The 57357-nt window shown below is 68.2% G+C and carries 48 protein-coding genes and 1 tRNA gene (2 of these 49 only partly in view); 26 read left to right on the forward strand and 23 right to left on the reverse strand.

The window, feature by feature from the left end:
- A protein-coding gene (locus ACGHC0_RS19330) for a transporter substrate-binding domain-containing protein (RefSeq protein ID WP_368352509.1) crosses the window boundary here: on the reverse strand, positions 1 to 239 show its 5' end (the start). Its footprint begins 907 nt before the window's first position; only the first 239 of its 1146 coding nucleotides appear in the window; its start codon is at positions 237 to 239; the stop codon falls past the left edge of the window.
- A gap of 434 nt (positions 240 to 673) precedes the next feature.
- Here ACGHC0_RS19330 and ACGHC0_RS19335 point away from each other — a divergent pair, with 434 nt between their 5' ends.
- From ACGHC0_RS19335 to ACGHC0_RS19345, 3 genes are read left to right on the forward strand one after another with little or no spacing between them, the layout of a single operon-like run.
- Positions 674 to 1957 carry a hypothetical protein gene (locus ACGHC0_RS19335; protein WP_415266495.1) on the forward strand — a complete coding sequence of 428 codons (1284 nt, stop codon included), beginning with the start codon at positions 674 to 676 and terminating at the stop codon, positions 1955 to 1957.
- 29 nt (positions 1958 to 1986) lie between these two features.
- Complete coding sequence (locus ACGHC0_RS19340) at positions 1987 to 2403, forward strand: hypothetical protein (RefSeq protein ID WP_368352511.1); 417 nt, start codon at positions 1987 to 1989, stop codon at positions 2401 to 2403.
- Positions 2404 to 2439: 36 nt separating this feature from the next.
- Positions 2440 to 5454, forward strand: coding sequence for a diguanylate cyclase domain-containing protein (locus ACGHC0_RS19345; RefSeq protein WP_415266496.1), 3015 nt, complete (start codon positions 2440 to 2442; stop codon positions 5452 to 5454).
- Between the two features lie 80 nt (positions 5455 to 5534).
- Here ACGHC0_RS19345 and ACGHC0_RS19350 read toward each other — a convergent pair whose 3' ends face one another.
- Together ACGHC0_RS19350 and ACGHC0_RS19355 are read right to left on the reverse strand one after the other, a co-directional pair.
- The gene (locus ACGHC0_RS19350) at positions 5535 to 6215 is read right to left on the reverse strand and encodes a glutathione S-transferase family protein (protein WP_415266497.1); all 681 of its coding nucleotides are present in this window, start codon (positions 6213 to 6215) and stop codon (positions 5535 to 5537) included.
- An 11-nt stretch (positions 6216 to 6226) separates the two neighbouring features.
- A complete protein-coding gene (locus ACGHC0_RS19355) occupies positions 6227 to 6649 on the reverse strand; it encodes a DoxX family protein (RefSeq protein ID WP_415266498.1) in 423 nt (140 codons plus the stop codon).
- 75 nt (positions 6650 to 6724) lie between these two features.
- Between ACGHC0_RS19355 and ACGHC0_RS19360 the strand changes: the two genes are divergently transcribed.
- Entirely contained in the window at positions 6725 to 7606 is an 882-nt protein-coding gene (locus tag ACGHC0_RS19360; RefSeq protein WP_415266499.1) for a LysR family transcriptional regulator, read from the forward strand.
- A 135-nt stretch (positions 7607 to 7741) separates the two neighbouring features.
- On the opposite strand, the gene ACGHC0_RS19365 is transcribed toward ACGHC0_RS19360, so the two are convergent.
- The 3 genes from ACGHC0_RS19365 to ACGHC0_RS19375 form a co-directional block, all read right to left on the reverse strand.
- Positions 7742 to 7831 (reverse strand) — tRNA-Ser (locus tag ACGHC0_RS19365).
- 95 nt (positions 7832 to 7926) lie between these two features.
- Positions 7927 to 8343 (reverse strand): VOC family protein, encoded by a 417-nt coding sequence (locus tag ACGHC0_RS19370; protein WP_368352513.1) that lies wholly within the window; start codon positions 8341 to 8343, stop codon positions 7927 to 7929.
- Positions 8344 to 8416: 73 nt separating this feature from the next.
- Complete coding sequence (locus ACGHC0_RS19375) at positions 8417 to 9421, reverse strand: NADP-dependent oxidoreductase (protein WP_415266500.1); 1005 nt, start codon at positions 9419 to 9421, stop codon at positions 8417 to 8419.
- 94 nt (positions 9422 to 9515) lie between these two features.
- Here ACGHC0_RS19375 and ACGHC0_RS19380 point away from each other — a divergent pair, with 94 nt between their 5' ends.
- Complete coding sequence (locus tag ACGHC0_RS19380) at positions 9516 to 10100, forward strand: TetR/AcrR family transcriptional regulator (protein ID WP_415268439.1); 585 nt, start codon at positions 9516 to 9518, stop codon at positions 10098 to 10100.
- Positions 10101 to 10162: 62 nt separating this feature from the next.
- Here the strand turns inward: ACGHC0_RS19380 and serS are convergent, their stop codons facing one another.
- Both serS and ACGHC0_RS19390 read right to left on the reverse strand, forming a co-directional pair.
- Complete coding sequence (gene serS / locus ACGHC0_RS19385) at positions 10163 to 11482, reverse strand: serine--tRNA ligase (protein WP_415266501.1); 1320 nt, start codon at positions 11480 to 11482, stop codon at positions 10163 to 10165.
- A 46-nt stretch (positions 11483 to 11528) separates the two neighbouring features.
- Entirely contained in the window at positions 11529 to 12470 is a 942-nt protein-coding gene (locus ACGHC0_RS19390) for a threonine/serine dehydratase (RefSeq protein ID WP_368352515.1), read from the reverse strand.
- Between the two features lie 171 nt (positions 12471 to 12641).
- On the opposite strand from ACGHC0_RS19390, the gene ACGHC0_RS19395 reads away from it, so the two are divergent.
- Entirely contained in the window at positions 12642 to 13316 is a 675-nt protein-coding gene (locus ACGHC0_RS19395; RefSeq protein WP_368352516.1) for an HPP family protein, read from the forward strand.
- 4 nt (positions 13317 to 13320) lie between these two features.
- On the opposite strand, the gene ACGHC0_RS19400 is transcribed toward ACGHC0_RS19395, so the two are convergent.
- From ACGHC0_RS19400 to ACGHC0_RS19410, 3 genes are all read right to left on the reverse strand, one after another.
- On the reverse strand, positions 13321 to 14646 hold the full coding sequence (locus ACGHC0_RS19400; protein ID WP_368352517.1) for a hemolysin family protein: 1326 nt from the start codon (positions 14644 to 14646) through the stop codon (positions 13321 to 13323).
- 148 nt (positions 14647 to 14794) lie between these two features.
- Positions 14795 to 15793, reverse strand: a complete 999-nt coding sequence (gene ispH / locus ACGHC0_RS19405; protein WP_046060767.1) for a 4-hydroxy-3-methylbut-2-enyl diphosphate reductase — start codon at positions 15791 to 15793, stop codon at positions 14795 to 14797.
- A 4-nt stretch (positions 15794 to 15797) separates the two neighbouring features.
- Positions 15798 to 16265 carry an FKBP-type peptidyl-prolyl cis-trans isomerase gene (locus ACGHC0_RS19410; RefSeq protein WP_368352518.1) on the reverse strand — a complete coding sequence of 156 codons (468 nt, stop codon included), beginning with the start codon at positions 16263 to 16265 and terminating at the stop codon, positions 15798 to 15800.
- A gap of 109 nt (positions 16266 to 16374) precedes the next feature.
- Here ACGHC0_RS19410 and radC point away from each other — a divergent pair, with 109 nt between their 5' ends.
- The 5 genes from radC (at position 16375) to ACGHC0_RS19435 (ending at position 20379) form a co-directional block, all read left to right on the forward strand.
- Positions 16375 to 17088 (forward strand): RadC family protein, encoded by a 714-nt coding sequence (gene radC / locus ACGHC0_RS19415; protein ID WP_368352519.1) that lies wholly within the window; start codon positions 16375 to 16377, stop codon positions 17086 to 17088.
- Positions 17089 to 17171: 83 nt separating this feature from the next.
- On the forward strand, positions 17172 to 18302 hold the full coding sequence (locus tag ACGHC0_RS19420; protein ID WP_368352520.1) for an esterase-like activity of phytase family protein: 1131 nt from the start codon (positions 17172 to 17174) through the stop codon (positions 18300 to 18302).
- Entirely contained in the window at positions 18299 to 19117 is an 819-nt protein-coding gene (locus tag ACGHC0_RS19425) for an AraC family transcriptional regulator (RefSeq protein WP_368352521.1), read from the forward strand. The genes ACGHC0_RS19420 and ACGHC0_RS19425 overlap by 4 nt, the downstream gene beginning before the upstream one ends.
- 102 nt (positions 19118 to 19219) lie before the next feature.
- Positions 19220 to 19627, forward strand: a complete 408-nt coding sequence (locus ACGHC0_RS19430; RefSeq protein WP_368352522.1) for a cupin domain-containing protein — start codon at positions 19220 to 19222, stop codon at positions 19625 to 19627.
- Between the two features lie 83 nt (positions 19628 to 19710).
- On the forward strand, positions 19711 to 20379 hold the full coding sequence (locus tag ACGHC0_RS19435) for a Smr/MutS family protein (protein ID WP_368352523.1): 669 nt from the start codon (positions 19711 to 19713) through the stop codon (positions 20377 to 20379).
- Here ACGHC0_RS19435 and ACGHC0_RS19440 read toward each other — a convergent pair.
- Genes ACGHC0_RS19440 through ACGHC0_RS19450 form a run of 3 tightly spaced genes read right to left on the reverse strand, consistent with a single transcriptional unit; the run spans position 20376 to position 23308 of the window.
- Positions 20376 to 21878: a sensor histidine kinase gene (locus ACGHC0_RS19440; protein ID WP_368352524.1), complete on the reverse strand. Its 1503-nt coding sequence runs from the start codon at positions 21876 to 21878 to the stop codon at positions 20376 to 20378. The two genes, ACGHC0_RS19435 and ACGHC0_RS19440, sit on opposite strands and share 4 nt — an antisense overlap.
- Positions 21879 to 21896: 18 nt before the next feature.
- A complete protein-coding gene (locus ACGHC0_RS19445; RefSeq protein WP_368352525.1) occupies positions 21897 to 22571 on the reverse strand; it encodes a response regulator transcription factor in 675 nt (224 codons plus the stop codon).
- Positions 22571 to 23308, reverse strand: coding sequence for a PepSY domain-containing protein (locus ACGHC0_RS19450; RefSeq protein ID WP_368352526.1), 738 nt, complete (start codon positions 23306 to 23308; stop codon positions 22571 to 22573). The genes ACGHC0_RS19445 and ACGHC0_RS19450 overlap by 1 nt, the downstream gene beginning before the upstream one ends.
- A 122-nt stretch (positions 23309 to 23430) precedes the next feature.
- Between ACGHC0_RS19450 and ACGHC0_RS19455 the strand changes: the two genes are divergently transcribed.
- A complete protein-coding gene (locus tag ACGHC0_RS19455; RefSeq protein ID WP_368352527.1) occupies positions 23431 to 24078 on the forward strand; it encodes a PepSY domain-containing protein in 648 nt (215 codons plus the stop codon).
- Positions 24079 to 24107: 29 nt separating this feature from the next.
- Here the strand turns inward: ACGHC0_RS19455 and ACGHC0_RS19460 are convergent, their stop codons facing one another.
- The gene (locus ACGHC0_RS19460; RefSeq protein WP_415266502.1) at positions 24108 to 26174 is read right to left on the reverse strand and encodes a bifunctional 2',3'-cyclic-nucleotide 2'-phosphodiesterase/3'-nucleotidase; all 2067 of its coding nucleotides are present in this window, start codon (positions 26172 to 26174) and stop codon (positions 24108 to 24110) included.
- 219 nt (positions 26175 to 26393) lie between these two features.
- Here ACGHC0_RS19460 and ACGHC0_RS19465 point away from each other — a divergent pair, with 219 nt between their 5' ends.
- The 10 genes from ACGHC0_RS19465 (at position 26394) to ACGHC0_RS19510 (ending at position 40473) form a co-directional block, all read left to right on the forward strand.
- Positions 26394 to 28724 carry a type VI secretion system Vgr family protein gene (locus tag ACGHC0_RS19465; protein WP_415266503.1) on the forward strand — a complete coding sequence of 777 codons (2331 nt, stop codon included), beginning with the start codon at positions 26394 to 26396 and terminating at the stop codon, positions 28722 to 28724.
- On the forward strand, positions 28714 to 29235 hold the full coding sequence (locus ACGHC0_RS19470; protein WP_415266504.1) for a hypothetical protein: 522 nt from the start codon (positions 28714 to 28716) through the stop codon (positions 29233 to 29235). Before ACGHC0_RS19465 ends, ACGHC0_RS19470 begins: the two co-directional genes overlap by 11 nt.
- 95 nt (positions 29236 to 29330) lie before the next feature.
- Positions 29331 to 30680: a hypothetical protein gene (locus tag ACGHC0_RS19475; protein ID WP_415266505.1), complete on the forward strand. Its 1350-nt coding sequence runs from the start codon at positions 29331 to 29333 to the stop codon at positions 30678 to 30680.
- Positions 30677 to 31828, forward strand: coding sequence for a DUF2169 family type VI secretion system accessory protein (locus tag ACGHC0_RS19480; protein WP_415266506.1), 1152 nt, complete (start codon positions 30677 to 30679; stop codon positions 31826 to 31828). The genes ACGHC0_RS19475 and ACGHC0_RS19480 overlap by 4 nt, the downstream gene beginning before the upstream one ends.
- Before the next feature lie 14 nt (positions 31829 to 31842).
- Positions 31843 to 33048 (forward strand): hypothetical protein, encoded by a 1206-nt coding sequence (locus ACGHC0_RS19485; protein ID WP_415266507.1) that lies wholly within the window; start codon positions 31843 to 31845, stop codon positions 33046 to 33048.
- A 51-nt stretch (positions 33049 to 33099) separates the two neighbouring features.
- Positions 33100 to 37827 (forward strand): RHS repeat-associated core domain-containing protein, encoded by a 4728-nt coding sequence (locus tag ACGHC0_RS19490; protein WP_415266508.1) that lies wholly within the window; start codon positions 33100 to 33102, stop codon positions 37825 to 37827.
- 7 nt (positions 37828 to 37834) lie between these two features.
- Positions 37835 to 38104, forward strand: coding sequence for a hypothetical protein (locus tag ACGHC0_RS19495; protein WP_415266509.1), 270 nt, complete (start codon positions 37835 to 37837; stop codon positions 38102 to 38104).
- A gap of 329 nt (positions 38105 to 38433) precedes the next feature.
- On the forward strand, positions 38434 to 38967 hold the full coding sequence (locus ACGHC0_RS19500; RefSeq protein ID WP_415266510.1) for a hypothetical protein: 534 nt from the start codon (positions 38434 to 38436) through the stop codon (positions 38965 to 38967).
- A 143-nt stretch (positions 38968 to 39110) separates the two neighbouring features.
- On the forward strand, positions 39111 to 39362 hold the full coding sequence (locus ACGHC0_RS19505; RefSeq protein ID WP_415266511.1) for a hypothetical protein: 252 nt from the start codon (positions 39111 to 39113) through the stop codon (positions 39360 to 39362).
- A gap of 274 nt (positions 39363 to 39636) precedes the next feature.
- The gene (locus ACGHC0_RS19510; RefSeq protein WP_415266512.1) at positions 39637 to 40473 is read left to right on the forward strand and encodes a hypothetical protein; all 837 of its coding nucleotides are present in this window, start codon (positions 39637 to 39639) and stop codon (positions 40471 to 40473) included.
- 92 nt (positions 40474 to 40565) lie between these two features.
- On the opposite strand, the gene ACGHC0_RS19515 is transcribed toward ACGHC0_RS19510, so the two are convergent.
- From ACGHC0_RS19515 to apbC, 8 genes are all read right to left on the reverse strand, one after another.
- Positions 40566 to 41051 carry a group II truncated hemoglobin gene (locus ACGHC0_RS19515; protein ID WP_415266513.1) on the reverse strand — a complete coding sequence of 162 codons (486 nt, stop codon included), beginning with the start codon at positions 41049 to 41051 and terminating at the stop codon, positions 40566 to 40568.
- Between the two features lie 113 nt (positions 41052 to 41164).
- Positions 41165 to 43696, reverse strand: coding sequence for an ABC transporter permease (locus tag ACGHC0_RS19520; RefSeq protein ID WP_415266514.1), 2532 nt, complete (start codon positions 43694 to 43696; stop codon positions 41165 to 41167).
- Positions 43697 to 43812: 116 nt separating this feature from the next.
- A complete protein-coding gene (locus tag ACGHC0_RS19525; protein WP_368352538.1) occupies positions 43813 to 44205 on the reverse strand; it encodes a hypothetical protein in 393 nt (130 codons plus the stop codon).
- A 127-nt stretch (positions 44206 to 44332) separates the two neighbouring features.
- Positions 44333 to 45283: a formate dehydrogenase accessory sulfurtransferase FdhD gene (gene fdhD / locus ACGHC0_RS19530; RefSeq protein WP_405045367.1), complete on the reverse strand. Its 951-nt coding sequence runs from the start codon at positions 45281 to 45283 to the stop codon at positions 44333 to 44335.
- Between the two features lie 292 nt (positions 45284 to 45575).
- The gene (locus ACGHC0_RS19535; protein ID WP_368352539.1) at positions 45576 to 47915 is read right to left on the reverse strand and encodes an FdhF/YdeP family oxidoreductase; all 2340 of its coding nucleotides are present in this window, start codon (positions 47913 to 47915) and stop codon (positions 45576 to 45578) included.
- 163 nt (positions 47916 to 48078) lie between these two features.
- Positions 48079 to 49599, reverse strand: coding sequence for a methyl-accepting chemotaxis protein (locus tag ACGHC0_RS19540; RefSeq protein WP_368352540.1), 1521 nt, complete (start codon positions 49597 to 49599; stop codon positions 48079 to 48081).
- 16 nt (positions 49600 to 49615) lie between these two features.
- Entirely contained in the window at positions 49616 to 51262 is a 1647-nt protein-coding gene (locus ACGHC0_RS19545; RefSeq protein WP_368352541.1) for an OFA family MFS transporter, read from the reverse strand.
- 195 nt (positions 51263 to 51457) lie between these two features.
- Positions 51458 to 52549 carry an iron-sulfur cluster carrier protein ApbC gene (gene apbC / locus ACGHC0_RS19550; protein ID WP_368352542.1) on the reverse strand — a complete coding sequence of 364 codons (1092 nt, stop codon included), beginning with the start codon at positions 52547 to 52549 and terminating at the stop codon, positions 51458 to 51460.
- Between the two features lie 124 nt (positions 52550 to 52673).
- Here apbC and ACGHC0_RS19555 point away from each other — a divergent pair, with 124 nt between their 5' ends.
- From ACGHC0_RS19555 to metG, 4 genes are all read left to right on the forward strand, one after another.
- The gene (locus tag ACGHC0_RS19555; RefSeq protein ID WP_368355671.1) at positions 52674 to 53252 is read left to right on the forward strand and encodes a restriction endonuclease; all 579 of its coding nucleotides are present in this window, start codon (positions 52674 to 52676) and stop codon (positions 53250 to 53252) included.
- A 16-nt stretch (positions 53253 to 53268) separates the two neighbouring features.
- Positions 53269 to 54525, forward strand: coding sequence for a patatin-like phospholipase family protein (locus tag ACGHC0_RS19560; RefSeq protein WP_368352543.1), 1257 nt, complete (start codon positions 53269 to 53271; stop codon positions 54523 to 54525).
- 89 nt (positions 54526 to 54614) lie between these two features.
- Complete coding sequence (poxB, locus tag ACGHC0_RS19565) at positions 54615 to 56366, forward strand: ubiquinone-dependent pyruvate dehydrogenase (protein ID WP_368352544.1); 1752 nt, start codon at positions 54615 to 54617, stop codon at positions 56364 to 56366.
- A gap of 101 nt (positions 56367 to 56467) precedes the next feature.
- Positions 56468 to 57357: the beginning of a methionine--tRNA ligase gene (gene metG, locus ACGHC0_RS19570; protein ID WP_368352545.1), read on the forward strand. It continues 1210 nt past the right edge of the window; the window shows 890 of its 2100 coding nt (coding positions 1-890); the start codon lies at positions 56468 to 56470; its stop codon lies beyond the right edge, outside the window.

A 57357-nucleotide genomic window follows, 5' to 3' on the forward strand; every position in this document is an offset into this window, starting at 1 on the left:
ATCACGGTTACGCCATCCACGTCGCACAGGCGCTCGGCCAGCTCGCGGTAGCGCCGCGGCTGGGAGCCCGGGTCGTGGACGATGGGCTCGATGCTGCGCCCCAGCACCCCGCCCGCCGCATTGATCTGGTCGATCGCCAGCAGCGTGGCCGCCCGCTGCGTCCGCTCGACCGCGGCGGTGACGCCCGTGGTGGAGAAAAGCACCCCCACCCGCCAGTGGGCCGATTGTCCTTTTGGCATACGCCCTGCCCTCCAAAAAAAAGCTCCCACCGACCTGGACGATCGGTGGGAGCTTCACTGCTCCATTGTTCGGGCGCGCCGGACAAAGGCCGGCGCGTTGCATGCACTCTACCAGCATGGCGCCGCCGAGTGAACTCCGCCTCGGCGTCCTACATGCCCTCGGGATGTTCGGTGACATATTTTCCAAAAAACAACAAACAAAAATTGCAAAAATATCTTTTTCAATGGCAAAAATGCGTCAAGAAGTACAATTTGTTTGTAATTGATCCATGCGCTTTTGCTGAAAATCAAACAAATAATGATAAATATAATTATTCGCGCCATTCTCGGAGGATTCGGGATTTCCTGGCTCGCAAACCATCTTGATCACTAGAACAACCACTTTCCCTCCGACGGGTCGGTCGAAGACAGCTCCGCATCCCGGAGCCCGTTCTGTGCGCAGAATCTCCTGGGTCGCCCTGGCGCTCACGCTGGGCTCGGCCATGCCCCTCCTGGCCCAGGAGACCACGGAAAACAGTCTCTCCCTCAGCGGCTTCGGCACCGTGGGCGTGGTCAACAAGACCGGTGCTCCGCATTGGGGACTGATCCGCAGCACCGCGCAGAAAGGCGCCGAGGCAGACCTCAGCGCCACGACGGATTCCAGGCTGGGCGCGCAAATCGACTGGAACCACAGCAGCGGCTGGGAGGCCGCAGCCCAGGGCGTCCTGTTGCACAGGGCCAAGGGTGCGTTCTCCGGCGAGGCGATCGAGCAGGCCTACGTCGGCTACCGGCCGTGGGCGAATACCCGCCTGCGCATGGGCCGGGTCAGCCCGGACCTGTTCCTGTATTCCGAGAGCCGCAACGTCGGCTATGCGTTCACCTGGGCGCGACCGCCGACCGACTTCTATGCCTTCGCGCCGGTCGTGGCCATCGATGGCCTGGACGTGGAACAGCGCTGGGATACGGGCAGTTCGTCGTGGCGCCTGCGCGCCACCGCCGGCACGATGAGAACCAGCACCACCGACGGTGGCCGATCCCACCGGCCGGCGAAAGCGGACGACATCCTGGCCATCGGGCTGTCGCGGGAAGCGGGCGGGCTGCTGCTGAAACTCAGCTACCTGCAGTCCCGGGTGAACCTGGATATGGGCCCGGACTATGCGGCGCTGCGCCAGGGCGTGGACAGCCTCCAGCAGTCTCCCCTGCCCGGGGTGCGGGAGGCGGTCGCACCGCTGCGCGACAGGCTCTGGACCGGCGGCGCGACCAGCTACCTGGCGCTCGCCACCCAGTACGACAGCGGCCCCTGGACCTTCGTGGCGGAAGGCAGCCGGCTGAGCATTCCCGGGAGCATGCTGGATGCCTACCGGGCCTATGCCAGCGCCGCGTGGCGCAAGGACACGGTCACCTATTACGCCCTCGCCAGCCGCGTGAAGCCGCGAGAGGCGGCCTTGGCCACTCCCGATGTGGCCTCCTCGCTGGCGCCCGTGGCGGGACCCGCCGCGGCCCGGCAGGCCCAGATGCTGGCAGGTTACGCCACCTACGCGGCCAACCAGTACCGCTTCGATCAGAGCACGTTCGGCGTGGGTCTTCGATGGGATTTCGCATCGAATGCCGCGCTCAAGTTCCAGGTCGATCGATTCCACGTCCGGCCGAACGGCGGAGCAGGCTGGCGCAACCACGACGGGCAGGCCGCCAAAGGCAACCTGGTGTCCCTGCTGGTCGATTTCGTGTGGGGCCAGTGATGCCACGCGCACGCCCGAAACTCCCGCGCATGCTGGCCGCCATCGCGCTGGCGGTCCATGCGCTGCATTTCACCGTGGCTTCTGCCCCCCTCTACGTGGTGGTGTCCGCGCAGAGTCCATTGCTCTCCGTGAACCAGAACGAACTGGTGGCCATCTACACCGGCAGGACCCGCGCCTTCCCCGATGGCAGCGCGGCCACCCCTCTGGACCAGAAACGCGACGGCCCGGCGCGTGCCGAGTTCTACCAGTTGCTGACCGGCATGGACATCGCGCGCATCAACAGCTACTGGGCTCGCCTGCATTTCACCGGCCAGGTCCGGCCGCCGCAGACGGCCGAGGACGACGCGGCCATGCTGCAGCGCCTGCGCAATGATCCCTCGGCCATCGGCTACGTCACCCGCCCCCCACAGGACAACTCGGTGCGGGTGGTCATGCACCTTCCGTGATCCTGCACGTGTCTTCCCACCACCGCCCAGTCCCCCATGCGCAGTAAAAGCCTCCATCGCCGCTTCCAGTGGGCGGTCGTGAGCGTGGCAGGCGTGATGGCGGCCCTCGTGGCCATCGCCCTGTACCTCAGCGCCAAGTCGCACTACCTGGAAAACTCCCAAGCCTCCGCGCGTGCCATCGCCGCGGCCGTACAGCAGACGATGGCGGTCGGGGTGTATGCGCGGGACGAGGTATTGCTCAAGGAACTGCTGGACGGCCTGGCCCACCATCCTTCGGTCGCCCGCGTGGGCGTCCGCGATGCCGCCGGCGTCACGATGGCGGCAAAGGCCAACCCCGATGCCGGCCCGGGCGCCACCGACGGAAATGCACCGGAGAAGCCGACTTTTCAGTCGCCCCTGATGTCGCCCTTCAGACGCGAAGGGCAAATCGGCGACCTGCAGGTCTGGCTGAACTACCAGCGGATGAATGCCGAGGCGGGCTGGCAGGCGGTCCAGCTGGTCGCGGCGATCACCGTGCTGCTGGCCGGCGTGCTGGGCGTGTTCAGCATGCTGGCCCGGCGCATGCTGTCCCAGCCCATGCACCGGCTGGCGGCAGAGCTGGCCATGATCATGCCCGGCACGGCCCGCCGCATATCGATCAACCCGCGCCATGCCGTCGATGAAGTGGGCATCGTCACCACCGCGGTCAACCGCCTGCTGGAACTGCAGCAGGACGCACTCGAACGCGAACGCGGCATGCGAGAGGAAATCTCCACGCTGGAAGCACGCTACCGGGGCATATTCGACTCGACCAGCGCCGGCATCTTCATCCTCTCGCCGGCCGGACAGCTGCTGCACGCGAACCCGGCCTTCGAGCGGTTGCTCGACCTGCAGGCCGGACAGGGGACCGGTGCCCATGCCGGGGACTTCATCTCCGCCTTCTTCGTCAGCTCGGCCCAGTTGCTGCAATTGATCGAAAGGGCCCGCACCTCCCGGGAGCCGGAAGCCGAAGATCTCGAACTGATCCGCCCGGACGGCACCAAGGTATGGGTCCACTGCATGGTGTCGTGCATGGAAACCGCCGATGCCGCGGAACAGTACGTCGAGGGCGTGCTCTACGACATCACCCGGCGCAAGAACCAGGAGAGCGCCGCGCGGTACCGTGCGGAGCACGATGCGCTGACGGGACTCAAGAGCCGCTCCTATATCGAAACCCTGCTCGGACAGCACATCCATGCCGTCCACCCGGGCCATGACCCGGGCGACGTCACGCTGATGTTCATCGATCTCGACGGGTTCAAGTCCGTCAACGACCGCTGGGGCCACGCCGCCGGGGATGCGGTGCTGGTCGAAGCCGCCCAGCGGCTGCGCATGCTCTTCCAGCGCACCTGCGACGTCATCGGCCGGCTGGGCGGCGACGAACTGGTGGTGATCATCGCGGGCGTGGACGCGCTCCACCCCAGCGTGTCGGACCTGGCGCGGCAACTGATCGACAGCTTCAGGATGCCGTTCGTGCTGCCCAACGGGGAATCGGCCCGGGTCGGTGCGAGCGTCGGCGTGGCCAGCTACCCGGCACACGCCACCAGCGTCAAGACGCTGATCCATGCCGCCGATGCGGCGATGTATGCCGTCAAGCAGGCTGGCAAGGGCGGGATCGCCATCGCCGAAACCGGCATCACCAGCCCGGACGAAGACACCCCGGAATCCCGGGAAAATGCCGGCCTTCCGGCCGTCGTGGCAACACAGCAGCGGGATGCCCTGACGGGCCTGATGGATCGCCGGCACCTGCTCGGACAATTGGCATCGGAGCAGAGCCTGGTGGCAGGCGGCGCAGGGCCGACGGGTGTCATCTGTCTGGACATCGACCAGTTCAAGCTGCTCAACGTGGCCCGCGGCACCCAGATCGGCGACGAAGTGCTCTGCGAAACCGCACGGCGGCTGAAGCGCGTCCTGCGGCGTGGGGACACCCTGGCACGCACCGGAGGCGACGAATTCGTCGTGGTGCTGCGCACGGAAGGCCGTATCGACCACGATGCCCGCCACCTGGTGGAAGGTGTCGCCGCCAAGCTGCTCCACAGCCTGGCCGCGCCGTTCAACGTGGGCCAGGGCTCCCTGAGCATCCGCGCCAGTGCGGGCATCAGCCTCATCCACGCCGATACGGCCAGCGGACTCGATGCGCTGCGCGAAGCGCAACTCGCCCTGCGCCGGTCCAAGACGCAGGGCGGCAACCATCCCGTGTTCTTCGAGGAGAACATGCTGGCGGGTTTCCACGAACGCCTGGCGCTGGAGCAGGACCTGCATGCGGCCATCGGCTCGGAGCAGCTGTTCCTGCAGGTACAGCCCCAGCGCGATGCCCGCAGCCAGCTGACAGGGGGCGAGGCGCTGCTGCGGTGGCGGCATCCCGAGCGCGGCATGGTGCCGCCGGACCAGTTCATCGCCCTGGCGGAAGCCTCCGGCCTCATCATCGAGCTGGGCGCCTGGGTGCTGAAGACCGGCTGCAGGATCCTCGCCGACCTCCACCGCGAAGATCCCTCGCTGACCCTGGCCATCAACATCAGCCCGGCGCAATTCAAGCATCCGGGCTTCGTCGATGAAGTCCGCCACGCATTGGCGACGACCGGTGCCCGCGCGTCCGGGCTGATCCTCGAGATCACGGAAGGCCTGCTGATCACCGACGTGAACCATGCGGCGGAACGCCTCGCGGAACTGGTCGAACTGGGCGTGCGGTTCTCGATCGACGATTTCGGCACGGGCTTCTCGAGCCTCGCCTATTTGCGGCAGCTGCCGCTCTACGAGATCAAGATCGATCGCAGCTTCATCAACGGCCTGCCCGGCGACACGGCCAGTGTCGGCATCGTCTGCTCGATCCTTTCGATGGGCTCCCACCTCGGGCTGCACGTGGTGGCCGAAGGCGTCGAGACGCAGGAACAATCCGATTTCCTGCAGGCCAACCGCTGCCCGTCCCAGCAGGGCTGGCTGCATGGCCGGCCCATGCCGGCGGAAACGTTCCTGGAGAACGTGCAGGCCCGGAAGATGGCGGAGTGCCCGCCGGAGTCAGGCCCCTGCCGCTGATGAGCACCGCGCCACGGCTCGCAGGGTAGCCATCGGCTGGAGGCCCGCGGCCTGCCTCTGCATCGAACACAACAGGGCCTTCAATGTTGAAGGTCGACTCTCTGCATCATTCTCGAAAGCTCTGACCCGCGCGCACGGAGAAATTGCCGCAGCAACTCCGGGTAGCGCGCATCGACCGCCTCGCGTACCGAAGGCCGCGAGGCCAGCGCGGCACGCCATGTCACGACCCTCCGCAGCCCATCGAACCAGCAGAAGTCCCCAATTCCTTCGAACACGTCGAAGTACCTGAACACCGGACCGAAGACCGCATCGACGAGTCCGAAGTGATCGCCACCGAAGAACGGTCCCTCGCCCAGCGCGGATTCCAGTTGTTCGAGGCGGGATCGAATCTGCCGGATCTGGAGCGTGAGCGACGCCGAATCCTTTGCGTTGTAGAAGGCGCCGATGGTGTCCAGCAGCGACGAACCGAATTCCATCCATGCGCGGTGCCGTGCCCGATCCAGCGCACATGCGGGATGCAGCCTTGGTTTCACTGTTTCGTCAAGAAACTCGCAAATCACCGCCGACTCGAAGATCGGCACACCGTCCACCAGCAACACGGGCGTCTTGCCCAGCGGGGAGCTTGCAAGCAGCCATTCCGGCTTGTGGGCAAGATCGACATCCAGTCGCTCGAACGGAACGCCCTTCTCCTTCAAGACAATCACGGCACGCTGCACATAAGGACACAGAACGTGGCTGATCAGGACAAGATGGGGTGTCATCGGGACGGTGCTCAGAACGCCGGAGTGAAACGATGGCTGCGGCGGGCGGCATGTGCGCCATCGCCCATCAGCCACAGTGCCACCGACGCCACGATCAGAAACACCGGGTACTCCCAGCCCCCACCCGTGCTGGTATGAGCCCAGCCATTGGGCAAATGCACCCACGCGGCCACTGCCATGACCGGTACCAGGGCCAGGGCAACCTGGCGGGCATAGAGGCCGACGACCAGCGCGGTGCCTCCCAGCAATTCGACCGCGAACACCGGGTAGGCGAGAAAGCCCGCCAGACCGATGCTGTCGAAATACTGCGCCGTCCCCGGCAAGGTGAAGACGAACCATTTCAGCATCGCATGGGCGATCCACATGGTGCCCAGGCTGAGCCTCAGCAAGGTTACGCCGTAGCTGGCTGCCGTCGGGGAGGTGGATGGGTTCATGGCATGTCCTGATCGTTGAAGTGATCCGACTGTAAGATTGCCAATACGCCATGAAAATAAGCATTGGCGCACACGATGAATGCAAAAACGCAATATCGATTGAGCGCCGATGACATGGCCGTGGTGCTGGCGCTGGTACGCGCCGGCAACCTGGCCGGTGCGGGGGAAAAACTGGGGCTGGACGGCTCCACGGTTTTTCGATCCATCGGGCGCATCGAACGTGGTCTGGCACAGAGGCTTTTCAGCCGGTCGCGCCTGGGCTACGCGCCGCTCGAACTGGCACTGTCGCTCGCGGAGCACGCCGAGCAGATGGAGACGCACCTGGAACAGGCCCGCTCGGCGGTGGAGTCCTTGCCGGAATCCGTGTCTGGCACGGTACGCATCACCAGTACGGACACCATCCTGCATGGACTGATCGCCCCCGCCCTGCGATCACTCGGTGCGCTGCACCCTCTGTTGGCTTACGAGTTGCATGCCGGAAACGAACTCACCAGCCTGACCCGGCGGGACGCCGACATCGCGGTCCGGGCGACGAAACGCCCACCGCAGCATCTGGTCGGCAAGCATGTCGGTCCGATACGGATGGCGCTGTTCGCTGCCGAACGAGGCCCTGCAAAGCGCTACGAGGATGTAGCAGCAGCACATGCGGTCTGGATCGCTCCTGACGATGCGCTGCCCGAGCACCCTTCGGTGATCTGGCGAAAGCGGTACTTCCCCAAAGCCGTCCCGCGTTACCGCGTGAGCAGCATCCTGACGGTGATGGAACTGGTCGCGGCGGGCCTGGGCGTTGGCGTGCTGCCGGTTTTCCTGGCGCAGCATCGCACCGACCTGGTACAGCTGACCGATGCCCTGGACGAATGCCAGACGGAACTCTGGCTGCTCACCCATCCCGAGTCACGGCACCTGCGGCGGGTTTCCACGGTGTTCAGGCACCTGTCCGACTCCCTGTCCTTGTGATGCAGCGCGGTGCCTGGCATCGCGCTCGACTGCCGGTAGGCCACTCCGCTTCCGGCCGGACGTTTCGCGCCGGAAACTTCAACCCCGCAGCGCCCAAGAAAAAAGCCCTTGAAATCCTTCAAGGGCTTTGTTCATTGGCGGAGAGGGTGGGATTCGAACCCACGGTAGTGTTGCCACTACGCCTGATTTCGAGTCAGGTACATTCGACCACTCTGCCACCTCTCCTGCATTCGTGTCGAAGCCTGCGATTGTAGCAGGAAGTTTGCAAGGCACAACGCCCAACGCACGCAGTTCGCCCCATCTTCCCAGCACGGGACGACTCAGGCGGTCTTGTACAGATCGTCGAGGCTGCGGAAGCCCTTCATCTCGATGGGATTGCCGAAGGGGTCCATGAAGAACATCGTCCATTGCTCGCCGGGCTGGCCTTCGAAGCGAACCTGAGGCTCCAGCACGAATGCCGTGCCTGCGGCCTGGAGGCGCTCCGCCATGGCCTGCCAGTCAGGCAGTTCCAGCACCAGGCCCAGGTGGGGCATCGGCACCAGGACATCGCCCACATGGCCCGTGCGCGCCGTGGCGAATGGCTCGCCCAGGTGCAGGGACAGCTGGTGGCCGAAAAAGTCGAAATCGACCCAGGTGTCGGTGCTGCGCCCTTCGGAGCAGCCGAGGACCTGTCCGTAGAAGCGTCGGGCTTCGTCCAGGTCACGAACGTTGTAGGCCAGGTGGAAGATGCTGCGCATGAGTGTGTTGCCAGAAAGCGGGGCCAGGATCAGCACCGCATTAGACCATCCGACACCAATGGCGCCCCCGTCCTCATTCCACCGCCATGACGATCTTGCCCTGGATGTGCCCTTGCCCGGCGCGTTCGTGGGCCTGCCGCGCCTGCGACAGCGCGAAGGTGCTGTCGATGGCGACGCGCACCGTGCCCGCATCCAGCAATGCCGCGAGTTCGCCGAGTTGCGCGCCGCTGGAGCGCACCTGGGTGGTGGACACCGTCACGCCCAGCGCCGCCGCCGCATCGTGCCCGTCGAAGCCGAGCGGGAAGATGGGAAACAATGCGCCGCCGCGGCGAAGCGTGCGCAGGAACCTGCCGGCGCCGGCACCACCGACGGCGTCCACGACCAGGTCCACGTCGTGCAATACCTCCTCCGGTTTCACCTGGGTGTAATCGAGGAACGTCTCGGCGCCCAGCTGGCGCACGAAGGCTTCGTGTTTGCCGGAAGCCACCGCGATGACGCGAGCGCCCTGCCACCTGGCCAGCTGCAGCGCGAAGTGGCCGACGCCGCCGGCCGCCCCGTTGACCACGACGGTCTTGCCTAGCAGCGGAACCGGCACGTGTTGTACGGGCTGCAGGGGATTGGCGACGTCGTGTCCCAGCGCGATCAGGAACTGCCAGGCCGTCAGCAACGACATCGGCGCGCCCGCGGCGTGCACATGGTCGATCCCGGCCGGCTTGAGCGCGACCTCGCTGGCGGGCGCGGTGACGTATTGCGCATACGCCTGGCTGCCGCCGGCCAGTCCGCTCGGAAACCGCACCATGGCGTACACGGCATCGCCGGGCGACAACCCTTCCACGCCTTCCGCCACCGCCTCGATCACCCCCGAGACGTCCGTGCCCAGGATCAGCGGGAACGCCACCGGCGGGCGCCATTCCGGGGGGAGGCGGCTGTAGCCCTCGCGCAGGTACAGGTCCGGCGGGTTCAATCCGATGGCGCGTACCCGGATGAGCACCTCGCCCGGCCGCAGCACCGGCAGGGGCGCATCCTCGTAATGGAGCACGTCGGGGCCGCCGAACGCGTGCTGGCGGACTGCTTTCATGGTGCGTGGCGTGTCTTCGGAACTGTGCATGGCGTATCCTGAAGGGAACAGTGCTCCGAATATACGGAGCAGTGCTCCACTTGTAAAGGCCCGCATGCGCATCGATGCCCAGAAAAATTACCAACGCCTGTTGCACGTGGCCCGCGAGGCGCTGGCCGAAACCGGTGCGGAGGCTTCGCTGCGGGACATCGCCCGGCGCGCCGAGGTCGGCCTGGGAACCTTGTACCGCCACTTCCCCACCCGCGAAGCCCTGCTCGAGGCGCTGCTGCGCAATGACTTCGAGGATCTGGCGGCGAAGGCCGATGCGCTGCGCACGGCAGCGGCCTCGGACCAGGCGCTGCTGGCCTGGCTGCAGGAGATCATTGCCTTCACCCATCGCCAGCGTGGCGTCATCGCGCCGATGATGTCCGCCATCGAAGACGAATCCTCCGCGCTGCACGCATCCTGCGTGCGGCTGCGCTGCGCGGGCGCGGCCTTGCTGGCGCGTGCGCAGGCGGATGGCAAGGCACGCGCCGACATGGACGGCGACGAGTTGTTCGACCTGATCGCCGCGCTCGCCTGGCTGCGCGAACAGCCATCGCATGCCAGGCGCTCCGAGCGCATTCTTGAGATCGTGAGCGGCGCGATCCTTGCGCAACCCGCAACGCCTCCGACGAGGTCGCGGGCCCGGGAAAAGTAATCCGCGTCGGGTGCCCGCCTGATGTCCTCGACCTGCCCGGAGGCCCGAACCGTGGAAGCGGTTTATCGCAGGACGCTGTCCCCGCCCAGGTACGGCCGCAGGGCTTCCGGCACCGCCACGCTACCGTCGGCCTGCTGGTAGTTCTCCAGCACGGCCACCAGCGTGCGGCCCACGGCGAGGCCCGAGCCGTTCAGGGTGTGCACGAGCTCGTTCTTGCCCTGGGCGTTCTTGAAGCGCGCCTGCAGGCGGCGCGCCTGGAAGGCCTCGCAGTTGCTCACGGAGCTGATCTCGCGGTAGGTGTTCTGCGCGGGCAGCCAGACTTCCAGGTCGTAGGTCTTGGCGGCGCCGAAGCCCATGTCGCCCGTGCAGAGCGACACGACGCGGTACGGCAGGCCGAGCTTCTGCAGCACGGCTTCGGCATGGCCGGTCATCTCTTCCAGGGCCTCGTAGCTGCGGTCCGGGTGGGTGATCTGCACCATCTCGACCTTGTCGAACTGGTGCTGGCGGATCATGCCGCGCGTGTCGCGACCGTAGCTGCCGGCCTCGGAGCGGAAGCACGGCGTGTGGGCCGTGAGGCGGATGGGCAGTTCGGCTTCGGGCACGACCTGGTCGCGCACGAAGTTCGTGAGCGGCACCTCGCTGGTCGGGATCAGGTAGAGCGCCGCGTTGTCGGGCACGGGCTCGCCGTCCTGGCCGCCCTTCTTCGCGGCGAACAGGTCGCCCTCGAACTTGGGCAGCTGGCCCGTGCCGCGCAGCGAGTCGGCGTTCACCACGTAGGGCACGTAGCACTCGGTGTAGCCGTGCTCGCGCGTCTGCACGTCCAGCATGAACTGGGCGAGCGCGCGGTGCAGGCGGGCGATCGGCCCCTTCATCACGGTGAAGCGCGAGCCCGAGAGCTTCACGCCCATGTCGAAATCCAGGCCCAGGGGCTCGCCCAGGTCCACATGGTCTTTCGCGGGGAAGCCGAGCGGCTTCGGATCCTGGCCGTCCGGGCTCCAGCGGCGCACTTCCACGTTGCCGGATTCGTCGCTGCCCACGGGCACGCTCTCGTGCGGCAGGTTGGGCACGGCCACCAGCAGCGTGTGCAGCTCGGCCTGGATCTGCTCCAGGCGTGCGGCGGAGCTCTCCAGCTCGGCCTTCAGGCCGCCCACTTCGGCCATCACGGCGTCGGCGTTCTCGCCCCTGGCCTTGAGCTGGCCGACCTGCTTGGAGAGCTGGTTGCGGCGCGACTGCAGCTCCTCGGTGCGCGTCTGCAGCGTCTTGCGCTCGGACTCGAGGGACTGGAAGGCCTCCACCTGGAGGAAAGCCTGGGGCTTCTTGCGGGTTTCCAGCCGCGCGATGGCGGAATCGAGGTCTTTGCGAAGGAGGAGGATGTCGAGCATAGCCGGCGATTTTACGGCCCCTCCCCCGCCCGGCGGGCCCGGGCTCTCAGGCCACGGTGGCCGGGTCGCAGTTGGCGCCGCAGAGCACCAGGCCCACGGTCTCGTCGGGCCGGGGGCGGTACACGCCGCTCTGCAGCGCCGCGATGCCCAGCGCCGCCGCCGGCTCCACCGCCAGCTTGAGTTCGTGCCACAGCCACTGCTGCGCCGCGCGGATGGCGTCGTCGGACACCAGCAGCGACTCCTGCACATGGCGCTGCGACACCTGCCAGGCGATGTCGCCGATGCGCTTGGCGCCGAGCGAATCGGCCGCGATGCCGCCCACCGCCACATCCACGGGCATGCCCGCGGCGCGCGCACTGTGCAGCGTGGGGGCCCCCTCGGGCTCCAGGGCGACCACGCGGGCGCGACCCTCGCACCAGGCGGCGATGCCGCCGATCAGGCCGCCGCCGCCCACGCTCACGAGCACGCTGTCGGGCAGGCGCCGGGCCTGCTCTTCCATCTCCAGCGCCAGGGTGCCGGCACCGGCCACCACTTCGGGCTGGTCGTAGGCATGGGTGAGCAGCGCGCCCGTCTCGCGCTGGCGCTCCAGGCAGGCCTGCAGCGCCTCGGCGTAGGTCGGGCCGGCCACGACGACCTGCGCCCCCAGGGCGCGCAGTCGGGCGCGCTTGGCTTCGGGCGACACCTCGGGCACGAATACCTCGCAGCGCGTGCCCAGCGAGCGCGCAGCGGCGGCGGTGGCGATGCCGGCATTGCCTCCCGAGGCCACGATCACGCCGCTGTCTGGCAGCGGCTGGGCCAGCAGGCGGTTGAGCATGCCGCGGGCCTTGAAGCTGCCGCCCACCTGCAGGTGCTCCAGCTTGAGCCAGACCTCCGCGCAGCCCAGGCCCGCCGAGCGTCCGGAAAGGCGCATGAGCGGCGTGGTGCGGAGGAAATCGGTATGGGCGGCCAGGCGCTGCCGCGCGGAGGCAATGGCGGAACGGTCGATCATGAAGCGGACACCAGGAGAAATGCGGTGGAACGGCGCCCCGGGTTTCGGAGGCGAAACCTGACAGTGTATGCACACTCGCCCGCCATGCCCGCCCTGTGCCTTCGGCGCCGGGTGCCGATAACATGGCACGGGCCGCGCGATGCGGCCGGCCTTCGGCAGGAGATGCGTCCCATGTTCTTCGTGTTCGGCCCCTCGGGCCAGATGTACCGCGGCGGCCCCGAGCAGCTGGACCAGGTATCGCCCGTGCGCCGCGTGCAGCGCCCGCAGGCGCTGCGCACCCGCGGGCCCGACGTGTCCGACCGCGAACCGGAACCGCCCGCCCAGGACGCCGCGCCGGCGGCCCCGGTCAACCTGCGGGCGCAGGTGGCCGTGAGCGCCTATGCGCAGACGGAGCAGGGGCCGCAGCAGGCGCGCCAGCCGCTGACCCGCGTGCGGGACGTGATGACCTCCGGATCCCTCTCCGTGCCGCCCGGCGTGCGCGTGAACGACGCCTGGCAGACCCTGGCCGAGTACCACGTCGCGCAGGCGCCCGTGGTGGATGCGCAGGGACACGTGGTGGGGTTGCTGCTGCGCGCCGACATGGCGCCGCTCGACCTGCTGCCGGAGCCCGGCAGCGTGAAGGCCGCGATCGACCTCGCGCGCCGGCCGGTGTCGGAGGTCATGGTGAGCCCCGTGCCCACGGTGGCTCCGGACACGGAACTGCGCCGCGTGGCAGGGGTGCTGCTGGACACGGGCCTGCCCGGGCTGCCGGTGACGGACGAGCACGGCACGCTCGCCGGCTTCATCTCGCGCACCGACATCCTGCGCGCGGTGGCGGCGGACCCGCCGCTCGACCTCTGGAGCTGAAGGATCAGTCGGCCATCGCCGCGCCCTGGGGCTGCGCGATCTCGACCGAGGGAAGCGGGCTGGCGAGCACCTTGTCGATGGTCTTGCCGTCCATGTCCACCACCTCGAACTGCCAGTCTTCCCACTGCACGGTGTCGGTCACCTTGGGCAGCTTGCCGGTCAGCAGCATCACCATGCCGCTGAGCGTGTGGTAGCGGCCACGCTCTTCCTCGGGCACGGTGTCCAGGCCCAGGCGGTCCTTGAGTTCAGGCACGGGAATGTGGCCGTCGAGCAGCCAGCTGCCGTCCTCGCGCTGCACGGCCCAGGAGGTTTCCGGGTCGCGCGCGTGGAATTCACCCGTGATCGCCTCGATCAGGTCGCGCAGCGTGACGATGCCCTGCACCTCGCCGTACTCGTCGATCACGAAGGCCATCTGCAGGTCGGACTGGCGGAAGTTGTCGAGCAGCTCCATGCCGGTGATAGTCTCGGGCACGTAGAGGGCCGACTGCAGCGGCTGGGCCGCGAGGTCGCGCACGTCCTCGCGCAGCGAGCGCGAGAGCCACTGGCGGGCGTTGAGCACGCCCAGCACGTTCTCCATGCCGCCGCGCACCACGGGAAAGCGGCCATGGTCGGAGGCCTCGATGCGCTGCAGGTTCTCCTCGAAGGAGTCTTCCACGTCGAGCACCACCACGTCGGCGCGCGGCACCATGAGCGAGCCGATCTGGCGGTCGTCCAGTCGGAACACGTTGCGCACCATCTGGTGCTCGTGGGATTCGATCACGCCCGCACTCGTGCCCTCGGCCAGCACGGCATGGATCTCGGCCTCGGTCACGGCGCTGGCGGTGTTCTCCTTCACGCCCAGCAGCCGCAGCAGGGCCTGGGTGGACACCGACAGCAGCCGCACGAAGGGCTTGGTGGCGAGCGCCAGCCAGTTGATGGGGCGGGCCACCAGGCGCGCCAGCGTTTCGGGGTAGCTCTGGCCCAGGCGCTTGGGCACCAGTTCGCCTACGACGATGGAGAAGTAGGTGATGAAGACCACCACCAGGCCCGTCGCCGTGTAGCCGGCGGCCTTCTCGGGCATGCCCACCGACAGCAGCCATTCGCCCAGCGGCGCCGCGAGGGCGGCCTCGCCGACGATGCCGTTGAGCACGCCGATCGAGGTGATGCCGATCTGGATGGTGGAGAGGAAGCGCGTCGGGTCTTCGCCGAGCTTCATGGCGGCGATGGCGCCGGTATCGCCCTCATCGATCAGCTTCTGCAACCGGGTCTTGCGCGCGGAAACCAGCGCCAGCTCGGACATGGCGAACAAGCCATTGAGAAGGATGAGGGCGAAAAGTATTGCTATTTCCATAGACAGGGAGTGAAGGCTCCCTCGGAGTGAATCGGACTCAAATTGTAAGAAGTCCTACCCGCGATGGGGGATTCAATGCCCGGCGGCGTAGGGATTTGGCCCGGCTGTGGCGTGCGCGCGCCACGGAACGGGCCGTGCGGGATGCGGCTCAGGACCGCCCCGCCCCCGTCTCGGGCGTGCGCTGGGAGATCTCCAGGCCGGTGGCCGCGTCGATCTTCAGGCCCTTGGGCAGCGGGAATTTCACGGTCTCCTCGATGCCGTCCATCCGGCGCAGCGACACCGCGCCCAGCGCCCGGATGCGGTCGATCACCTGCTGCACCAGCACCTCGGGGGCCGACGCGCCCGCCGTGAGGCCGACGCGGGCCACGCCATCGAACCACTCCGGCCGCAGTTCCTCGGCGCTGTCCACCATGTAGGAGGGCGTGCCCAGCCGCACGGCCAGTTCGCGCAGCCGGTTGCTGTTGGAGCTGGTGGGGCTGCCCACCACGATGACGAGATCGACCTGGCCGGACAGCACCTTCACCGCGTCCTGGCGGTTCTGCGTGGCATAGCAGATGTCCTGCTGCTTGGGTTCGCGCACCTGCGGGAAGCGCGCGCGCACGGCGGCGGTGATCTCGGCCGCGTCGTCCACCGACAGCGTGGTCTGCGTGACCACGGCCAGCTTCGCGGTCTGCGCCGGCTGCACGCGGGCCACGTCCTCCACGTCCTCCACGAGGTGGATGCCATGGTCCAGCTGGCCCATGGTGCCCTCGACCTCGGGGTGGCCCTTGTGGCCGATCATGATGAATTCGTAGCCTTCCTTCGCGAGCTTGGCCACTTCCACGTGCACCTTGGTGACCAGGGGGCAGGTGGCATCGAAGATGCTGAAGCCCCGCGCCTCGGCCTCGGCCTGCACCGCCTTGCTGACGCCGTGCGCGCTGAACACCAGGGTGGCGCCGGGCGGCACCTCGGCCAGGTCCTCGATGAAGATCGCGCCCTTGGCCTTCAGGTCGTTGACCACGTAGGTGTTGTGCACGATCTCGTGGCGCACGTAGATCGGCGCGCCGAACTTCTGCAGCGCCCTCTCGACGATCTCGATCGCGCGGTCCACGCCCGCGCAGAAGCCGCGGGGCTCGGCCAGAACGATTTCCTGGGGTTGGATGGCCATGGCGTCAGAGCACTCCGATGAGCTGCACCTCGAAGGTGACGGGCTGGCCGGCGAGCGGGTGGTTGAAGTCGAAGCGCACGGCGCCGTCGTCACGCACCTCCAGCACCACGCCGGCATAGCTGCCGGTGCCGTCGGGCGTGGGAAACTGCACGACATCGCCGAGGGTGTACTGCTCGTCGGGATCGCCCAGCTCGGCCAGCAGCCTGCGTGCCACCCACTGCTGCATCTCGGGGTTGCGCTCGCCGAAGGCCTCGCCGGCCGGCAGCTCGAAGGTGGTGCGGGTGCCTTCCGCGAGCCCGATCAGGCGCTGCTCCATCGCGGGCGAGAGTTCGCCGGCCCCCAGGGACAGCGTGGCCGGCTTGTCGCCGAACGTGTTGATGACATCGCCCGAAGGGCCCGCCAGGCGGTAGTGCAGGGTCAGGAAAGACCCGGGCTGCACGATGGGCACGGAAGGGAAAGCGTTGGAAATCATGGACAAAAGCGCCTGTCAGCTTGCGGATGGTGTATAAAAACCCAGTATCCATGCCGCCCATCCGCGGTCACGGTGTCTGCCCCGATTGTCCTTCCTTCTGTGCAACCCCATGGCTCTCAAGACTCTGCCCATCGAAGCCCGCCCCCGCGAACGACTGCTGGCGCGCGGCCCCTCCTCCCTCTCCGATACCGAACTCCTCGCCATCCTCCTGCGCACGGGCATCGTGGGCAAGGGCGTGATGCAGATGGCGCAGGAACTGCTCTCGCCCGCGCTGCCCGACCCGGCCACCGGCGCGCTGCGCGGCGGGTTCGGCGGCATCGGCGGCCTGCTGCAGGCCGATGCCGACGACCTCAAGCGCATCAAGGGCCTGGGCCCGGCCAAGCGCACGTCGCTCGTGGCGGTGCTGGAGCTGGCGCGCCGCGTGCTGGTGCAGACGCTGCCCAAGCGCGACCTGTTCCACTCGCCGCGCGCCGTGCGCGACTACCTGCAGCTGCACCTGGGCGGCAAGCCGCACGAGGTGTTCTCCGTGCTCTTCCTGGACAGCCAGAACGGCCTCATCGCCATGGAAGAGATGTTCCGCGGCACCCTGTCCCAGGCCAGCGTCTATCCGCGCGAGGTGGTGGTGCGCGCGCTGCACCACCATGCCGCCGCCGTGGTGCTGGTGCACAACCACCCCAGCGGCCAGGTGCAGCCGAGCCGCGCGGACGAAACCCTCACCCGGTCGCTGACCGACGCCCTGCGGCTCGTGGACATCCGGGTGCTGGACCACATCATCGTCGCGCCGGGGGCTTCGCTGTCCATGGCGGAAGAAGGCCTGATCTGACACCCGCGGCCCCATCCCCGCCTCCGGGCCCTGGCCTCGCGGCCCGCGGCGCCCGCCTGGCCGCCGCCCTGGCGCTGGGTGCCGTGCTCGCGGCCTGCGCGCCCGCGCCGCTCGCGCCGCCCGGGTCCCCCAGCGCCCCGGGCGCTGCGCGCCTGCGCTGGATCGGCACCGCGAGCCTCCCGCCCGGCACGGAATTCCTCGGCAGCACGGTGGGGGGTATTTCCGGCATCGATTACGACCCCGTGCACGACCAGTGGGTGCTGCTGAGCGACGACCGCTCCGCGCACCAGCCGGCGCGCTTCTACACCGCCCGCCTGCACTACCGCGCCGACACGCTGGAAACGCCCCGGCTCACCGGCGCCGTCACGCTGCGCCAGCCGGGCGGCACGCCCTTCCCTTCCGCCCTGCAGGCCCGCCGCGGCGGCCCGGCCGCCGGAGAGATCGTCGATCCCGAGGCCGTGCGCTGGCTGCCCGGCGGCCGGACCCTGCTCTGGACCAGCGAGGGCGACTTCGCGCGGGGCTTCGGGCCGTCGCTGCGAGAAAGCCGCGCCGACGGGGCGGCCGTGCGGGATGTCCCGCTGCCGCCGGGCTTCCAGCCGCAGCCCGGTGGCGGGCGCGGCCCCCGTCCCAACCGCACGCTCGAAGGCCTGGCCCTGTCCCCCGACGGCCGCACGGCATGGCTGGCCATGGAAGGCGCCTGGCGCCAGGATGGCCCGCTGCCCACGCGGCAGGCGCCCGGCGGGCCGCTGCGCATCACCGCCCTCGACCTCGCCAGCGGGCGCGCGCTGCGGCAGATCGCCTACCTGCCGGACGCCGTGCCCCGCGAACGGCGCATTCCCTGGGGCCCCCGGCTCAATGGCGTGAGCGAGATCCTGGCGGACGGCCCCGGCCACCTGCTGGTGCTGGAGCGTGCCTACAGTGCCGGGGCCGGCTTCTCCGCACGCCTCTACCGCATCGACACCCGCAGCGCCACCGACACGCTGTCGCTCGAGCGGCTGGAGCCCGGCAACCACGTCCCGGCCGCCAAGACCCTCGTGGCCGACATGCCGGGACCGGGACTGGATGCCGTGGACAACCTCGAGGGCATGGCCTGGGGTCCGCCCCTGCCCGGCGGCGGCCGCGTGATCGTGTTCGTGAGCGACGACAACTTCAACCCGGCCCAGGCCACGCAGTTCATCGCGGCGGAGTACCTGGAGCCGGACGCTTCGCGATGACGCAACACCCATCCCCCCGCGACTGGGTCCGGCAGGCAGGCGACATCGAGCGCATCCCCTGCATCGAAGCGTATTTCCAGGGCCACGGCTACGCCCCGCACCGACACGATACCTATGCCATCGGGCGCACGCTGTCGGGCGTCCAGAGCTTCCGCTACCGCAGCGAATACCGCCACAGCCTGCCGGGCCAGACGCTCGTGCTGCACCCGGACGAGCTGCACGACGGCCACGCCGGCACCGGCGACGGCTTCCACTACCGCATGGTGTACGTTCCCCCGGCACTGCTGCAGTCCATGCTCGGCGGCCGGCCGCTGCCGTTCGTGCCCGGCGGCATCACCTCCGACCCGCGGCTGGCGGCCCCCGTCGAGGCGCTGCTGCGCCGCATGGACGCTCCGCTCGCCCCCCTGGAGGAAGACGACGCACTCTTCGACCTGGCGCAGGCGCTGTGCGCGGTGTCCGGGCCGGCCGGCGGGCGCCGGACCTGCGACTGGCAGGCCGCGGAGCGGGCCCGCCATTTCCTGCACGCCCAGTTGCCGTCACCGCGCCCCCTGACGCTGGCGGACCTGGAGCAGGCGAGCGGGCAGGACCGCTGGCGCCTGTCGCGCGATTTCCGGGCACTCTACGGCACCAGCCCGTACCGCTACCTCGTGCTGCGGCGCCTCGACCTGGCGCGGCGCCTGATCGCCGCGGGCACCCCGCTCGCCGAGGCGGCCGCAGCGGCAGGCTTCCACGACCAGAGCCACATGACGCGGCACTTCGTACAGGCCTTCGGCGTGCCGCCCGCGCGCTGGGCCCGCATGCAGGGCAGGCGCTGAGAACCTGATCCGGAAGCGGCCGGCGGGTTGCACGATCGTGCAAGACGGCGGATGGAGCGCTACCTAAGCTGTGGCGTCGTATCCATCACCTGTCTGAATCCCATGACCTTCTCCTCCACACACGGCACCGCCACCGCCCCGCAGCCGGCCCCTGCCGCCATCGATCTCGCGCACAAGTTCTCCCTCATCGACGCCCTGTGGCAGCCCCGGGTCGTGGCGGAGATGAACGATTACCAGTTCAAGCTCGCCAGGATCGACGGCGATTTCATCTGGCACCAGCACGACGCTACCGACGAAGCCTTCATCGTGGTGCGGGGGCACCTGCGCATCGACCTGCCGGACACGGCCGTGCACCTGCGGGCCGGAGACATGTTCGTCGTGCCGCGGGGCACGCCCCACCGCCCCAGCGCACAGGGCGAGGTGTGGCTGATGCTGGTGGAGCCGCGCGGCGTGGCCAACACCGGCGACGCCGGCGGCGAACGCACGGCGCCCAACGACATCTGGGTCTGAGGGCCTGCCGGTCCGCGCGGCTTTTCCGGTTACTCGGCCCGCCGCCGCAGGCGAGCGGGCAGATCGGATACAACCGGCATTCCATGACCGTGAAAGCCCGCTCCCTCCAGGACCTGCAACCGCTGCGCAAGGCGCTGGCCGAAGCCGCCGAGCGCGAGGCCCGGCTGCTGCGCGAGCGGCAGGAGGCCGCGCGGCGCGCGCGGGCGGAGCGCATGCTCTTCCAGGACACGGTCGGCCCGGTGCAGGCCCTGCGCGGTACGCAGGAGCGCCGCTGGCACCTGCCCGAGCCTCCCGAACCGCAGCCCGTGCAGCGCGAACTCGACGAAGAGCGCGTGCTGCTGGAATCGATCAGCGACGAGTTCGACGTGAGCACGCTGCTGGACGTGGACGACCAGCTCAGCTTCCGCCGCCCCGGCATCGGCACCGACGTGACGCACCGCCTGCGCGCCGGGCACTGGAGCATCCAGCGCCAGCTGGACCTGCACGGCCTGCGCACCGACGAGGCGCGCGAGGCCCTGGGAGAATTCATCCGGCTGGCCCACCGCACGGGCCTGCGCTGCGTGCGCGTGGTGCACGGCAAGGGACTGGGCTCGCCCGGCAAGACGCCCGTGCTCAAGGGCCGCGTGCAGCGCTGGCTCGTCCAGAAGAAGGAAGTCCTGGCGTTCGTGCAGGCGCGCCCTGCCGAAGGCGGTGCCGGCGCGCTGGTCGTGCTGCTGCAGCCGGGCCGGCGCCGCACAGCGCCGGCCAGCTAGCCGGCCGGCGTGCCTGCAGGCAGGACCAGGCCGCGCATCTCCAGCCGCACGCCCAGGCCCCGCAGGTCGGCGCTGCGATAGAGCTCCAGCCGGCCGCCGTAGGCCTGCGCGATCTGGCCCGTGATCGCCAGTCCCAGGCCGCTGCCCTGCACCGACTCGTCGAACCGCACGCCGCGCCGGCCTGCCGCCTGCCATTGCTCCGGCGTCATGCCGGGGCCGTCGTCCTCGATGTCCAGGCCCAGGCGGCCGTGGCCGGCGGCGGGGTCGGCCGACAGCGTGACCCGCACACGGGAGGCAGCCCATTTGCCGGCGTTGTCCAGCAGGTTGCCCAGCACTTCTTCCAGGTCCGCCCGCTCACCGCGCCACCGCACCGGGCCCGCGGTGCGGTCCTCCAGTACCCAGTCCAATTCCTGCGCGGCATGCAGGCGCTGCATCATGCGCAGCACCTGGCCCACGCATTCGCGCACATCGACCGCCGGCGCGCCGGCACCGGGATGGGCGTGCAGGGCATCGCTCAGCGTGCGCCCCTGGTAGCGGTCCACCAGCTGCGCCATGGCCTCGACCTGCCGGCGCACTTCGCTGCTGGCCACCTGGGGCTGCGCGCTGGCCTGCGCGCTCAGCAGCGCCAGGGGCTTCTTGAGGGCGTGGTTCAGATCCACTGCATGGGCCCGCGCACGGGCCACCACGTGCGCGTTGTGCGCCAGCAGGCCGGCCAGCTCGCTCTGCAGGGGCTGCAGGTCCCTGCCCGTGGGCGCCGCGAGGTGCTCCGCCACATCGGAGCCCGCACCCTGCGGCTCGCGCAGCGTCGCGATCAGCGCCTCCAGCCGGCGCAGCGGCGCCAGCCCCAGGCGCACCTGCAGCCAGGCCAGCACGCCGGCCAGGGCCAGGAGCACGCATCCGGCCACCAGCAGGTTGCGGTCGATCTGCCGCACGCTGCGCTGCAGCTGGTCCGCGGGGCCGTACACGGTGAGCGCCACCGCGACGGGAGGCTGGCCCAGCGCGATGGGGACGGTGAGCGCCAGCAGGGGCTCCTGCATCGGGCCCGTGGCCGGGTGCAGCACCGCCGATCCCGGCACCGGGCTGGCCGCGGCCGGCAGGCTGCCCATGTCCCAGAGCGAACGCGAACGCAGCACCTCGCTGCCGGCCTCGGCCCGCCAGTACCAGCCGGCATAGATGGCACTGAATTCGTCCGCCCCGCCCGCAGCCTCCCGGAGTTGCCCCTCCGGGCCCAGCTGCAGACGCGCGCCCACGCGCTGGGCCTTGTCGCGCAGCACCTGTTCGAAGCCCTCCATCAGGCTGCGGTGCATCTGCCCGCGCATCCACAGCCCACCCGCGGACACCAGCAGCAGCATGGGGATCAGCACGAGCAGGGCGATGCGCGTGGCCATGGGCCACTGGGCCACCTGGAGCGCCCATGCGGACATGCCCCGCGCCGGCGGCACCGGAGCGGCCGGCAGCGCGGCTTCCGGCGCATGGCCGGGCCCTTCACCGCCCTTCATGGCCCGCCCCGCCATGCGTCAGCCCGGCGCATCGGAGGCCACGAGCCGGAAACCCTGGCCGCGCTCGGTCACCAATTGCGGCGCTGCGCCGAGCTTGCGGCGGATGCGGCCGATCAGCACGTCCAGCGTGTTGGAATCCGGGTCGAGGTCGCGCGCATACACGTGCTCGGTGATGTCGGTGCGCGTGAGCAGCCTGCCCGGATGGTGGATGAAATACGCCAGGATCTTGTGCTCCTGCGCGGTGAGCTGCAGCGCCTGCCCGTGCAGCGAGAACCGGCCCTGCACCACGTCGTACTCCAGCGGGCCCGCGCGCAGCACCGCGGCGGCGCTCCCGGCCGCACGGCGCAGCATGGCCCGCAGCCGCAGCACCACCTCGTCAATCAGGAACGGCTTGGTCAGGTAGTCGTCGGCCCCGGCATTGAAACCGGCGAGCTTGTCGCTCCAGCGGTTGCGGGCGGTGAGCACCAGCACGGGCCAGCCACAGCCGGCCTCGCGCCAGTCGTGCAGCACGCTCAGCCCGTCCTTGAGCGGCAGGCCCAGGTCCAGCACCGCGGCGCTGTAGGCCTCCACGCTGCCGGCGAAGGACGCGGCCTCGCCGTCGTGCTCCACGTCCACCGCGAAGCCCGCGGCTTCCAGCGCCTCGCGCAGCTGCCGCGCCAGCGCCTCATCGTCTTCCACCACCAGTACACGCATCAGTCGTCGTCCACCTTCTGCCGCGTCACCTCCAGGGTGGCGGCATCCACTTCCAGTTCCAGCTTGAAACCGTTGGGCTGCTGCAGTTCGACACTGTAGTAGGGGCGCCGGCGATGGTCGGTCTCCAGTTCCACCTCCAGCACCAGTCCGGAGAATTTCGGCTGCAGCGATTCGAGCATGACCGCCATGGACCTGGGCGGAGGCTGCACGGCGCCGGCTTCGGGCGGGTGCAGCACCTCGCCCGTGCGCACGTCCAGCAGCAGCTTCATTTCGCCGGCGGGCCGCTCCGAAAGCTTGACCTCGTACACCGCCTGTCCCTGGCCGTCGCGCTCGAATTCCGCGTTCACCACGCGGGCGCCGTACTTTTGCTCCAGCTGCCGGATGTAGCGGGCCATCTGCGCCAGCGGAACGGGCTGCGTCGGCCACTCGCGCTCCCGCGCGACCACGGCGCCGGAGGCCGCGTCCACCAGCACCTCGTGTTTCTCGCCCCGGGCGTCGATGACCTTGATCTCGTAGCGGAGCTCGCCCTGGCGTCCCCTCTTGGTCTCCACCTCGATGACGCGCCCCCCGTACTTGCGCCCGATGTCCGCAATGATGCTGTTGAGGGGCTTGAGCTGGCCGGCGAGCACGCCGCGCCGCGCGGCGTCCTGCTCGGCGGCGGGAACCTGCGCGCACGCGAGCGCCGCCGCGGCAAGAGCAGCGGCCCGCAGGAAAGCGCCGGGTGTCGGTCGTGTCATCGCCCGATTATTGCGGCCCGCGTTAAACGGTCCATGAACGGGCGCTTCACGGTGGATTTAGGGACCGCGGCACACACTGCCGCCATCACCTGCCAACCATCGCAACATCGAAAGGAAACACCGTGAACAAGAAAACCCTCGTGACGATCGCCCTCTCCGCCGCAGCCGCCACCGCCCTGCCCTCCATGGCCTGGGCCCTGAGCGCTGCCGAGGCCGTCGATGTGATGGCCCGCAACCAGTACGTCGCGCCGCACGACCTGCAGAAGCAATACGGCTACTGGACGGCCAGCGCCGTCTCCAGCGACGGCGCCCGCGCCACCGTGCTGGTGAAGGATGCCGACGGCAGCTTCACCGCCGTGCGCAAGAGCGACATCGGCGGTGCCCTGCCCGGGGTGGAGCAAGTGACGCAGCGGCTGCGCGCCGCCGGCTACGCCGTCGTCTATGACGTGGAGCTGGACGACGGCTTCTGGGAAGCGAAGGCGCGCCAGCTCCCCCAGCAGGGAGAGAAGGTGGAATTCGTGCTGCACCCCGCTACGCTGGAAGTGCTGAGCCAGGTGGGCCGCAATGGCGGCACGCTCAACGGCCAGCCGGTGCTGAGCGCGGACCAGGTCCGCCAGGCCCTGCAGGTGGCGGGATACACCCGCATCCGCGACATCGACTACGACGACGGCTTCTGGGAGGCCGAGGCCACCAACGCCGCCAACCAGCCGGTGGAACTGCGCATCGAGCCCACCACCGGCAAGGTGCTGCGCGAGAAGCTGGACGACTGACGGATGCAGGGAGGCGGCGCCCTCGTCGTCTACTTCGACAGGTCGAGCGCGTACTTCGACGTGCCCTTGCCCGAGCCGTCGTCGGCCACCAGCACGGAGATGTTGGCCAGGCCTGCGGCCTGTGCCACGGACAGGGCATTGGCGCCGGAGCTGAACACCACCGGGCCGGCGGTCTTCACCTTCGTGAAGCGCCAGCTCCTGGCGCTGCCGCTGGCCGTGCGCGTCACGGACGGATTCTTCCGGATGTAGTCGATCACCACGTCGCGGTTCGCGTCGGGCGACGCCCAGATCGTGCCGGAGCCGTCCAGCTTGTCGATGAAGCTCTTGCCGCTGGTCGCGCGGTAGTTGTTCGTGGCGATCACGAACTCCTGCGCCGGGTCGATCGCCTGGCCCTTGTAGGTCAGGTTTTTGATGCGGCTGCCGACGGCCTGGGTGACGTCGATCTCGTACTGCACATCGGCCGTGGTGAACATGTCGAAGTTGTAGCCCGGGAAGGTGCTGATCAGCGCCTGCTCGGAGGTCCTGGCCGGGTCGATCTGGTTGAAGCGCCTGGCGGCGGCCTCCAGCCAGTTCCTGATGTCCGCGCCATTCACCTTCACCGCATACACGGTGTTCGGGTAGAGGTACAGGTCGGCCGCGTTGAAGATCGCGAGCGGGCCCACGGCCACGTCGGTGTAGTCGGCGCCGCCCTGGAAGCCGGACTTGAAGGGGGCACTCACCGACAGCACCGGCAGGCTCTTGTACTGCGGCAGGCTGGCCTGGATGTAGGCCGACACATAGGCCTGCTGCGCCTGGTTCACGATCTGGATCGCGCCCGGATCGCCCACGTCGGCGAACAGCGTGCTCATGCGGAAGTCCGTGCTGCCGATGGGCGTCTTCACATAGCCGACGGTGGCCTGGTGCTGCGTTTCGACCAGCGGCGCGATGCTGCTGTCGGCATCCACGAACGTGGCCTTGCCTGCGGCGTCCTTGCCGGTCTGGATGTTGCGCAGCTCGCTCTTCGACGCGCTCTTGTCCACCGTCCAGGCCTTGCCGTCCCACTTCAGCGCGAGGCGGACCACGCCCAGGGCCTTGCCCCACGAACTGGCCATCACCGCGGGCACGCCGTTGATGGTGCCGGCCTTGTTGTCCACGCCCGCCTGGGTGAAGGCCGGCGTGGCCGCCGTGTCGGGGAACACGCTGTGCTGGTGGCCCATCACCATCGCGTCGATGCCCGACACCTTGGACAGGTACAGGCCCGGGTTCTCCATGGTGGAGGTGTAGGCGCTGGCGTCCAGGCCGCCGTGCAGCAGCGCCACGACCACGTCGGCACCCTTGGCGCGCAATTCCGGCACGTATCGGGTGGCGGCCTCGACGGCGCCTTCCGTGTAGACCTTGCCGTCCAGGTAGCGCTTGTCCCAGTTCATGATGCCCGGCGTGGTGAAGCCGATCACGCCGACCTTGATCGGCAGCTTCACTTCCTTGCCGTCGGCGTCGGTGGCCACCACGGTCTTCTCGATCAGCGTGTAGGGCTGGATCAGCGGTTGGCGGGTCTTGCTGCTGTACACGTTGGCCAGCACCGTGGGATAGCCCGCGCCCGCGCACTTCACGCTGGAATCCACGCCATCGACCTGCATGCCGCCGCCCAGCACCTGGTTCAGGAACGGCAGGCCATAGTTGAACTCGTGGTTGCCCAGCGTGCCCACGTCGAAGCCCAGGGCCCCCATCGCCTTGTACATCGACAGCTGCTGGTTGCACGGAATGGTCTTCACCACGGCCTCGTAGTCCGCCAGGGCCGTGCCCTGGATGGTGTCGCCGTTGTCCACCAGCAGCGTGTTCGGGAACTCCTTGCGGGCCTGGCGCACGAGGGTGGCCGTGCGCTCGAAGCCGTACGACTTGTCTTCGGCCAGCTTGAAGTAGTCATAGCTGCGCACGTTGAAGTGCAGGTCGGTGGTTTCCAGCACGGCCAGCGTGGCGGTGGCCTGCTTGCTGCTGGTGAAGCTGCCGTCGCCGCCGCCACCACCGCAGGCGGCCAGGAACAGCGAGGGGATCGCGCACAGGGCGATCAGCGGGAACCGGGGCAGGCGCAGCGCAGCGGAAGAAGAATGTGGAGACATGGAGTGGGATGGGTAACGAAAGAAAGCCGCCAGTGTTGGCCGGCCGTGTGACATCGCCATGACTCCATGCCGATGCGGCATGAACCTACGGCAACTGCAGCCTTCCTCGGCACTACGTCGAACAATTGGATGCAATTGGCTCGACGGTGGAATGCGTTCGCGAAGCGAACCACACCATAATTCGCGCCACAAAAATAACGGCTGGAAACAGTTGACCGCATGACGCAACGCCGCGTAACCATTCAGACACCTTTGGGAGAGGCCCTGCAGTTCCGCCAGCTGCAGGGAGAGGAAGCGCTGTCGGCGCTGTATGGCTTCGAGATCGACCTGCTCTCGAAGGACAAGGGCATCGACCCGAAGGCCCTGCTCGGCCTGGGCGCCACCGTCTCCATCGAAACCGAAGGCCTGGGCCGCCGCTACCTGGACGGCATCGTCACCCGCTTCGGCCTGCGCGGGCAGGATACCTCCGCGCAGATCGCCTACCGGCTCACCCTGCAGCCCTGGCTGTGGCTCGCCACACGCCGCACGGATTTCCGCATCTTCCAGGAAATGGACGTGCCGGCCATCGTCTCCCAGGTGCTCTCGCGCTACGGCCGGCCCTTCGTGCTGCGCCTCACGCGCGGCTACCGCAGCCGGCCCTACACGGTGCAGTACCACGAGAGCGACTACCAGTTCGTCTCGCGCCTGTGCGAATCCGAGGGCATCTACTGGTTCGTGGAACATGCCAGCGGCAGCCATACGGTAGTCTTCGCCGACGACGTGGTGGCATCGCACGCGCCGCTGCCGGGTGGGCACGTGATTCCCTTCTACCCGCCAGGCAAGACGGCGATCGCCGACCGCGAGCACATCTTCGCCTGGCGCATGGGCCAGGGCGTCGCGCCCGGCCGCGCCTACCTGGACGACTACGACTTCACCAAGCCGCGCGCCGATCTTTCCGAAATGCGCCAGTCGCCCCCGGGCCATGCGCACGACGCGTACGAGCGCTACGAATGGCCGGGCGGCTACACCGAGTTCGCCGACGGAGAGACTTACACGCGGCTGCACATGGAAGAAGGCATGGCGGCCCGCGAGCGCGCCCACGCCGAACTGAACAAGCGCAGCATCGCCCCGGGCTACACCATCGTGCTGGAGAACTACCCGCGCGGCGACCAGAACCGGCAGTACCTCGTCACCCGCGTGCACTACCACCTGGAAGAGAACGTGCAGGCCACACAGGGCACGGGCGGCGCCGGGCAGACGCAGGCCGGCTCGGTGCAGAAATTCAGCATGGAGGTGCATCCCACCTCCGTGCCCTACCGCCCCGAAGTGAACACTCCGCGCCCGCGCACCACCGGTCCCCAGACCGCCGTGGTGGTGGGCCCGCCCGGCGAGGAAATCTGGACCGACCAGTACGGCCGCGTGAAGGTGCAGTTCCACTGGGACCGCATCGGCGCGATGAACGAGAACTCCAGCTGCTGGGTGCGCGTCTCCACCAGTTGGGCCGGCCCCGGCTTCGGCGCCGTGTTCACGCCGCGCATCGGCATGGAAGTCATCGTGGACTTCCTCAACGGCGACCCGGACTACCCGATCATCCTGGGCTGCGTCTACAACGCCGCCAACATGCCGCCCTGGGGCCTGCCGGGCAATGCCACGCAGTCGGGCATCAAGACGAAGTCGAGCAAGGGCGGGGCCTTCGGCGACGGGATGAAGAACGGCGCGGGCGATGCGAACGCGATCCGCTTCGAGGACAGGAAAGGTGCGGAGCAGCTGTGGCTGCATGCGCAGAAGGACCAGCTCACCGAAGTCGAGAACGATGAGGACAAGTGGGTGGGTCAGGACCGGCGGAAGACGATCGACCGGGACGAGACGACCATCGTGCATCGGGACCGGACGGAGACCGTGGACCGCGACGAGAAAATCACGGTACACAACAACCGCACGGAGCGGGTGGACCACGACGAGAAGATCAGCATCGGCGACAACCGCCGCGAGGACGTGGGCATCGACGAGACGGTCTCCATCGGCAAGAACCGCAGCAAGACCATCGGCCGCAACGAGAAGGACAAGATCGGCAACAACTGGTCGATCAAGGTCGGCAAGATGAAGACGGAGACCATCGGCATCGCCTACATGCAGAACGTGGGCGTGGGCCGGATGGAAAACGTCGGCGTGGCCTACAACCTCAACGTGGGCGCCGTCATGGCCACCGTGGTCGGGAGCACGCAGACCACGATGGTCGGCAGCGACCGCAGCGTGAAGGTCGGCTCCAACCAGAGCACGGACGTGGGTACCAAGTACACGCTCACCGTAGGCGGCGGTGGTGGAGGCGGTGGTGGCGGGGCGCCCGCCGCAGGCGGCGCCAAGAACATCGTCGCGTCGTCTCCGCAAGGCGGCGGAGGCGGAGGCGGCGGATCGAGCATCACCATGGATGCCGAATCCATCACCCTCAAGGTGGGCGGCAGCACGCTGATCCTGCAGGCCGACGGCACCATCACCGCCAACGGCGAGAGCATCAAGCTCATCGGCGCCAGCGACGTGACCACCAACTCCGGAGGCATCCATGAAAACTGACCTCCGCGTACTGCGCACATCCGGCGAGGATGCCGGCACCGCTTCGGCCCAGCCGGATGCCCGCGCGGCCTTCGGCCTTTTTCCTGCCCAGGTGCTGCGCGCGGAGCATGGCGAGGCCGTCATCCTCTGCCACGGCCGCGAATGGCGCGCCGCACTGGCGTCTCAGGTGCCGGGCGTGATCACGGGGCAATCCGTGCTGGCCGCGCTCCCGGCAGAAGGCCAGGAAGGCACCAGCGGCAACGGTGCAGCACTACCGGCCCTGATCGTGGCCGCCTGGCCGGCCCCGGGAGCGCCGGCCTGCCCGCCATGGCAGTTCGACCGCGACACCGGCAGCCTCGCGCTGGAGGTGGCGCAGATCGACCTGGCGGCCGTAGGCCGCGTGGTGCTGCGCTGCGGCGACACCCGGATGCAGTTCGAGAAGGACGGATCCGTGGAGACGCGGGCCCACCAGATCACGTCGGCCGCGGTCGAAACGCACCGCATCGAAGGCGGCTCCATCGAGCTCAACTGACCGGCATGCCGCCCGCCGGCAGGCCGGGCGGCTGCCTTCCTCCGCCCTATGCCCGAGGCCGTGCCGGCCAGAGCGCGCCATTGCACTTTCAGACGATGTCCTCTGTTCCATCGATCGCCCCGCCCCCGCTGCCCGGCATGCTGTCCCGGCAGATGGGCATCGCCATCCGCGCCTACGGTCGCCGCGCGGGTCTGCTGCGCGGCGGCCACACGGTCCGCGCCCTCAAGGCCGTGGACCAGCGGCTGGACGCCCTGCTGGCCGTCAGCCGCTACTACGGGCGCGCCTGCCTGGGCGCCGCCGCGGAGGCCTCCACCGCAGCAGCAGCGGAAGACCAGGACGGCGCGGCCTTCGTGCGAACCATGCTGTCCGAACACCACGAGCAGGACGCGGGCGAGCGCCTCGCACTCATCGAAGCACTGCTGGCCGAGCACCCCGAAGCCGTGGGCGGTGCCTTGTGGTTCCTTGGCAGGCCCGACACCTGCGCGCGGCTGCTCGCTGCCGCCAACCCCGCACTGCGGGACTGCGGCGTGGAACTGGCCGGACGGCTGGCCCTGCCGGTGCATGCCGATGCCGTCTATGCAGCAGCCCGCAACGGCGCCGACCAGGATGCCTGCCTCCTGGCATGCGCCGGCATGGACGCGCTGCCGCCTCGCGCGGAAGAACGCTGGGCCGAAGTGCTGCAGGGCCAGGACCTGGCGCGCCAGATCACGGCGCTGCGGGCGCTGGCCATCACCGGCGGGCAACGGCTGGCACCGGAGGTACGGAGCTACATCACCCGCATCACCGCGCACGACGGCCCGACCGAGCAGTCCCATCCGGTCGGCTGGGCGCTGGCCGCCGATGCGGCCATGGCACTCTGGGCGGCCCGCGAGCCCGACGCCGCGCTCGACGCGGTGGTGGGCGGTCTGCGCGTGCCCAACGACACCGCGCTGCGCGTGGTGGCGCTCACCGGCAAGGCACGCGGCCTGCTGCCCGTGCTCGACTTCATCGAACGGCAGGACCGGCCCGTGAGCCCGGCAGAGCGCGACGTGCTGCAACTGGTTTTCGGGCAGGTGCCGCCCGAGCTGCTCAACACGCAGGGGGCCAGTCCGGAGGCCCGGCAGGGCGCGCTGCGCGCACTCGCCTGTGGCGTGTTCGCCGCCAACGGCTGCACCGGCCTCGCGCCCGATGACATCACCTCCTGGGCCGATCCCGCCATGAAGGAGCGGCTCTGGGCGCTGGAGCCGGTGCGCCTGCGCGGTGCCCGCCCGTGGTCGCCGCGCGCCTGCCTGGAACAGGCTTTCGACGTCGGCCATACCCTGCGGAGCTGGCTGTACACCGAGCATGCGCGCTATGGCGCCCGGTGCTTTCCCCTGCAGCCGGAAGACCTGGCCACGCGCCAGATGGCCGCCGTCGAAGCTGTGCAGCTGATCGCCTCGCTCGAAGATGGCAGCGGCAATCCATGAGCTGCGAGATCCTCAACCACACGCCGTTCCGGGCCCAGACGTTCCTGCACCGGGACACGCAAACCGGCCCCGCCTTGGTGGTCGCCGTGAAAGGCAGCTGGCTGCTGTCCCACACGGAAGGCGCACCTGCGCGCCTCGCCCCTGCGGAACGGCAGGCCCCCATCTTCCGCAGCGGCCTGCAGCAAACGCTGGGCAGCCTGCCGCTCGAAGACGCACAGGCCGCCGCCATCCAGGACCGGGCGAATGAATGCTGGAGCCGCATCGAATCCGAGCATGTGCCCCCGAAGCCCTGCTTCGACTTGCTGCTCCATGCCTGGGCCGTGGCGCCCGGGGGCCAGCCCGTGCGCGCCATGGAGGCCGCTGTCGACGTCCTGGCCGGCCCCGCGGCACGCCGACTGCTGGCCCTGCGCGCCTTCGCGCCCCGGACATGGACGGCCGACTTCGGCGGCCTGGGCCGGCTGCGCCCGGACTGCGCGCACACGGCATCGCGCATCCCGCTGCTGCGCCCCTTCGCCTTCGGCGGCCAGTGCACCGACCCCGCCACGAGCCAGCACCATGCCATCGAAGCCAACCCGGAAGGCATGGGCTACTACCGCACGGCCGCCGATGCCCGGGGCCGGCCCCTGCCCTGGGTGGAATCGGCCGACCGGCCGCTGCGCGATTGGGACGACCGGCCCGAGCCCGTCGCACTGGGTTCCGTCCCGCCCCACCACGTGCCACGCCGCGACCTGCAGGGCACCTTCGACGAACACTGGCGCGCCACACGCGCACCGGAATTGCCGGAGGATTTCGATCCCCGGCACTACAACGCCGCGCCCGAGGCGCTGCAACTGCGCGAGTTCCCGCGCCCAGGCCATCGCCTGGCGCTGCACGGCATGGAGGCTGCAGGTCCGCTCTTCTTCACCTGGCCTGAGATCACCCTCACCGCCCAGGCGGAAACCACCGGGGGCACGCTGCTGCCCCCGCAGGAGATGCGCTGGGACACGCTGATGGCGGACACCGGCGACCGGCTAGCCAGCCTGCTCTGGCGCACTGCCATCGCATTGCCGGCCCGGGAAGACATCGGCCTCGTGCACATCGCCGCCCACGCCCGTTCGCCTTCGACCGTGCCATTCCACGCCGCCCGACCTTCCGCGCAGCCCGCCTGACGCACGCAGTTCCCATGGCCTCACCTTCCCCCGCTTCGCCCCACCGCCTCTGGCGCATCGAACACTGCGGCGCCGTCACTTCGGCCGGCACGCGCGCATGGCAATCGGCCGCCTCCTGGGTGGGCCTGCAGAAGCGGTTCCGCAAGTCCGCCTGGCCCGCCGTAGGCCCGCATCCCATCAGCGCGGCCCCCTGTCCGGAAATCACCGGCGACGCGACCGGCATTCCGCGCCTGGCGCGCCTGCTGGGCGCCGCTATGGCTGATCTCGCTAGCAGCCTCCATACCGCAGCGGGCACCGCAAACCCGGCAGGCAGTGTCCGCCTGCCCATTCCTGGCCAGATGGTCCTGGCCCTGCCCGCATGGCTGGAAGATACGGACTGCGCGCCGGTCTGGAGATCGGGCCTTGCAGAACTGGCGCGCTGGGCCGGAGCCGGGGCCGAAGCGCCCTGGACAACGCTGCCCTGCCGCTTCGTGCGCGGCGGCCATACGGCGGGCTTCGCGGCCCTGTCTGCGCTGCAGGGCACCGCCGCACCCGGCGGCAGCACCGCGCTGCTCATGGCCGTGGACAGCCTGCTCGACGCGCCGCGGCTGGCCCGGGCCTACGCAGACGGAGCCCTGCTCACCGACCGCACGCCGGAAGGCTGCATCGCGAGCGAAGCGGCGGCCTGCCTGTGGCTGGCCAGCGTGCCCGATACCCACGCCAGCAGCGAACGCCACCTCGTGCTGCACGCCCCCGCCCTGGCGGAAAGCGGCAGCCCGCACAGGAGGCCACCACAGCCTCCCGACACCGGCGCGCTCGAACAGGTGCTGCGCAACGCGCTGGCCCAGGCCGGCTGGCAGGGCGAGCACGTGGGCTATGGCATCTCGGATTTCGACGGTTCCGCATGGCGGGCGCTCGCCCAGGTGAACGCCCGCGTGCGCGCAGCCCCGGACCTGGAACCCACCGATTGGGAGCCTGCCGCCGTGATCGGCCAGGTGGGCGCAGCCACCGGACCCGTGCATTGGGCCCTGGCCGCAGAGCGCGCATGGCATGACGAGCGCCCGCCGAATTCGGTGCTGTCCTGGGCACTCGACGAGGGCACTGGCGCCGCGGCGGTGGGGTTGGAACGCACGGTGACGCTACCTGGAAGGCGGGATGTCCATCCGGCAACGGCGAGCGGCGGCGCGGCCATGGACACAGTGCGCACCTATTCGTCGCGCTTCCTCCAGCACGGCGATTGACGAGCAGAAAAAGAAACACCGACACGAACAAGAACAGGGAGCCGACCGAGCATGGGAACGCATATCTTCAGCGGGGGCAATGGCGCGATCACCCAGGTCGCCAACGGATGGACGTTCGAGCCGGCCACCCCCGTCAAGCTCAAGACCAGTGGCAAGCCCGGCGTGGCATGGCACGCCAACAACAGCCGTGCCATCGACGTTCCGCTGGGCACCATCCGCGAGCACGGCACGCAGATGGCCAACCGCTACGGCGCCATGGACCAGGGCCAGCACGATCCGGTCAGCGTCATCGTGGGCCTGTTCACCAACGTGCGCGACAAGGTCAACGAACACGTGACCTACGTGAAGACGGTTGTCTATGAATCCGGCGAGATGGTCGTGAATGGCGTGACCACGCTGACGAACTCCATCCTGAGCAAGCTCGCCCCGGAAATCCAGCAGACGGTCCGCAACGGTGCCGACGTCCTGGGCGGCATGAAGGTCGAGCACTTCGAAGGCGCTGCGCAGGAGCAGATCGACGAGATCATGGAAATGCTCAAGGACCCGTCCACCTATGGAGGGCTGGCGCTGTCGATGGCGGCCACCGCGGCGCAGGGAGTGCCGGTGGTCGGGCAGGTACTGGGCGGTGCGGTGGTCGCCGACCGGATCGCGACCCTGGGAGAGTCGGGTATCGCTGCCGCCGAGGAACTGCGGGACATCATGCAAACCTGGAGCTCTCCGATGACGGAGGCGCAACGGGAAGCGGCCCGCAAGCGCCTGGCGAAATGGATGCTCGGGGCCGGTCTTGCCCTTCTGCTGGCCCTGGCCGGCAAGAAGTTCAAGATGCACACCAAGAGCAAGGGGAACAACGACAAAAAGCCCACGAGGGAGCAGAGCGACACACAGCCGCCCCACGGCAAGGGCCCCTGCGAATCGTGCGCCATCGGCAGCCCCGTGCTCATCTCCAGCGGTCAAAAGTCCATGGACGAAACGGACTTCACCCTCCCCGGCCCTGGCCCACTGCTGTCCCTGTCCTGGCGCAGGCGCTATCGCTCGGGCCTGGCCGAAGACGGGCCCTTCGGACGCGGCTGGAGCCACGCGGTGGCGCAGCAGTTGCGCCTCTCGGCCGAAGGGATGGTGCTGCTGGACGAAGCCGGACGCCACGTTCCGCTGCCCCTGGTGCCCGAAGGCACCGACTACTTCGACCCTTATGAGAAGTTCACCGTACGGCGCCCCGGCGCCGACCTGTGGATCGTCGAGCACAAGAGCGGCCTGCAGCACCACTTCCGCCGCGAGGCCCCAGAACAGTGGCGCCTGCCGCTCGCGCGTCTGCAGGACCGCGACGGCAACGCCATCGCGATGCACTGGGAGCCTATGGAACCCGGCACCGGCGGCACGGCAGAGCCGTTGACCTGGAGCGGCCGCCAGGAGCAAGAACGCCGGGGGCGTGAGGGAATGACTGTACGGCCCAGCCCCGATCCGTTCGCCGCAGCATTTCGCCCGCTGCGGCTCACCGGCGTCAGCGACACGGCCGGCCGCCACCTGCGCCTGACATGGCAGCGCTCTTCGGCCCCCGCGGCGCAGGATGCCCTGCAGGGCGAACGCATCGCACGCGTCGAACTTCTCGTGCCCGGCCATGCGCCCACCGAGCTCGCGCGCTACGACTACGATGCCCACGGCCAACTCGTCGCCACCCACCATGGCTCCGCCCCCTATCGCCAATACGCCTGGCGCTCGGGCGTGCTGGTGGGCTATCGCAAGGCCAGCGGCCACCGCTACTTCGCCCAATACGACCACGAAAGCCCCGAGGGCCGCGTGCTGCGCTCCTGGTGTGCCGACACGCCCGTGCCCGGCCAGGACGACGACCGCTTCGCCTACTTCCCCACTGAACGCATCACCCGCCACATCGACGGCCTGGGCCGCGTCACCGCCTACCACTGGGACGCGCGCTTCAACATCGTGGCCACCGTCACCGCCGAGGGCACGCCCGAGGCCGTGCGCGAGGAAACCCCCTTCGACGCCACGGGCACCCCGCGCGGACGCATCGACGCGCTGGGCCGGCGCACCAGCCTGCGCACCGACGCGCGCGGCAACATCGTGCAGGTCATCGATGCGCTGGGGCAGAGCACGCAGTTGCAATACGACCGGCGGGACCTCGTCACTGTGCTGCGCGATGCCATGGGCCATGCGTGGCGACGCGAGTACGACGCCCGCGGCCGTCTCGTGCGCTCCATCGATCCTCTGGAACAGGCCACCGGCTACGCTTACGACACGCATGGCCGGCCCGTGGAGATCACCGACGCGCGTGGCGGCATACGGCGCCTGGCCTGGGACGAGGCCGGCAACCTTGTCGCCACCACCGACTGCTCGGGCCGCTCGACACGCTTCGCCTACGGCCCCATGGGACAGATCCTGGAGCGCACCGATGCACTCGGCCACACCACGCGCTACGCCTATGACGGCACGGGCAGGCTGGTGCGTGTGGAAGAGCCCGGCACGAGCGGCGCACCCGCCGTCCACCAATACGCCTGGAACGGAGAAGGCCAGTTGCTGGCCTATTCCGACCCGCTCGGCCAGACCACCCGCTACACCTACGACGGCGCAGGCCGCCCCCTCACCCGCCAGGACGCGGCCGGCCGCACCCTGGCCTACCACTACGACGCAGCCGGCCGTCTCGTATCCCTCGTCAACGAAAACGGCGCCCGGACCACCTTCCGCTACGACCTGCGCGACCAACTCACCGACGAGATCGGCTTCGACGGCCGCTGGCAGCGCTACATCTACAACGCCGCGGGCGAACTGACGCACGTGATCGAAGCAGGCGGTTGCGAGGCCGGCCCGGGCAAGGTCACGGGCTTCGAACGCGACGCGCTCGGCCGGCTACTGGCCAAACGGTCGCAGGGGCATGGCACCGTGGAGGAGTCGAGCTATCGCTATGACGCGCTGGGCCGCCTCACCCAGGCGAACAATGGCGCGGCGCACCTCGCCTTCGCCTATGACCCGGTGGGGCAGTTGCTGTCGGAGACGCAAACACTGGTCGGCCAAGGTGGGGCGAGCATGGGTCGCAAGCGCCCTGGCCACCCAGCTTCTGACAACCTCGTGCGCACGCTCACCCATGCCTACGACCCGCTGGGCAACCGCATCCGCACGGGCCTGCCCGACGGGCGCACGCTGAACTGGCTGTTCTACGGCTCCGGACATCTGCACCAGATCAATATCGCCCCGGCGGACGGCCAGGGTGCCCACGAAGTCATCACCGACATCGAACGCGACGCCCTGCACCGTGAGATCGAGCGAAGCCAGGGCGCCGCCACCAGCCATTACAGGTGGGACCCGGCAGGCCGCCTCGTGCGCCACCGTGCCAGCCTGCAGGGCAGCGGCAATGTGGCGCCAGCGGCATCCACGGCTTCGAGCACGGTGCTGGAACGCGCCTACGCCTACGACGCCACGGGCCAGTTGGTGGCGCGTGCCGACACCTTGCGCGGCCGGCAGGACTTCCGCTACGACCCTACGGGGCGCATCCTCGCCGCGCTACCGGCCCAGGGCAGCACGCTCGCGCGGGAACTGTTCGCATTCGATCCTGCTGGCAACCTGCTGGACGCCAGCGAAGCGCAGATGCAGCGCCAGCAGGCGGTCCACGGCATGCCCCAGCAAGGCCTGGGCGTGGTGGGCGACAACCGCCTGCGCTTCTACCAGGACCTGCATTTCGAATACGACGTGCATGGCAACGTGACGAAGCGCACGCGCGGCAACCGCAAGGCGGGCCACCACGAAACCATCGAGCTGCGCTGGAACGCCGACCACCAACTCGTCAAATCCACCACCACCCGACACGGCGTGACGCAGGCCACTCGCTACGCCTACGATGCCCTTGGCCGCCGCGTTGCGAAGAGCGATCAGTTCGGCACAACGCACTACCTGTGGGATGGCGACTTGATGGTGCACAGCCAGCGCGGCGGGCGCGGTTCGCTGTTCATCTATGAGCCGGACAGCTTCGTGCCGCTGGCGACCATCCAGGGCTCGGCAGAGGAACAACATACCTACTGGTACCACTGCGACCAGATCGGGGCGCCGCTGGAGTTGACCGATGTGCAGGGGCAGATTGCCTGGGCGGTCGATTACAAGGTTTGGGGAGAGGCGGCGTTGCGGGCCGTGCCGAGAACAGCAACGGGTACGCATGGTATGCCGGAGCAGCGACGCGAGAGACACGGGCCAGAAACGGATGAACGTGGAACTGGTACCACGCTTGCGGAGCGGCTTGCCTTGCCACCTATAGAACAGCCCTTCCGGTTCCAGGGACAGCAGCTCGACGAAGAGACAGGGCTGCATTACAACCGGTTCAGGTATTACGACCCCACTGTAGGGAGGTTCATCAGCGAAGATCCAATAGGGTTATTTGGCGGTTTTAACTTATTCTCTTACGCCCAAAACCCTAACATTTGGATTGACCCACTAGGCTTAAATAGGCAACAGAAAAAACCATGCCAAACAAAAAGAAACTCTACGGAGCCTGCTCTTCCTGATAAAGTCATAGCAGAAAGCGATGGGATGAAGCTAGAGCATTACGTGCGAAGCGGCGACCACGGTCCTGCTCATTTCCACCTAAGGGGTGAAGGTGGAGTCAACATCCAGATCGGACAGAATGGAAAACCGCTGGACAGCAAAATAGAGCTGACAGCATCACAAAGAGCATTCATTGAAAATAACAAGTCCAAACTCAGGTCTGCCATTGACAAAATTCAAAGACACCACCGATATCAAAACTTGCCAACAGAATGCAATTGTTGCCACTTCAAATGAAGAAATCATGATTAAAAGCATCTGGATATTTAATGGAGAAAACTCAAAGTTTCCTTCCGCAGCATTCTCAAGTCTTGAATTAGCAGAAGAATGGATAGCAAAACACAAATTGAGCGGAGTACTTACAAACTACCCCATTGATCGGCCCGTTTATGAGTGGGCAATAGAGAATGGTCATTTCAACCCCAAGAACGAAAAAGAGAGATCCCCTCAATTTATCGGAAGATTTTCCAGCGCCACCCAAGAGCACATACATTACGAAGATGGAGCAAGCTGAGATGAAAGATGCGTACTCAACGCCTCGTCATTACAGCCGAGTCTTCAAGACCCCCGAATGGCATCGAACAGCAGTCTCTTGAGCCGGAAATTCTGGACCTCTAGCCTCTAAGGTGCTGTGTTTACTCTCTATACATGCCCCTGTGCTTAGCGTTCCATTTCCAAATGGCGGTCTCATTGAGACCGCCCTATCGGCAGATCTCCTTGACCGCCGTCGTGATTTAGCCTTAATGAGAGAGCCGGCAATTGCCACTTAGCAAAACCAAATTTTCTCGTTTTCCCTTCAGAGTGAGGACGTCAACTCAATAAAAACCTGTCGAATTAGCGCAAATGCTTTTGCAAATTCTTACACAAACATCAAATTCCATTGCAGCAAACAAGCTATTGGATGAAAAATTTCTAAAAACTTTAACTACACGCTCGCTGCAAGCACTCGGAGGTTTAATTACTCATCAATTCTTCAAAGAAAAAGGAAAAATAAACAAAGATATTTCTGCTTTAGTGCTTCATCAGCTATCAACCTTAGTCGAGGAAAATATCCTAAATTGGGAAACTATTGGAGCAACCCTGCCAATTAATGGCAGAGGCGATCCTGTTCCCGAGGCCTTCAAAAAAATAGATCAAGAGCTAAAGGGCCTGGCAAGCCAAGTGACCGATTACTCAACTGAAATTGGGCTGTGCGCCCTCTACACAAGCGATCACAGCGAATCTCGATCTTTTCTCCTACGCTTATTAAGCGTAACCAATCTCGCAAACTGCGAATCAATTGACGCAGTCATCTTAAATCTCTTACCGAGAGGGGACGGATGGGGGCCGACGATTTCACAAGAAGAATACACAATAATAACAAGAAATTTTGTGTAATTCTCCAGATATTTTATTCCCCGAACACTCACGCTTGAACAAAAGATCGCAGATCGCCAAAAATCCCAATCGGTTCGCCAATAATCTCTACGAATCAAGGGATGATTTGAGCTTCAGTGCATACATGCATATGCCTAGGAAAGGTGAAGAACATCCACTCAGAGAGAGCCTCCGTTCTCCCGCTACAGGACAACGATGTTCAAAAAAATGACGAGCAAAGCTTCTTCAGCTCCAACAACAGAGAAATAAAATTCCGGATTGAACAAAAATTATCAGTGCATCTAAAAGCGATCACCAAACACAATGATCCTGTAGAGATTTCTGCCGAGGAAGCTATTGAAATTAGCGAAAAGCCAAAAGCATTTTTACTCAAAATTTTGACAAATGAAAATTAAGAAATTTCAGTTGTATGCCACTTCTACGGATAATGAAAAATCGTTTAAAACCCATGAAATCGCCATATCAGCCGACCCAGCCACCTTGCGCAAAATAGGGATATTTTTTATTAATTCCGCTCACGAAATGGATCTTAATGAAACGGACCACATCCACTTGCAGGACAGGTTCACAGAGTTCTCTCACCAGAAACATTGCGAGATAGTTCTGATCAACAGGAAAAAAATGAAACGGCAATGATTTCTGAACCATCAAAGCCAAGAGAGATGACCATTGATAAAAGAGCATGCCATTTTCACGCCGCCCTTCCTAACCCAGTTCTGCATTGAAGAATTACCGGACCAAGGACAAATATTCATCAAGCGTTTTATTTTCAAATTTTCAGACATCTTATGCTCTTCGCCCGAGGAAACTGCTGTACTTGGAACATACGCCCTGGATTTAGAGAAAGAAATCACCAACATAGCAAACCAAGATCCGATAAGAAACACATTCACATATGGCAATATTTCATTGCAGGCGACCGCTCCATATATAGCCGATGCAAGCTCATTGCTCGGTTTGCTGGAATCCGAAGAACATAAATTCAAGGTACTGAATGGTCCAGAATTCTTCGATGGCCACGAGGGATATCTAATTAAGTGTCAAGATCACGACATTTTCTTTGGCGGCGACGTATTTTTTGGCTTCCCGTTCAAAGCCCACTTCGTTCAGGTTCCATCTGGCAGCTATGAGGAGCATGTTCAAAAAACACTTGCAATATTAAAAGAAGAATACAGCGCAGCTCATCAACGCGCTTTTATCAATTTCATTAACTCCAACTGCAATAATTTTTTCATCTCGGAAACAGCACCCCGATATATTTCTCTATCAGCCAAGAAAAGAATAATAAATTTCTTCATAGAAAATAATCTTTTTCGCGACTCGCAAAAGAACCTCAATCGAAACTCAGTAGAAATAAAATTCTCCGACCTCAACGAACTAGGCTGGGCTGTAAGCCAGTTTGCAAACAAAAAATGGATCCATGCCAAAACCACTCGAAGCGGTAACCCAGATGTTGTGGCATTGAAACGCGAGCTCGAAAACATCAAGAAAAGATTGGGCGTGTGAAACCGTCTCCCTCTGGATGCCAAAACGTATCCGGCAGACGGTCCTACAGGAGACAAGGAACTAATATATTGCTGAGCGCAATAGCAGGCCCCTCACCCACCCCGATTTCTCATCCAATCCGCCGTCCCCATGAAACTCTCCCGCAGCCTCATCCGCAGCGCCTCGGGCACGCCGGTCTCCCCCATCGCCTGGTCCATGCACGCCACCCACTGGTCGCGCTCCTTGATGCCGATGGAAAACGGCATGTGCCGCATGCGCAGGCGGGGGTGGCCGAAGCGTTCAATGTAATGGCCCGGCCCGCCGAGCCAGCCGCAGAGGAACCAGAAGAGCTTGTCGCGCGCATCGGCCAGGGTGGTGCCGTGCGCGGCGCGCAGTTCCTTGTATTCCGGCTCCAGGTCCATGAGGTCGTAGAAGCGGTCCACGAGGGTGCGCACGGCGGGTTCGCCGCCGATCCAGTCGAAGGGCGTGGTGGCTGGAGATGGCTGCTCCGTCGCCTCGGCAGAGGTTGCCGGGGACGGGGCCGAGGCGGGAGCAGAGGCGGAGTCGGAAACGGAGGAAGAAGGATCGATCGTCGTCATCCGCGGACTATGGCACGCCTCGCTGCATCCTCCCGACGGCCCCGGGGCTCATCCGGCTTGCCCGTGACCTGCCCTCCCCTTCTTCTCTGTCACTCAATCATTCATTCGCTCACTCACTCCGCCGCCCGCCGCAGCGTCTCCACCACCGGGCGCCGCAGCACTTCCCGCAATCCCCACCAGCCGGCACCCGGGGCCAGCAGCGCCCCCGCGAGGGCGCCGGCCAGGGGCACCCAGGGAGCGGCGGTCCACTGGAAGTCGAACACGTAGCGCGCGAGGGCCCAGCCCACGGCGACGGCGACGGTGCTGGCCAGGAAGCCCGCGAGCAGGCCGATGCCGGCGAGCTCGGCGCGCTGCACCTGGCGCAGCAGGCTGGCGCGGGCGCCCACGGCGCGCATGATGGCGAATTCGCGGGCGCGCTCTTCGCGCGTGGCGGTGACGGCCGCAAAAAGCACGACGAGGCCGGCCGCGAGCGTGAAGCCGAACAGGAATTCGACGGCCCGCACGACCTGCCCGAGCACGCGCTGCACCTGGGCCAGGGTGGCGCCCATGTCCACGTTGGTGATGTTGGGGAAGGCCTGCACCAGGTGGTTGTCGAAGCCGGGCGTGGTGGGCGCGCGGTAGGCCGCCAGGTAGGTGACGGGCAGCTCGGGCGGCATGCGGTCGGTGGTGTACATCACGAAGAAATTGGCGCGCAAGGAGCTCCAGTCCACCTTGCGCAGGCTGGTGATGCGCGCCTCGCTGGGCACGCCGGCGATGTCGAAGCGCAGGGTGTCGCCCAGCTTCAGGCCCAGGGTTTCGGCGATGCCGTCCTCCACACTGATCTCGCCGGCCGCGCCATCCGTCCAGCGGCCGGCCACCACGGTGTTGTGCTCCGGCGCCTTCGCGGCGTTGGAGAGGTTGAATTCGCGGTCCACGAGGCGCTGGGCGCGGTCGTCGGTGTAGTCCTGCGGGCCCACCTCGCGGCCGTTGATGGCCACGAGGCGGCCGCGGATCATGGGGAACCAGTCGTAGCGGCGCACGCCCGCGTCGCGCAGCGCGGCCTGGAAGGCGTCGGCCTGGTCGGGCATGACGTTGATGACGAAGCGGTCGGGCGCGTCGGCGGGGGTGGCGCGCTGCCAGCTGTCGATGAGGTCGGTGCGCAGCAGCACGAGCAGCACCAGGGCCAAAAGGCCCACGGCCAGGCTGCTGACCTGCACGACGGCATAGACGGGGCGGGCCGCGATCTGGCGCGTGGCCAGCACCAGCCAGCGCGGGGCGGTGGCCTCGTTGACGCTGGCGCGCAGCACCTTGACGGCCACCCAGCCCAGCAGCGCGAACAGCACCACCGCGCCCGCGAAGCCGCCCACGGCGATGAGGCCGAGCTTGCGGTCGCTGCTCACGGCCAGCAGCAGCGCGGCGAAGCCGGCCACGCCCACGCCGAGCACGGCGAGCGATGCGGGCTTGAGGGCGCCCAGGTCGCGCCGGATGACGCGCAGCGGCGGCACGCGGGCCAGTTGCAGCACGGGCGGCAGGCCGAAGGCCATCATCAGGGTGAGCCCCATGCCGAAGCCGAAGGCCACGGGCCAGAGGCTGGGTGCGGGCAAGGTGGCCTCGACGAGGCCGGCGAGCAGTAGCACGAAGACGTGGTGCACCGCATAGCCCAGGGCCACGCCCACGGCGCTCGCGAAAACGCCCACCAGCGCGAACTCCACCACGTAGCCACCCGCGATGCCGCGCTGGCTCTGCCCGAGCACGCGCAGCAGCGCGGCGGCGTCGAGGTGATCGCTCGCGAAGCCGCGTGCGGCCAGGGCGACGGCCACGGCGGAGAGCAGCGCGGCCAGCAGGGCGACGAGGCTGAGGAATTTGCGGGCGCGGTCCAGCGTCTGGCGCATTTCCGGGCGGCCGCTGTCGAGCGATTCGACCCGCACGCCGTGGACGCCCGGTGCCTGCACGGCCTGGGCGGCCCAGGCGGTGTATTGCTGCACCGCGGCGGGCGCGTCCCCGGCCACGGCGAAGCGATAGGTGAGCCGGCTGGCCGGTTGCACGAGGCCGCTGGCGGGCAGGTCGGCAGCGTTCACCATGGCGCGCGGCGCGAAGCTCATGAAGCCGGCTCCGCGGTCGGGCTCGATGGCGATGGTGCGCGCGATGCGCAGGCGGGCGTCGCCCAGCAGCAGCGTATCGCCCAGCTTCAGGCCCAGGGACTCCAGCAGCGCGGGATCGACCCAGACCTCGCCGCGCGCCGGGATGTCACGCGTGGCCGCCGCGGGCGCACCCGGCGCATCGGCGGTCTGCAGGCTGCCGCGCAGCGGGTAGCCGGGCTCCACGCTCTTGAGGGCCACGAGCCGGCTGGCGCCGCCCTGGGCATCGTCCGCACGCCCCATCGTGGGAAAGCCGATGGTGGTCACGCCGCGCAGCCCCAGGGCGCGCGCCTTGTCGATGAAGGCCTCGGGCGTGGGCTGGTCGCTGGCGATGACCACGTCCCCGCCCAGCAGCTGCAGTGCGTCCCGCTCCAGTCCGCCCTGCAGGCGGTCGGAGAAGAACCCCACGGAGGTGAGGGCCGCGACGGCCAGGGCCACGGCGACGGTGAGCAGGCGCAGGCCGCCCGCGCGCAGGTCGCGCCGGAGCATGCGCCAGCCCAGCTGGATGAAGGGCGGCAGGGAGGTCATGGGCGGCTACCTTAGCGCAAACGCGGCAGCCCTCCGCCGCGCCGGGGCACCCGGTCGCGCAGGGACGCGCTGCAAGGCCCGCAAGGGCACAGGGGCCACGGCCGCCGATGCGCCGCTCAGGCGCCGCCGATGCCGACGGTCACCCGTCCGGTGCCGGCGCATTCGGTGCAGGGCGCGCCTTCGCGCCGGCCCGTGCCGCCGCAGGCGGGGCAGAGGTTCTCGCCCGTACCGGGCGTGCCGGGGGCGGCTTCGTCGCCCGGCGCCAGCGGGGGCGTGGCCGGGCGCGGATCGCGTCCTCCCTGCCCCGCGGGCTGGTCGGATGCGCCCGGCCGCGGCACCGGGCCTGCCGGGGCGCCGGCTTGGGGCGTCTCGTTGTCGAACGCCGCGCCCGGGTCTTCCTCGCCCGCGACGGAATGGCCGAAGGAGAGCGGATCGCGGCCGGGCTGGCCGCCCGGCGGCTGCGGGTTGGAAGGGGACGGCGTGGGGGCGCCGGAAGATGGGGATGCCATAAGGGATGTGCCTCCTGAAGGAAAGGCGGACCGGGGCGCCAGCGCGGCGCCAAAGCCCGTCCCCGGTTCGGGCAATCCGCATGCCCGGGCCCGGCGCCGGCGGTGCGACCGGCCGGTGCCGCGCCGTTCAGGAATCGGGGCTGGCGGTGTAGCGCACAGCACGCGGCGGGCGGCACAGGCCCCAGAGCGCGATACCGGCCTGCGCCGCCAGGTCCACGGCCAGGGAGGTGGGTGCGGAGACGGTGGCGAGCAGGGGGATGTCGAGCCGGGCGCATTTGCGCACCAGTTCGTAGCTGGCGCGGCTGGACATTACGACGAAGCCGTCTTCGCCGGAGCGCCCCTGCAGCGCGAGGCGGCCGATCAGCTTGTCGAGCGCGTTGTGGCGCCCCACGTCTTCCAGCAGGTCGGTGAGTTCGCCCTCCGGCGTGGCCCAGGCCGCGGCATGCAGGGCGCCCGCGGCGGCGTTCAGCACCTGCAGGGCCGGCATGGTGGCCACCGCGCGCAGCACCACGCCGGCCGGCAGCGCCGCGGCCCAGGAGCGCGCGCGGACGCGCTCGGGCACGAGGTCCAGCGCCTGCAGGCTGTCGATGCCGCACAGGCCGCAGCCCGTGCGTCCGGCCAGCGCCCGGCGGCGCTCCTTGAGGCGCGCGAAGCAGCGCGTGGCGATCTCCAGGTGTACCTCGCAGGCCACGCCCCCGCCGCCGGCCTGCGGGCCGTTGCGCGAGAACACGTCGATGCCGCGGCAGTCCGCGGGCGAGTCGATCAGCCCCTCGCTGAGCGCGAAACCCAGCGCGAAGGCCTGCAGGTCCGAGGGCGTGGCCATCATGACGGCATGCGACAGGCCGTTGAAGACCAGGGCGACGGGGACTTCCGACGCCACGGCATCGTCCTGCCAGGCCAGGGCATCCACAGGCGGCGCCCCCGCAGCGGCCGGCGTGTTGCCGGCCCCCCCCGCATGGCGTTGCACGGCACGCGCCACCACGGGCTCCGGCACGGGCGCAGCAGGCACTTCGCAGTCTTTATCGCCCTCGCCATCCTCGCCTCCCCGTGGGCCCGGGCCACCGGCAACGGCCGGCATGGTGCAGGCATCGGCCATCCTGCCGGCCGCCTGCATACGCCCGGCCTCGGTGAGGTAGGCCAGCCAGCGGTCGCCGTCCTGGGCCACGCGCACCCATCCCGGCCCCGGCGTGCCGCCCAGCACGGCGTCGCCGAGCAGGTGCAGGCGGTGCAGGCGGCGCAGCACGGCGCTGCCGGGCTGCCCCAGGCGCTTGGCGAGGCGCGGCAGGGATACGCCCTGCGGTGCATCGAGTTCGGCAAGTGCCGCGAGCAGCGCAGCAGTGAAATCGTCGTCCGGAACGGTCAAGGCAGGCTCAGACGGCGGCAGGCGCCACTTCGGCGGACGGGCCCGCTGCCGGGGCCTCGGCCCCGGCAGCACTGGGCACCAGCACGACGGGAATGGACTTGGAAGTCGGCGTGCCCGCGTTCAGCGCCACGGACGAGAGCGGCACCAGCGGGTTGGTCTCGGGGTAGTAGGCGGCGAGGTTGCCGCGCGGGATGTCGTAGCCCACCAGCTTGAAGCGGTCGGCGCGCCGTTCCTGGCCGTCGCTCCACACGGTCTGGATATCGACCCAGTCGCCGTCCTTCATCCCCAGCGCGCGGATGTCCTCGGGGTGGATGAAGACCACGCGGCGCTGGCCATAGACGCCCCGGTAGCGGTCGTCCTGGCCGTAGATGGTGGTGTTGTACTGGTCGTGCGAGCGTGTGGTGAGCAGCGTGAACACCACGGTGTCGCGCGTGCGGGCGCGGGCCTGGTGCACCGGCGTGTCCTGCGGCACCGGGTGGGCCACGAAGACGGCCTTGTGCGCCTCGGTGTTCCAGATGCGCTCGCTGGCCGTGTTGCGCAGGCGGAAGCCGCCCGGCACGGCGATGCGCTGGTTGAAGTCCTTGAAGTCGGAGAACACCTGCTCGATCTTGTCGCGGATGCGGGCGTAGTCCTCGATCATCCAGAGCCAGGGAACGCGGCTGCGCGCCCCCAGCGTGGCCGCGGCCAGCCGCGCGACGATGGCGGGCTCGGACAGCAGGTGCCCGGATGCGGGCGGGTTGATGCCCATGGAGATGTGCACCATGCTCATGGAATCCTCCACCGTCACGCCCTGCGGGCCGGCGGCCTGCATGTCGATCTCGGTGCGGCCCAGGCAGGGCAGGATCAGGGCCTCGCGCCCGTGCACGATGTGGCTGCGGTTGAGCTTGGTGGTCACGTGCACCGTGAGGTCGCAGCGCTGCAGCGCCTTCCAGGTCTCGTAGGTGTCCGGTGTGGCCGCGGCGAAGTTGCCGCCCAGCGCGAAGAAAACGCGCGCCTTGCCGTCCAGCATGGCACGGATGGCCTCCACCGTGTCCACGCCGGGCTCGCGCGGCGGCTCGAAGCCGAAGACCTCCTGCAGGCGGTCCAGCAGCGCGGCCGGGGGCTTTTCCCAGATGCCCATGGTGCGGTCGCCCTGCACGTTGCTGTGCCCGCGCACGGGGCACGGCCCTGCGCCGGGGCGGCCGATGTTGCCGCGCAGCAGCAGCCAGTTGACGATCATCTGGATCGTCGCCACCGAGTGCATGTGCTGGGTGATGCCCATGCCCCAGCAGGCGATGACGCTGCGGGCCTGGCGATAGACCTCGGCGGCGGCGCGGATCTGCGCCTCGGACAGGCCCGACTCCTGCTCGATGAGCGCCCAGGACTCGGCGCGCAGGTCAGCCAGCAGCGCCTCGATGCCCGTGGTGTGCTCCCGGATGAAGGCATGGTCCAGCACGCCGCCCTCGCGGTCCTCCACCTCCACCAGGTGCTTCATCATGCCCTTGACCACGGCGAGGTCGCCGCCCACGCGCACCTGGAAGTAGTGCGTGCTGATCGGCGTGGAGCCCAGGGTGGCCATCTCCATCTTGTTCTGCGGATCCGCGAAGCGCTCCAGGCCGCGCTCGCGCAACGGGTTGAAGCTCACGATCTGCGCGCCGCGCTTGTGGGCCTCGCGCAGTTCGCCCAGCATGCGCGGGTGGTTGGTGCCGGGGTTCTGGCCGAAGATGAAGATCGCGTCGGCCTGCTCGAAATCCTGCAGCGTGACCGTGCCCTTGCCCACGCCGATCTGCGGGCGCATGGCGCTGCCGCTGGGCTCGTGGCACATGTTGGAGCAGTCGGGGAAGTTGTTCGTGCCGTATTCGCGCACGAACAGCTGGTAGAGGAAGGCGGCCTCGTTGCTGGCCCGGCCGGAGGTGTAGAAGATGGCCTGGTCGGGGTCGGGCAGCGCGTTCAAATGCCGGGCGATGAGCGCGAAGGCGTCGTCCCATGCGATCGGCACGTAGCGGTCGCTCGCGGCGTCGTACACCATGGGATGCGTGAGCCGGCCCTGGTCTTCCAGCCAGAAATCGCTCTGCGCGGCCAGCTCGGCCACCGTGTGCCGCGCGAACAGCTCGGGGCCGGCGCGGCGCGCCGTGGCTTCGGCCGCCACGGCCTTGGCGCCGTTCTCGCAGAACTCGAAGGTGGAGGCATGGTTGCGGTCCGGCCAGGCGCAGCCGGGGCAGTCGAAGCCGTCGGGCTGGTTGGCCGAGAGCAGCGTCTTGGCGCCCTTGAGGGGGATGTCCTGCCGCAGCAGGGTGTTCTTCACGCTGTTGAGCGCGCCCCAGCCTCCCGCCGGGCCTTTGTAGAACTCGATTTTCTGTTCGCTCATCGTGGTCTCCTTGGAATGCAATCATCGCGGATGGATGAAGCACGGCCGCCCGCATCGCGCCGGACGCACGGCCCACAGGCTACGCCGGAGGCCCAGGCCCTTGCAGGCGCCGGGTTATCGCAGCGCGGCGAATGGCCGCCGGCAATGCAACGGGGCCGCGCGCTCATGCGGGCGTCCTGAATTTCGCGGCCGCGTCGGCCAGCCCCGCCGCCTGCTCGCGCATGCGCAGCGCCGCCGCCGCGGCCTGCTCGACCAGGGCCGCGTTCTGCTGGGTCATCTGCTCGATGCGGCCCACGCTGTCGTGGATGCCTTCGATGCCCTGGCTCTGCTCGCTGCTCGCCGCGGCGATGCCCTCGATGAGCCGGGTCACGTCGCCGATGGAGCCGGCAATCCCCTGCATGGAGGTGCGCGCAGCATCCACCAGGCCGCTGCCGCCGTCCGCCCGCTCCACCGAGGCCGCGATCAGCGTGCGGATTTCCCGCGCGGAGCCGGCAGAGCGCTGCGCGAGCGCGCGCACCTCCGCCGCCACCACCGCGAAACCCCGGCCCTGCTCGCCCGCGCGCGCGGCCTCGACGGCCGCGTTCAGCGCGAGGATGTTGGTCTGGAAGGCGATGCCGTCGATGATGCCGATGATGTCCTGGATGCGGTGGGCGTCCTCCCGCATGCCGGCCATGGTCTGCACGACGCGTTCCACGGCCTCGCCGCTCTGCGCCGAGGCCTGCGAGACTTCGCCCATGAGGCCGTTCACCTGCCGGGCATGCTCGGCGTTCTGCGCCACGGTGGCGGTGAGCCGCTGCAGCGCCGAAGCCGCGGCGTTCAGCTCGCCCGCCTGCCGCTCGGTGCGCGAGGCCAGGTCGCCATTGCCTTCGGCGATCTCGCGCGTGGCCACCCGCAGCGACTCGGCCCCCTGGCGCACCTGCGTGACCAGGCCGGTGAGGCCCACGCCGATGCCGTTGATAGCCTGCAGCATCTGGCCCACCTCGTCCCGGCGATCGACGTGCATCTGCGTGGTGAGGTCGCCCGCGGCCACGCGCTGGGCCGCGGAGCAGCCCTCGGCCACGGGCCGGGTGATGCCGCGCCGCGCGAGGGCATACACCACGGCGGCGACCACCGGCGGCAGGAACACCGAGACCGCGAGCCAGGCAGGCTGCAGGGGCGGCAGCAGCGCCCATGCCACGGCGCCGATCGCGTACTGCGCGACCACCACCGACAGCGCCAGCCGCGCCGCCGCGCCCAGCGCGGGGATGCCGCTCACATCCAGCCCGACATAGAGCACGCCCACGACCTGGCCTGCCGCATCGCGGACGGGGTCGTAGCGTGTGAGGTTCTGCCGGCCGAACACCGTGGCGTAGCCGGCATAGGAGCGCCCCGCGGCCAGGGCGCGGTAGGCGGGGTGGGAGCGGTCCAGCAGCGTGCCCACGGCCCGCTCGCCGTCCTGCTTGCGCACCGACGTGGCGATGCGCACGAAGTCGTCACCCTGGCGTGCGAACACCGTGGCGCGTACGCCGGTCTGGGCCGTGAAACGGTCGACGGCCGCGAAGTCGCCGTTCAGGACGCGGCCGCCGCAGCGCAGCACGGGCGGCTGGCCCGCGGACGCGGGCTGCAGATCGAAACCGCCCTGGTGGACCGCGGCGAAGTCCCGCGCCGCCGCGCGGATCCGCCGTGCGAGGCTTCCGGGCAGCATGCCGGCCCCCTCGCCTTCAGTGGAAGAACTTGGCCGCGCTCACCAGGGTCTTGTAGATGCCCCAGGCCAGCGGGATGCCCACGGCGGCCCAGGCGAAGGCGACCAGCGCCGGGCTGGTGGTGCCGCCGCCCGCGACGGCGCCGGTGCCCACCTCGGCTGCCACGGCCTTCTCGTGGGCGAGCTTCTTCTCGTGGGCCAGCTCCTCGTCGCTCATGAACCACTTGTCCGCCAGGGGGCGCACCATCAGGTTGGCGATCAGGCCGATCACCAGCATGCCCACGAGGATGTACATGGTCTGGTTGTAGACCTGCTCGCGCGGGATACCCAGGCCCAGCTGGTACTCGCGCATGTAGTTCACCACGACCGGGCCCAGGATGCCGGCGGTGGCCCAGGCGGTGAGCAGGCGGCCGTGGATGGCGCCCACGAACTGCGTGCCGAACAGGTCGGCGAGGTAGGCAGGCACCGTGGCGAAGCCGCCGCCGTACATGGACAGGATGATGCAGAAGGCGCCCACGAACAGCAGCTTGCTGCCCGCACTGGCGGAGCCCGGAATGCTCGCGTACAGCAGGCCGCCCAGCACGAAGAACACCACGTAGGTCATCTTGCGGCCGAGCTTGTCGGAGAGGCTGGCCCAGAAGAAGCGGCCGCCGATGTTGAACAGCGACAGCAGCGCGGTGAAGCCGCCGGCCACGGCCGCGATGGCGGCGAGCTGCCCCTTGTCGAGTTCGCCGAACTTCGCGGGCACATTGATGAGCGAGCCGCCGAAGACTTCCTGCAGCATGGGCGAGGCCATGCCGATCACGCCGATGCCCGCGCTCACGTTCATGCACAGCACGATCCACACGAGCCAGAACTGCGGGATGCCCCAGACGCGCTTCACGTGCACGTGGCGCTGCGTGATCATCGCGTTGGCGGAGGGCGGCGGGGGCGTCCAGCCTTCCGGCTTCCAGCCCGTGGGCGGCACGCGGTAGCCCAGGGCGCCGGCCATCATGAAGACGAAATAGATCAGCGCCATCACCACGAAGGTCTGCATCACGCCGACATCGGTCGGGGTGGAAAAGGCCTTCATGAGGTCCACCGCCAGGGGCGAGCCGATCATCGCGCCGCCGCCGAAGCCCATGATGGCCATGCCGGTCGCCATGCCGCGGCGGTCGGGGAACCACTTGATGAGGGTGGACACCGGCGAGATGTAGCCCAGGCCCAGCCCGATGCCCCCGATCACGCCGGAGCCGAGGATCATGAGCCAGAACTGGTGCAGGTAGATGCCCAGCGCCGACAGCAGCATGCCGCCGCACCAGCACAGGGCCGAGACCACGCCGGCCTTGCGCGGGCCGGCGCGCTCCAGCCAGCCGCCCCAGATGGCCGCAGAGCAGCCGAGGAACACGAAGAAGAGCGTGTACATCCAGCCCAGGGTGGCCACGCGCCAGTCGCAGCCCGTGGCGAACAGCTCGGCGAAGAAGCTCATGTCCTTCGGGCAGGCGGTCGCGCCCGTACCTGCGGTGGACAGCGCCTTGGAAAGGGGGAGCCAGAAGACCGAGAAGCCGTAGGCCATGCCGATGCACAGGTGGATGGCCAGCGCGGCCGGCGGCACCAGCCACCGGTTGAATCCCGGCCCCGCGATGATCCGCTCCTTGTCCAGAAAACCTGGTCGTGTGTTCGCCATGCCCGCTCCTTACTCAGCAAGGTTGTTATGTTCCGCGCAATGAAAAATCCGGAAATAGTTACCGGAAGCGCGGAGTTTCAACGCTGCGATTGACGCGCGTCAATAGATCAAGTCAGCAAAAGCAATTGACTTTTTCTACTGAACTTGCCATCAACGAAGAGGCTTGCGCGGTACCGCGGGAGCGGCGCCTCCGGCTCAGGTGTCCTTGCTGACCGCGATGGTCGGGAACTTCGAGGAAAAATCCTTGGCTTGCGCCCCGATCTTCGCGGCCACCTCGCGCGCCACCCGGCGGTAGATGTTCGCCACCTCGCCGTCCGGTTCCGCCACCACGGTGGGGGTGCCGCTGTCGGCCTGCAGGCGGATCTGCAGGTCCAGCGGCAGGGCGCCCAGGTAGGCCATTCCGTTCTCCTCGGCCATGCGGCGGCCGCCGCCCTCGCCGAAGATGTGCTCGACATGCCCGCACTGGCTGCACACGTGGGCGGCCATGTTCTCCACCACGCCCAGGATGGGCACGCCCACCTTCTCGAACATCTTGATGCCCTTGCGCGCATCGAGCAGCGCGATGTCCTGCGGCGTGGTCACGATCACGGCGCCCGTGAGGGGCACGCGCTGCGAGAGGGTGAGCTGGATGTCGCCGGTGCCCGGGGGCATGTCCACGACCAGATAGTCCAGGTCCTGCCAGTTCGTCTGCCGCAGCAACTGCTCCAGCGCCTGGGTGGCCATGGGCCCGCGCCAGATCATGGCCTGGTCGGGCTCCACCAGGAAGCCGATGGACATCACCTGCACGCCATGGTTGCGCAGCGGCTCCATGGTCTTGCCGTCGGTGCTCTCCGGCCGGTCCGCGATGCCCAGCATCATCGGCTGGCTGGGGCCGTAGATGTCGGCATCGAGCACGCCCACGCGCGCGCCCTCGGATGCCAGCGCGAGGGCGAGGTTGGCGGCCGTGGTGCTCTTGCCCACCCCGCCCTTGCCAGAGGCGACGGCGATGATGTTGCGCACCTGCGGCAGCACCTGCACGCCGCGCTGGACCGCGTGCGCGACGATGCGCGTGGCGATGGTGGCGGACACCCGCTCCACGCCCGCCACGGTACGCGCCGCGGCCTCCAGTTCGCCCGCCAGGGCGGCTTCCAGGCTGCGGGCCGGGTAGCCCAGTTCCACGGTGAAGGACACGGCGCCGCCGTCGATGCGCAGGTCGCGCAGCGCGCGCGTGGAAACGAAATCCTTGCCCGTGTGCGGATCGCGTACGCTCGCGAGCGCCGCGAGTAGCGCCTGTTCAGTCACTGCCATATCGGTAAATCTCCTTGGGGCCGGGTAGTCTATTCCCTGCCCTCCACCCTCACGGGCCGCAGGACAATGCCGCGGTTTTTCGTTTTTTGCCTTTGATGAGGATTGCCGTTCCGTGAAACTGAAGATGGCCCCCAACTCGCTTTTCGCCATCCTGCTGCGCTCGCCGTGGTGGGTGAGCTTCCTCGCGGCGGGCGCCATCGCCCTGGCCTGCGGGGCGCTGCTGCCGGCGCACGTGGCGCCGTTCGCGGCCGTGGGCGTGCTGCCCCTGGTCGGCGTGGGCAGCATGGCGGCCTGGCGGCAATGGAACGCCCCCAGCGCCGCGCGCCTGCAGGCGGCGCTGGACGAGGCCGGCGCCCTGCCCTGGCGCACCCTGGCCGACCGGCTCGAGCGAGCCTGGCTCGCCGAGGGCTACACCGTCCAGCGGCTGGCCGGTGGCGCGGCGGACTTCCGCCTCGACAAGGGCGGGCATTCCGTGCTGGTGGGCGCCCGCCGCTGGAAGGCCGCCACCCACGGCGTGGAGCCCCTGCGCGAACTGCAGGCCGCGGTCCAGGCGCAGGATGGCGCCTCGGGTGCCTACCTCGCGCCCCTGGGCGCCGTGAGCGATGCGGCCCGCGATTTTGCGCGCAGCCACGGGCTGGACATACTGGACGGCCCCGCGCTGGCCACCCTGCTGCTCAAGGCCCCGGCCGGCACGGGCCGCTGAAGCGGCCGTCCCTCCCATGGCAGCCGCGCCGTCCCGCACCGCCGCACAGCGCCCGGCCGGCCTCGTGCTCACGGGCGGCGGCGCACGCGCGGCCTACCAGGTGGGCGTGCTAGAGGCCATCTCCGACCTGCGCAAGGCCTGCGGCGCGGGGCGCGAGGCCAACCCCTTTCCCATCATCACCGGCACGTCCGCCGGGGCCATCAACGCCGCCGCCCTGGCCTGCGGGGCGGACCATTTCGACCGGGCCGTGCGGCGCATCGCCCACGTATGGAGCGGCTTCCACGCGCATCAGGTCTATCGCGCGGACTCGCTGAGCGTGATGCGCAGCGGGGCACGCTGGCTCACCCTGCTCTCGCTGGGCTGGGCACTGGCCCGCTGGCGGCGGATGCGCCCGCGCTCGCTGCTGGACAACGCGCCCCTGGAGCAACTGCTCGCCCGGCTGGTGCCGCTCTCGCGCCTGCCGCGCCTGGTCCGCGCGGGCCATGTGCAGGCGCTGGCCGTCACGGCATCCAGCTACACCTCGGGCGAGCACATCACCTTCTTCGAGGCCGCCGACTCGCTCGCGCCCTGGCAGCGGCAGCAGCGCCGCGCGGCACGCGGCCGCATCACCCATGCCCACCTGCTCGCCTCGTCGGCGATCCCGTTCGTCTTTCCGGCCACCGCGCTGGAGCTGGACGGGCGGACCCAGTTCTTCGGCGACGGCTCCATGCGCCAGTCCGCGCCGATCGCGCCGGCCATCCACCTGGGCGCCGGCCGCGTGCTGGTGATCGGCGCGGGCCGCATGCACGAGCCGGCCGGCGACCTGTCCACGGAGGCCGTGCCGGCCTACCCGACGCTCGCCCAGGTGGCGGGGCACGCGCTGTCCAACATCTTCCTGGACGCACTGGCGGTGGACGTGGAGCGCGCACAGCGCATCAACCAGACCCTGTCGCTGATTCCACCCGAAGCGCGGGCGCTGAGCCCGCTGCGGCCGCTGGAGCTGCTGGTGATCGCCCCGTCGCAGCGGCTGGACGCGCTGGCGGCCCGCTACGTGGGCGACCTGCCCGCCCCCGTGCGCACCCTGCTGGGCGCCCTGGGCGTGACCGCCAACGAACGGGACGTGCGCGGCGCCGCGCTGGCGAGCTACCTGCTGTTCGAGCCCGGGTACACGCGCGAACTCATGGCGCTCGGCCGGCAGGACGCGCTCGCGCGCCGCGCCGAAATCTGCCGATTTTTCGGCTGGCACGACGCGGGCCAGCCGGTCCGGGGCCCGGTGCGGCAGCCCGTCCGCTGAAAGCGAAAACGTCCGACATTCAGGGTTTACACCCATGGCGCCAGCGTACCTAGAATGACCTGACCGCAACTTCCAGGGAGTTCCTGGCAATGGGCATTTTCGGTTCCTCCAAGGCGAAATCCGTGGCCGACCTCCTGGTCGAGACCCTGGCGCATGCCGGCGTGCAACGCATCTGGGGCGTCACCGGCGACAGCCTGAACGCCATCAACGACAGCCTGCGCCGGCACGGCGGCATCGAATGGATGCACGTGCGCCACGAGGAGGCCGGCGCCTTCGCCGCAGGTGCCGAAGCCCAGGTCACGGGGCGGCTCGCCGTGTGCGCGGGCAGCTGCGGTCCGGGCAATCTCCACCTCATCAACGGGCTCTACGACTGCCAGCGCAACCACCAGCCCGTGCTGGCCATCGCCAGCCACATCCCCTCCAGCGAGATCGGCCTGGGATATTTCCAGGAGACCCATCCGACCGAGCTGTTCCGCGAATGCAGCCATTTCTGCGAGATGGTGCAGGACCCGAAGCAGCTGCCCGAGGTGCTGCACCGCGCGATGCGCACCGCCATCGGACGGCACGGCGTCGCCGTGATCGTGCTGCCCGGCGACGTGTCCACCCTCGATGCGCCGGAGGGCGCCCGGCCGGACTTCGCGCCGCCGGCCGCCCCGCGCCTGCTGCCGGACGAGGCGGCGCTCTCGGAACTCGCAGCGCTGCTGAACGGCTCACAGGCCGTGACCATCCTCGCGGGCGCCGGCACCGCCGGGGCGCACGACGAGGTGGTGGCCCTGGCGAAAGCCCTGGCCGCGCCGGTCGTCCACGCCTTCCGGGGGAAGGAGCACGTGGAATGGGACAACCCGTTCGATGTCGGCATGACCGGCCTGATCGGGTTCTCGTCCGGCTACCACGCGATGCGCGAGTGCGACACGCTGCTCATGCTGGGCACTGACTTTCCGTATCGCGACTTCTACCCGGAAGATGCGGCCATCGTGCAGATCGACCGCGACCCCGGCGCGCTGGGCCGGCGCGCGCAACTGCGCCTGGGGCTGGTGGCCGACGTGCGCGAGGCCGCCGCCCTGCTGGCTCCGCTCATCCAGCCGGGCCGCGACACCGGCTTTCTCGACAAGGCGCGCGAGCACTACCAGGCGGCGCGCAAGGACCTGGACGAACTCGCGTCGCCGCGCGCGGGCGACGAGCCGCTGCACCCGCAGTTCGTGGCGGCCACCCTCGACCGGCTGGCAGCCGACGATGCGGTCTTCACCTTCGATGTCGGCACGCCCGCGATCTGGGCCGCCCGCTACCTGCGCATGAACGGCCGGCGGCGGCTGCTCGGCTCCTTCAACCACGGCTCGATGGCCAACGCGATGCCGCAGGCGCTCGGCGCGCAGGCCGTGCGGCCCGACCGCCAGGTGGTGTCGATCTCCGGCGATGGCGGCCTCGCCATGCTGATGGGCGACATGCTGACGGCCGTGCAGATGAAGCTGCCGATCAAGATCGTGCTCATCAACAACGGCGTACTCGGCTTCGTGCAGATGGAGCAGAAGGCTGCCGGCTACCTCGACACCAACGTCGCGCTGCAGAACCCGGACTTCAGCGCCATCGCGAACGGCATGGGCTTCCTGGGCCTGCGCGTCGCCCGCTCGGACGAACTCGAGCCCGCCCTGGTGCGGGCCCTGGCCCACGACGGCCCCGCCCTGGTGGACGTGCGGGTGGACCCGATGGAGCTGTCGATGCCGCCGAAGATCAAGGCCGCACAGGTCAAGGGGTTCAGCCTGTATGCCGCGCGGGCGGTCATGAACGGCCGGGGCGACGAGATCGTCGAACTGGCGAAAACCAACCTGCTGCGCCGCAGGTGACGGCGGCCGGCGCGGCGCCGGACCGGGGAGGCTCTTAAAATCATCCGTTGCGCCCGGAGCCCTCCGCCCGGGCCGCACTCCCCTCAGAAAGCCCGCTCCCGATGCCCGCACGCAAGATCTTCGTCACCACCGCCCTGCCGTACGCCAACGGCAACTTTCACATCGGCCACATCATGGAATACATCCAGGCCGACATCTGGGTGCGGTTCCAACGCATGCAGGGCGCGGAGGTGAACTTCGTCGGCGCGGACGACACGCACGGCGCACCGATCATGATCGCCGCCGAGAAGGCCGGCAAGACGCCGCAGCAGTTCGTGGCCGACATCGCCGCGGGCCGCAAGCCCTACCTGGAGGGCTTCCACATCCGCTTCGACAACTGGCACAGCACGGACGCGCCCGAGAACCACGAGCTCGCCCGGCAGATCTACCGCGATCTGCAGGCCGCGGGCCTCATCGAGACGCGCACCATCGAGCAGTTCTTCGACCCCGAGAAGAACATGTTCCTGCCGGACCGCTTCATCAAGGGTGAATGCCCGCGCTGCCACGCCAGGGACCAGTACGGCGACAACTGCGAGAACTGCGGCGCGGTGTACGCGCCCACCGACCTGATCGAGCCCTACTCCGCCCTCTCCGGCGCCAAGCCGGTGCTGAAAAGCTCCGACCACTTCTTCTTCCAGCTCTCCGACCCGCGCTGCGTGGCCTTCCTGCAGGAATGGACGCAGGACGGCCGCCTGCAGCCCGAGGTGGCCAACAAGGTCAAGGAATGGTTCTCGGTGCGCACCAACCCCGACGGCACCACCAGCGAAGGCCTGGGCGACTGGGACATCAGCCGCGACGCGCCCTATTTCGGCATCGAGATCCCCGACGCCCCGGGCAAGTACTTCTACGTCTGGCTGGACGCGCCCGTGGGCTACCTCGCCTCGCTCAAGAACCTGCTCGAAAAGCGCGGCCAGAGCTACGACGACTACGTGGCCGATCCACAGCTGGAGCA

The organism is Acidovorax sacchari, assembly GCF_042847045.1.
Lineage (GTDB): Bacteria > Pseudomonadota > Gammaproteobacteria > Burkholderiales > Burkholderiaceae_C > Paracidovorax > Paracidovorax sacchari.

Excerpts from the sequence above, each read along its gene's own strand:
- ACGHC0_RS19560 (WP_368352543.1), top strand. The coding sequence starts at position 53,269 with ATGGCAGCCGCGCCGTCCCGCACCGCCGCACAGCGCCCGGCCGGCCTC.
- ACGHC0_RS19375 (WP_415266500.1), bottom strand. The coding sequence starts at position 9,421 with ATGAAAGCAGTCCGCCAGCACGCGTTCGGCGGCCCCGACGTGCTCCAT.
- radC (WP_368352519.1), top strand. The coding sequence starts at position 16,375 with ATGGCTCTCAAGACTCTGCCCATCGAAGCCCGCCCCCGCGAACGACTG.
- ACGHC0_RS19390 (WP_368352515.1), bottom strand. The coding sequence starts at position 12,470 with ATGATCGACCGTTCCGCCATTGCCTCCGCGCGGCAGCGCCTGGCCGCC.
- ACGHC0_RS19410 (WP_368352518.1), bottom strand. The coding sequence starts at position 16,265 with ATGATTTCCAACGCTTTCCCTTCCGTGCCCATCGTGCAGCCCGGGTCT.
- ACGHC0_RS19350 (WP_415266497.1), bottom strand. The coding sequence starts at position 6,215 with ATGACACCCCATCTTGTCCTGATCAGCCACGTTCTGTGTCCTTATGTG.
- ACGHC0_RS19465 (WP_415266503.1), top strand. The coding sequence starts at position 26,394 with ATGACGCAACGCCGCGTAACCATTCAGACACCTTTGGGAGAGGCCCTG.
- ACGHC0_RS19360 (WP_415266499.1), top strand. The coding sequence starts at position 6,725 with ATGAATGCAAAAACGCAATATCGATTGAGCGCCGATGACATGGCCGTG.
- ACGHC0_RS19535 (WP_368352539.1), bottom strand. The coding sequence starts at position 47,915 with ATGAGCGAACAGAAAATCGAGTTCTACAAAGGCCCGGCGGGAGGCTGG.
- serS (WP_415266501.1), bottom strand. The coding sequence starts at position 11,482 with ATGCTCGACATCCTCCTCCTTCGCAAAGACCTCGATTCCGCCATCGCG.
- ACGHC0_RS19400 (WP_368352517.1), bottom strand. The coding sequence starts at position 14,646 with ATGGAAATAGCAATACTTTTCGCCCTCATCCTTCTCAATGGCTTGTTC.
- ACGHC0_RS19500 (WP_415266510.1), top strand. The coding sequence starts at position 38,434 with ATGCTTTTGCAAATTCTTACACAAACATCAAATTCCATTGCAGCAAAC.
- ACGHC0_RS19395 (WP_368352516.1), top strand. The coding sequence starts at position 12,642 with ATGTTCTTCGTGTTCGGCCCCTCGGGCCAGATGTACCGCGGCGGCCCC.
- ACGHC0_RS19425 (WP_368352521.1), top strand. The coding sequence starts at position 18,299 with ATGACGCAACACCCATCCCCCCGCGACTGGGTCCGGCAGGCAGGCGAC.
- ACGHC0_RS19555 (WP_368355671.1), top strand. The coding sequence starts at position 52,674 with ATGGCCCCCAACTCGCTTTTCGCCATCCTGCTGCGCTCGCCGTGGTGG.
- ACGHC0_RS19545 (WP_368352541.1), bottom strand. The coding sequence starts at position 51,262 with ATGGCGAACACACGACCAGGTTTTCTGGACAAGGAGCGGATCATCGCG.
- ACGHC0_RS19440 (WP_368352524.1), bottom strand. The coding sequence starts at position 21,878 with ATGAAGGGCGGTGAAGGGCCCGGCCATGCGCCGGAAGCCGCGCTGCCG.
- ACGHC0_RS19515 (WP_415266513.1), bottom strand. The coding sequence starts at position 41,051 with ATGACGACGATCGATCCTTCTTCCTCCGTTTCCGACTCCGCCTCTGCT.
- ACGHC0_RS19525 (WP_368352538.1), bottom strand. The coding sequence starts at position 44,205 with ATGGCATCCCCATCTTCCGGCGCCCCCACGCCGTCCCCTTCCAACCCG.
- ACGHC0_RS19475 (WP_415266505.1), top strand. The coding sequence starts at position 29,331 with ATGTCCTCTGTTCCATCGATCGCCCCGCCCCCGCTGCCCGGCATGCTG.
- ACGHC0_RS19445 (WP_368352525.1), bottom strand. The coding sequence starts at position 22,571 with ATGCGTGTACTGGTGGTGGAAGACGATGAGGCGCTGGCGCGGCAGCTG.
- ACGHC0_RS19540 (WP_368352540.1), bottom strand. The coding sequence starts at position 49,599 with ATGCTGCCCGGAAGCCTCGCACGGCGGATCCGCGCGGCGGCGCGGGAC.
- ACGHC0_RS19450 (WP_368352526.1), bottom strand. The coding sequence starts at position 23,308 with ATGACACGACCGACACCCGGCGCTTTCCTGCGGGCCGCTGCTCTTGCC.
- ACGHC0_RS19340 (WP_368352511.1), top strand. The coding sequence starts at position 1,987 with ATGCTGGCCGCCATCGCGCTGGCGGTCCATGCGCTGCATTTCACCGTG.
- ispH (WP_046060767.1), bottom strand. The coding sequence starts at position 15,793 with ATGGCCATCCAACCCCAGGAAATCGTTCTGGCCGAGCCCCGCGGCTTC.
- ACGHC0_RS19460 (WP_415266502.1), bottom strand. The coding sequence starts at position 26,174 with ATGTCTCCACATTCTTCTTCCGCTGCGCTGCGCCTGCCCCGGTTCCCG.
- ACGHC0_RS19345 (WP_415266496.1), top strand. The coding sequence starts at position 2,440 with ATGCGCAGTAAAAGCCTCCATCGCCGCTTCCAGTGGGCGGTCGTGAGC.
- ACGHC0_RS19470 (WP_415266504.1), top strand. The coding sequence starts at position 28,714 with ATGAAAACTGACCTCCGCGTACTGCGCACATCCGGCGAGGATGCCGGC.
- ACGHC0_RS19485 (WP_415266507.1), top strand. The coding sequence starts at position 31,843 with ATGGCCTCACCTTCCCCCGCTTCGCCCCACCGCCTCTGGCGCATCGAA.
- ACGHC0_RS19380 (WP_415268439.1), top strand. The coding sequence starts at position 9,516 with ATGCGCATCGATGCCCAGAAAAATTACCAACGCCTGTTGCACGTGGCC.
- ACGHC0_RS19520 (WP_415266514.1), bottom strand. The coding sequence starts at position 43,696 with ATGACCTCCCTGCCGCCCTTCATCCAGCTGGGCTGGCGCATGCTCCGG.
- ACGHC0_RS19480 (WP_415266506.1), top strand. The coding sequence starts at position 30,677 with ATGAGCTGCGAGATCCTCAACCACACGCCGTTCCGGGCCCAGACGTTC.
- ACGHC0_RS19355 (WP_415266498.1), bottom strand. The coding sequence starts at position 6,649 with ATGAACCCATCCACCTCCCCGACGGCAGCCAGCTACGGCGTAACCTTG.
- apbC (WP_368352542.1), bottom strand. The coding sequence starts at position 52,549 with ATGGCAGTGACTGAACAGGCGCTACTCGCGGCGCTCGCGAGCGTACGC.
- poxB (WP_368352544.1), top strand. The coding sequence starts at position 54,615 with ATGGGCATTTTCGGTTCCTCCAAGGCGAAATCCGTGGCCGACCTCCTG.
- ACGHC0_RS19430 (WP_368352522.1), top strand. The coding sequence starts at position 19,220 with ATGACCTTCTCCTCCACACACGGCACCGCCACCGCCCCGCAGCCGGCC.
- fdhD (WP_405045367.1), bottom strand. The coding sequence starts at position 45,283 with ATGCCGGCCGTTGCCGGTGGCCCGGGCCCACGGGGAGGCGAGGATGGC.
- ACGHC0_RS19370 (WP_368352513.1), bottom strand. The coding sequence starts at position 8,343 with ATGCGCAGCATCTTCCACCTGGCCTACAACGTTCGTGACCTGGACGAA.
- ACGHC0_RS19435 (WP_368352523.1), top strand. The coding sequence starts at position 19,711 with ATGACCGTGAAAGCCCGCTCCCTCCAGGACCTGCAACCGCTGCGCAAG.
- ACGHC0_RS19490 (WP_415266508.1), top strand. The coding sequence starts at position 33,100 with ATGGGAACGCATATCTTCAGCGGGGGCAATGGCGCGATCACCCAGGTC.
- ACGHC0_RS19495 (WP_415266509.1), top strand. The coding sequence starts at position 37,835 with ATGATTAAAAGCATCTGGATATTTAATGGAGAAAACTCAAAGTTTCCT.